Source organism: Pseudomonas sp. URMO17WK12:I7 (genome assembly GCF_003269045.1).
Classification (GTDB): domain Bacteria; phylum Pseudomonadota; class Gammaproteobacteria; order Pseudomonadales; family Pseudomonadaceae; genus Aquipseudomonas; species Aquipseudomonas putida_J.
In genome coordinates, this window is the sequence record NZ_QLTL01000004.1 from 1 (window position 1) to 56,709 (window position 56,709).

A 56,709-nucleotide genomic window follows, 5' to 3' on the forward strand; every position below is an offset into this window, starting at 1 on the left:
ATCATGCCGCACACGTCAATGATCTGGAAGCGGCCCTGTTTGGACTTCTTGATCGGCTTCTGGCCGGTGATCATCATCATCGGCATACCGCCCAGGTAGGCGTACGCACTGGCGGTCACCAGGTTGGTTGCGCCAGGGCCCAGGGTCGACAGGCTGACACCGGTCTTGCCGGTCAGGCGGCCATAGGTGGCGGCCATGAAGCCCGCGGATTGCTCGTGGCGGGTCAGTACCAGCTTGATCTTCGACTTGCGCAGGGATTCCAGCAGGTCGAGGTTTTCCTCGCCAGGAATGCCGAACACATACTCGACACCTTCGTTTTCCAGGCATTGCACAACAACATCGGCGGCTTTGGCCATCTTTCTTATCTCACCTACGGTCATCGGGATGCGAACGCTTTGCACAGCAGACGTTCGAGCGCTCGAAACGCGGGCCACACAGTGCACTGCAAACCAACTTATTGCAATGCCGTTCTATTTTCATTCAAGTTTTCTAGCTGAACGGCCGAAAGCATTTCGCCACTACTTCCCTATTCGCTACCCACAGGAACGACATGCGAAAACTTTCAATTGCGCTGCGCTCAACGCTGGCCTTCGGCCTGATCGCCTCAATCATCATCATCGTCGGGGTATTTGCACTCCTGCAAATGTCCCGCGTCGACCAGATCAACCGCACCATCGAAACCGTCAGCACGCCGACCGCTAACGCGCTCGGCAGCATGCGCGAAGCCGTGCTGGGTATCCGCGTCAACTCGCTGAAGCTGGCGTTCTACCCCAGCGAAACGATGCGCGCCGATAGCAGTCGGCGCCTGGAAATACAACTCGACAAGCTCGCCAAGGCACAAGCGCAATACCTGGCGAAGCTGACAGACCCTCATGAACGGCAGCTGTACACGGGGGTCGAGCCTTACCTCAATGCCACCGCACCCGGCATTCGCGAGCTGATCGCCTTGGCCAGGCAAGGCCGCGAGAGCGAAATGGTGAGCCTGCTCAACGGGCCGCTGCGGGAAAATTCCGAGGAATCTTTCCCCCGCCTGTACGCCCTGAGCGACGTCAACCAGCGCAATATCAACCAGGCATTCGCCAGCGCCAGCAGCACCTATTCGAACGCCCGGGCCAGTGTGGCCGTGCTGATGGCGGTGGCTGCGCTGATCACCCTCGGTGTGGCCTGGCAGGTCAGCCGCAGCATCATTCTGCCGATCAACCGGGCGGCCTCGAGCGCCGAAATCATCGCCTCGGGTGACCTCACCCAGCCCATGGAAAATGAAGGTAGCGATGAAGTCACCCGGCTGTTCGGCGCGCTGCAGCAAATGCAGGCAAATCTGCGCGCAGCAATAGACCAGATCGTGCAATCGGCCTCGGTGATTGCTGCCTCCTCGACGCAACTGAGCGCGGTCACTGTCGAATCGAACGAAAACCTGCAGATGCAGGCCAACGAGATCGAGCAGGCCGCATCTGCAGTCACCGAGCTTTCCGCTGCTGTGGACGAAGTGGCGCGTACCGCCGTGAACACCTCGCAAGCCTCGGCGCAATCCAAGGCCGCCAGCGAAGCCGGCAATGCACGGGTGGAAGAGACCGTAGCGGCCATCGAGCAGATGAGCCTAGACATCCAGCAGAGCGCTCAGCAAGTGGACAGCCTCGCCACCAGCGTGACGGACATTGCCAAGGTACTGGATGTGATCCGCAGCATCGCCGAGCAGACCAACCTGCTTGCGCTCAATTCTGCCATCGAAGCCGCACGCGCAGGCGAGGCCGGCCGCGGCTTTGCCGTGGTTGCCGATGAAGTGCGCGCACTGGCCCACCGCACCCAGCAATCCACGCTGGAAATCGAGAGCATGGTCAGCGCGATCAGCACCGAGTCCAGCCAGGCAGTGGCTGCGATGAATGACAACCGCGCCCGCGCTGGCCATACCCTGCAAACCGCACACGAGGCAGGGCAAGCGCTGGAGCAGATCATGGCGCACATCACGCGCATCAACGAACAGAACCTGGTGATTGCCAGCGCCGCAGAAGAGCAAGCCCAAGTGGCTCGCGAAGTGGACCGCAACCTGATCAACATCCGCGACCTGTCTGCAGTGTCGACCAGCCAAGCAAACCAGACCGCTGCGGCGAGCCACGCGCTGGAACAACTGGGCACCCAGCTCAGTGCTCTGGTCACGCGCTTCCGAACGTGACCCACGCGGTCGCCACACTCGCAAAACCATAGATTTCGCAACGCAATTCTATTTTTGCGCATTGCGAGGCATAATGCCGCACGCCCATGGCCGGTCACTCCACCCCTGTAAAACCAGAACAAAGGTGGCCAGGACCGAAACCAAGACTGTTCCCGAACCGAGCGAGCTCCTGATGTCCGACACACCCAACTCACGGCGCGAATTTCTGCGCCGTAGTGCCATCCTCATTCCAGCGGTAAGCCTGGTGGGCTATGCAGCCCATGAGGCCATCGATTCGAAGCCGGCGCCTGCCAGCACCGCTGTCGCCCCCACCCCAAGCGGGCCTACCGAGCCCTATCACCCAACGTACTTCACCGACAGCGAGTGGGCATTCGTGAACGCGGCGTGCGCCGTGCTGATTCCCGAGGACGACGAAGGGCCCGGCGCAGTGACCGCTGGAGTGCCCGAATTTCTCGACCGCCAGATGGAAACGCCTTACGCCCACGGTCGCCTGTGGTACATGCAGGCGCCCTTCATCACCGACCAGCCCGCCGAACTGGGTTACCAGATGAAGCTGGTCCCCCGCGAGCTTTACCGCCTGGGCATTGCCGACCTCGACGCTGCCTGCCTCAAGCAGCTCGGCAAGCCCTTCGCGCAGCTCGACGCGCGCGTGCAGACCCAGGTGTTCAAACAGCTGGAAAGCGGCAAGCTGGAACTGGCACGCGTACCGGCCGCCACCTTCTTTGCCCTGCTGCTGAAAAACGTCAAGGAAGGCTATTTCGCCGACCCGATGTATGGCGGCAACAAGCAAATGGTCGCGTGGACCATGCTCGGCTTCCCCGGCGCCCGCGCCGACTTCATGGACTGGATCGATCGCCCGAACGAGCGTTATCCACTGGGTCCAGTTTCAATCAATGGCCAGCGGGGGTAACGGTATGGCAGTCAAGAAACCTGAAACAGATGTCGTCATTGTCGGCCTCGGCTGGGTGGGCTCGATCATGGCCGCCGAACTGACCGAGGCGGGCCTGAACGTGGTGGCGCTGGAGCGCGGCCCTGACCAGGACACACCAACCGACGCCAACTATCCGAAGGTGATCGATGAGCTGGCCTACACCATCCGTGGCAAGCTCTTCCAGGACTTGTCCAAGGAAACCGTCACCATCCGCCACAACGCGGCCTCTGTCGCCCTGCCCTATCGACAGCAAGGCACTTTCCTGCTGGGTAACGGCGTGGGAGGCGCAGGGTTCCACTGGAACGGGTTGAGCTGGCGCCCTTTGCCAAGCGACCTGAAACTGCGCAGCCACTACACCGAACGCTACGGCAGCAAGTTCATCCCGGAAAGCATGACCATCCAGGATCACGGCGTGAGCTTCGAAGAACTCGAGCCCTACTTCACCCGCTTCGAAGAAGTGGCCGGCGTGTCGGGCAAGGCCGGCAACATCAAAGGCCGCCTGATCGAGGGTGGCAACAAGTTCGAAGGTGCGCGCAGCAAGGAATACCCACTGCCGCCACTGAAAAAGGTCTATGGTGAACAACTGTTCGACAAGGCCGCCCGCAGCCTGGGCTACTCGACTTTCTCGATCCCTGCCGGCAACGCCTCCGCGCCCTACACCAACCCGTATGGCGTGCGGCTGGGCCCCTGCAACTTCTGTGGCTTCTGCGAAAACTACGGCTGCTACATGTACTCCAAGGCCTCACCGCAGACCACCATCCTGCCCGTGCTGCGCCAGCGCCGTAATTTCGAGATGCGCACCCTGGCCCATGTCACCAAGGTCAACCTCGACTCGTCAGGCAAGCAGGCGACCGGCGTCACCTACATCGACGCGCAAGGCAACGAGGTCGAGCAACCGGCGCGCCTGGTCATCCTCAGCGCCTTCCAGTTGCACAACGTGCGCCTGCTGTTGCTGTCGAAAATCGGCAAGCCGTACGACCCGCACACCGGCGAAGGCGTGGTCGGGCGTAACTACGCCTACCAGATGCTGGGGTCGGTGACCGTGCAACTGCCCAAGGGCACCTACCTGAATCCGTTCATCGGGACCGGTGCCGGCGGCACTGCCATCGACAACTACAACGGCGACAACTTCGACCACAGCGGCCTGGGCTTCCTGGGCGGCGCCAACATCGGCCACCATCGCACAGGCGGACGCCCGATCGGCCAGAGCGCCGTGGCCAAAGGCGAGCCGAACTGGGGCAAGGGCTGGAAGGGCGCAGTCACTGACAACTACCAGCGCAGCATGAACCTCTACACCCAGGGCTCGGTGATGTCGTACCGCGACACTTACCTGGACCTGGATCCGACCTACAAGGACGCCTTCGGCCAACCCCTGTTGCGGGTAACCTTCAACTGGCACGACAACGACATCCGCATGTCGCAGTACGTGACCAACAAGGCAGCAGAGATTGCCGTGGCGATGAACCCGTCAAGTTACACCGTGAACGCCAAGAAGATCGGAACGCTCTACGACACCCGCTTCTACCAGAGCACCCACACCACCGGCGGGGCGATCATGGGCAGCGACCCGAAGACCAGCGTGGTCAACCGTTACCTGCAGTGCTGGGATGTGCCGAACGTGTTCGTCATCGGTGCCTCGGCGTTCCCGCAGAATATCGGCTACAACCCTACCGGCCTGGTCGGTGCGCTGGCCTACTGGTCGGCCAATGCCATCCGTGAGCGCTACCTGAAAAACCCGGGCCGCCCGCTGGTGGAGGTGTAATCCATGAAGAACCTGACCCTCCCCTTGCTGACGGCGCTGGGCCTGGCCATCAGTACCGCGGCAACGGCCGCAACCATCGACGAAGCAGCCGTCAAGCGTGGCGAGTACCTGGCCCGCGCGGGCGACTGCATGGCCTGCCACACGGCCAAAGGCGGCAAGCCCTACGCTGGCGGCCTTGGCCTGGAAACGCCAATCGGTGCGGTGTATGCCACCAACATCACCCCTGACCACGCGCATGGCATCGGTGACTACACCCTGGAAGACTTCGACAAGGCCGTGCGCCACGGCATCCGCAAGGACGGCAGCACGCTCTACCCGGCAATGCCCTACCCGTCCTATGCCAAGGTCACCGACCAGGACATCGCCGACCTTTACGCCTACTTCATGAAAGGTGTGCAGCCCGTGGCCGAAGCGAATCGCGACAGCGACATCCCGTGGCCGATGAGCATGCGCTGGCCGCTGGCGTTCTGGCGCTGGACCTTCGCTCCCGAGGTCGCCACCGACGCCGGCAGCACGCCTGACCCACAGCTGGAGCGTGGCCGCTATCTGGTCAATGGCCTTGGCCACTGTGGCAGCTGCCACACCCCGCGCGGCATCGGCATGCAGGAGAAATCACTGAGCGACAGCGATGGTGAACACTTCCTGGCCGGCGGTGCGCCCCTGGAAGGCTGGGTGGCGAAGAACCTGCGCGGCGACGCGCACGACGGCCTGGGCAGCTGGAGCACGGAAGAACTTGCGCAGTTCCTCAAAACTGGCCGAACAGAGCGTACGGCCGTGTTCGGCAGCATGACCGATGTCATCCAGCACAGCATGCAGCACCTGACCGATGCCGACCGCCTGGCCATCGCCAGCTACCTGAAAAGCCTGCCGGCAGCGAACCCGCAAGCCGCGACTGCCAAGGCCACCGCCAGCAACACCACCCAGCAGTTGAGCAACATGGACGTGAGCACCCCGGGCGCACGAACCTATATCGATAACTGCATGGCCTGCCACCGCAGTGATGGGCGTGGTTACGCCGAGGTATTCCCGGCCTTGGGCGGCAACCCGGTACTCAATGGCAAGGAACCGGCTTCACTGATCCACATCGTGCTGGCTGGCGGCTACCTGCCAGGCAACCAGCATGCGCCGACCGGCTATGGCATGCCCGGCTTCGCCTGGCGGCTTTCCGATCAGGAAGTGGCGGAGGTGGTTTCGTTCATTCGTGCAGGCTGGGGTAACTCGGGTGCCGCGGTGAGCGCCAGTGATGTGGCCGCCCAACGCAAGGCACTGGGCAGCCACTGACCTGGCAATCAGGGAACGGTGCCGCTGATGCGGCCCCGTTCGCTGGGCTTGCCGAGGCTTAGAACAGCGGCAGGGTGTAGTTGATGATCAGACGGTTCTGGTCGCCATTGCGCGCTGCCTCGCTGTGCGACTCGCCGTTGCGCCACGCCACGCCAAGCCCCTTGAACGTGCCGCCCTGGATCACGTAATCCAGCGAGAAATCACGCTCCCATTCCGATTGTTCAGCGCCGCCAGCGGTCTGGATATGGTCGCCTTTCAGATACATCACTGAAGCTTTCAGCCCCGGTATGCCCATGGCCGTGAAGTCGTACCCGTACTGGGCAAACCCGGTACGCTCACCGGCCCGTGTGAAGCTGAGCAGCATCTTGTCGGTCCACAGATACAGGCTGCTGCCGCCCGCCCCCTTGTCGATCGAACCCTGGTTGATCTGCACGAAGTTGCTATCGTCGGAAACGCTCTGATAACCGAGGGTCAGCGAGTGGCCTCGCAGGCGATAGGTGAACGCCGCACTCCACAGGTCATTATCGATCTCGCCATCGCCGCCATCGGTGTAACCACCGACGGTATACCCCTGGCTACGCCCCGAAGCACTCCCGTTGGCGCCATCCGAACGGGTGCGGAAATAGCGCAGGTCAGTCGTCAACGAGCTGTCATCAGTCAAGGCCAGTGTGTGGTTGAGACCGGCGAACTGCTGCAGGTAGTAGTCCTCAAGTTGACCGGCGTAATACTGCATCAGCAGGGAATCGGTGGCACGGTAGTCGGCACCGACAAAGTTGAAACGGTCACTTTCCTGCGTGCCGCCGCTTACGGCCATGCCCGTGAGGTCGGTCGAAGCCCGGCCCCTGGCGCGAGTGAGCGCGCCGCCGATCAGCGTGAGGCGATCGATGTCCTTGGACTGCAACTGCACGCCTTGAAAGCTCTGCGGCAGCAACCGGCCATCAGAGGCCACCAGCACCGGCAGCTTGGGCATCAGCTGCCCCACGCGCAGCTCGGTCTGGCTCATTTTCATCTTGGCGGTGACACCGGCGCTGCTCCAGCGGTCAGCGGCGCCATTACCATCGGAGGGGATCATGCTTCCGCCCTGATGCCGCCCCCTGCCGCTGTCCAGCGTCAGGCCCAGCATGGCCGTGGCGTCCACGCCAAAGCCAACAGCACCCTCGGTATAGCCGGAGCGTACGTCCAGCAAAAAGCCTTGCGCCCACTCCTCGGTTTTGGAGGGCTGCGCCGTGCCGTCACGGTTATCGCTGTTGAAGTAGAAATTGCGCATCGACAGATTCGCGTGACTGTCACTGATCAGGTCGGCCTGGGCAGATAAGCCTATGACACTGCCGCCTGTTGCCAGAGCAATGCGGCAGATCGAAGGGAAGGATTTCAAGAAAGAGACTCCAAGGGATCGCTGTTATTATTTTGAAACGCCATTTCTTTTATATGGAGTCAGATTACCCGGGCATCGTCAATAGCCACCACCAATCGGCGCGAAAATTCAGACCAACTAGTAAAATTCGCTTCACCCTTCATCCGGTTCTGGTTTATTTTGCAACGACGTTGCATTAAATAAATCAAAACAACAATCGGACGCCCTGGCGTCCCCTGGCCCTACAGGAGCGCCCATGAGCTTCTTTGCTGCCCCGCCCACCGTCGAAACCACGGTATTCACCCGCCTGCCCGAGCACTTTCGCGACGCGCGCCCGACCGCCTGGGCCAATGCCAATCGCCAAGGCCGCGCCATCGACTCGTTCCTCGAAGGCCCTTCGTTTGATCGCCAAGGCCGCCTGTACGTGACCGACATCCCCAACGGGCGCATCTTCCGCATCTCGCCTCAGGGCGAATGGGAGCTGGTGTGCCAGTACGATGGCTGGCCGAACGGCCTGAAGATTCACCAGGACGGGCGCATCTTCATCACCGACTACAAGCGCGGGATCATGCTGCTCGACCCGGAAACCGGCGCCATCGAAGCGTTACTCGACTCGGCCGGCTCGGAAGGTTTCAAAGGCGTCAACGACCTGGTTTTCGCGCCCAATGGCGACCTGTATTTCACCGACCAGGGCCAGACCGGCCTGCAGGATGCCAGCGGCCGTGTCTACAAGCTCGACGCCGCCGGCAACCTGACCTGCCTGCTGGGCACCATCCCCAGCCCCAATGGCATCGTCTACGACCCGCACCTCAATCACCTGCTGGTGGCAGTGACCCGCGCCCAGCAGATCTGGCGCATCCCCCTGGGCAATGGCTCGATCGTCGGCAAGGTGGGTGTTTTCGCCCAGTTGCATGGCGGACTGGGCGGGCCCGACGGCCTGGCCCTTGATGCGCAGAGCAACCTGTACATCGCCCATACCGGTTTCGGTTCGGTATGGAAGCTGTCGAAAGTCGCTGAGCCACTGCAGCGCATCGTCTCCTGCGCCGGCATCAGCAACACCAACCTGGCTTTCGGCGGCGACGGCGGGCAGACCTTGTACATCACCGAATCGGAAACCGGCAGCATTCTTCAGGTGCGCACCACTACGCCAGGGCTGCCAATGTATTCCCACAGCTGATCCGGCCCCTGTCAGGGCACACAACAACTACAAAAGAGTGACGACATGACCCACGAAAACACCTCCGCCCAGGCGCCGCTCAGCGACGCCGAGGGCGAACGGCTGATGCGCCGCATACTCTGGCGCCTGGTGCCGTTCATCTTCATCTGCTACGTGATCAGCTACCTGGACCGCACCAATGTCGGCTTCGCAGCCATCAGCATGAACCAGGACCTGGGCCTGACCGCGACCATGTTCGGCTGGGCGGCCGGCCTGTTCTTCTTCGGCTACTTCATGTTCGAGATCCCCAGCAACCTGCTGATGCAGCGCTTCGGCGCGCGGGTGTGGATTGCGCGGATCATGATCACCTGGGGGCTGATCTCCATGGCGACCGCGTTCGCCACGGGACCAATCAGTTTCAGCATCGCGCGCTTCATGCTGGGGCTTGCCGAAGCTGGATTCACACCTGGGGTATACCTGTACTTCACCTACTGGTTCCCGGGCAAATGGCGGGCAAAGGCCACTGCCGCCTTCCTGCTGGGTATTCCCGTGGCCAACATCGTCGGTTCGCCCCTGTCTGGCTGGCTGATGGAGCAGCATGGCGTGTGGGGCCTGAAGAACTGGCAGCTGCTGTTGGTCACCGAATCGATGCCGGCCGTGCTGCTGGGCATCGCCTGCCTGTTCGTGCTGGTAGACACTCCGGCCAAGGCAAAATGGCTCAACACGCGGGAGAAAGCCTGGCTGAACCAGCGCCTGACCCAGGAGCAGCAGGCCATCGGCGCATCCCACGGCAACACCCTGCGTGCCGCATTGACCAACCCCAAGGTCTTCACCCTGGCGGCCATCAACTTCTGCTGCATCGTCGGCTCGATTGGTATTGGCATGTGGCTGCCGCAGATCATCAAAGGTTTGGGCATCGACAGCAGCGTGGTCGGCTTCGTGGTCGCCCTGCCCTACCTGCTCGGCGCGCTGGCAATGACGATGTGGGCACGCCTGGCCAACCGCAGCCGTCATCGCCTGCCCTATGTGGTCAGTGCGCTGGCTTTGGCCGCGTTGGCGCTGGTGGTCGCCGCCCTGATTGACCAGCCGGTATTGAAGATCGCCAGCCTGTGCGTGGCGGTGGCGAGCATCCTGTCATTCCAGGCCACGTTCTGGGCGATACCGTCGACCTTCCTGACGGGGCGCGCCGCCGCTGGCGGCCTGGCGATGATCGTCTCGATCGGCAACCTGGGCGGTTTCACAGGCCCGTTCCTGATCGGCCTGATCAAAGATGCCACCCACAGCTTCAGCATGCCGTTCTTTGCCGTTGCATCGATCCTGCTGATCGGCACCTGCCTGATGCTCTGGCTGGGCGACCCCGCCAAGCAGCAGGCGCCTCACGGTCAAGGCCAAGCCGCTTGAGGGCTCAGCTGCGCCGCCGCATGCCGTACTGACCCAACAGGCCCATAATCAGGACCCCGCCGGCGATCCCCAAGGTCGCCGGCGCCCCCCAGCGGGCGGCGATCAGGCCTGCCGCCATGCCACCCAAGGCCTCGAAGCCGAAACGCATGGCGATATAGAAAGCGATCACCCGACCACGCAAATGGCCTGGCACGCCGCTTTGCAACTGCATGTTGGTACTGACGTTGCTCAGGGTGATGCCAAAACCCAGGCCCCCCAGCGCCAATAGCGCCAGTGGCAGCGCCCCCGCCATCCACAGCCCGACCAGCGCCACCGCGCACAGCAGTGCTCCGGCATCGGTGAACTGCCGCAGGCGAGGCAATGCACCGCCGACCGCCAGCACCAGGGTGGCCACGAATGCTCCCGCCCCGGCCGCCCCCCATAACCAGCCAAGCACCCGTGCATCACCCGCGAACACCGCCCTGGCCAGGATCGGCAATAGTGCCGCATAACAGGATGCCAGCAGGTTGACCATGATCACGTTGACCAGCAACTGACGGACGTTGCGCGTCTGCCACATGTACACCAAGCCTTCGCGAAACACTTGGGCGGTGGAGCCACTGGCCTTTGCGCCGGAGGTGCCACGCACTTTCAGCAAGCCACCCAGCAAAGCCACGAAAGCCACTGCAGTCAAGGTGAAACAGGCTGCTTCACCAGCCAGGGCAATGAGCCCGCCGGCCAAGGGCGGGCCGACGAAACGTGCTGCATTGATCAACATGGCATTGAGCACCAGCGCGTTCGGCAGGTCGGCCGGGTCGTCGACGAAACTGCCGATCAATGCTTGGCGCAGGGGAGTTTCCAAAGCATTGAGCAGGCCAAGCAACAACGCCATGACGGCGATGAACGGGCCATCGACCCAATCGCGCCAAGTTGCGACCGCCAGCACCAGCGACTGCACGATCAGTATCAATTGCACGATGATCAGCAACCGGCGCTTGTCGTGCCGGTCGATCCAGGCTCCCGCCAATGGACCAATGAGCAATTGCGGCGCCAGCGAAAGGAAGGTGATCAGGCCCAGCAGCACGGCAGACCCGGTCAGGTGATAGGCCAGCCAGGCCAACGCAACCTGCTGCACCCACTTGCCCAGCGTGGAAACACCCTGGCCGGCGAAGTAGATCTGGAAATTGCGATGAGCGAGTGCCCGTACAGCGACGGGCCACCGCTTGCGATGCGGTGTTGATGAATCGGACAAGTCTGCGAATCCTCAGTAGACCCACGCCCGACACCGACCCATCAGCCACTGCGCACCCCATCGCAAGGTGCGCAGCGCATGCAGGATCAGCCTGGCAGCAGGCAGCCTTTCTTCTTCAAGGACTCCAGGACCCAGGAACGGTCGTTGGTGCCTTGGGCAATTTTTTCCATCTGCGCGGTTTCGGCAGTGTGCTTGGCGGTAGCGCCCGCGTAGACCTCTGCGACGTGGTCGTAAGGCACGCACAGCAGGCCATCGTCATCACCGATCACCAGGTCACCCGGCTCGATCACCATACCATCAATGGCAATTGGCACATTGATCTCGCCCGGGCCGTCCTTGTAAGGGCCGCGGTGCGAAACGCCCGCAGCGAACAACGGGAAGTCGCCCGCACCGATATTGGCCGCATCGCGGATGGCGCCGTTGATGACGATGCCAGCCACGCCACGCTTGACCGCGTAAGCCACCATCATTTCACCGATCAGGGCGTTGGTCAGGTCGCCGCCGGCATCCACCACGATCACGTCGCCCGGCTGAGCGATGTCGATCGCGTAGTGCAGCATGAGGTTGTCACCTGGACGTGCCTTGACGGTCAAGGCCGGGCCACACAGCACGCCTTCGCGATGCATGGGGCGCAGGCGAGCACCACCTGCAGTCATACGGTTCATCGAGTCGCTGACGTTAGCGACCGGAACCTCACGGTAACGTGCAACCCACTCATCGCCGACTTTACGTGCGCGCTCAAGCACTTGGAAGCCAATGCTCATGTGACATACCTCTCTTGGTGTTATTCGATGTCATCGGTCACTGCCGAATCTGTTTTTTAGAATGTCATTTCATTACAACCATAGCAATGGATTTTTCGAGCCTCCATTTGCACGTCGACGAGATGCATTTTTATTTTCTTGCAACAGCGTTTCATTATGATAGGGTTTAGACCATTGCCGCAGAGGCGCGGCAGACTGCCCCTGACAAGAACAAGGTATCCACGATGTCCCAAACCATTCTGCTGACCGGCCCCGAGCTTGCCGCCGAAGCCATGAACCTTGCCGCCGAACAGGGCGTCAGAATCGTCCCTACCACGCCCTACCTGCCGGCCGAAGAGCTGGAGGCCATCATTCGTGCCGAGCAACCCGATGCCATCGTGGTACGCCAGGGCAAGCTGACCCGCGCAATGATCGAGGCTTCCGACAACCTGAAAGTGATCGCCAAGCATGGCGTGGGCTACAACACCATCGACATCCAGGCCGCTGCGGACCGCAGCATCCCGGTATCGATCGCCGTAGGCGCCAATGCCCAATCGGTGGCCGAGCTTGCCTTCGCCCTGATGTTCAGCGTGGCCCGTCAAACCGCACTGCTCGATGCACGCATGCGTGACGGGCATTGGGACAAGGCCTCGTCCAACGGCATCGAGCTGTCGGGCAAAACCCTGGGCCTGATTGGCCTGGGCTCGATCGGCGGCATCCTCATGGACCTGGTGGCGCCACTGCGCATGAAGGTCAAGGTGTTCGACCCCTACCTCAAGCAACTGCCAGATCGCCCTCACGTCGAACGTGAAGAGGATTTCGATCGCCTGCTGGCTGAAAGCGATATCATTAGCCTGCATTGCCCGCTGACCGAGACCAACCACAACCTGATCGGCGCTGCCCAGCTCGAGCGCATGCGGCCAGGCTCCATCCTGATCAACACCGCCCGTGGCGAGCTGATCGACACCAACGCCTTGGTTAAGGCGCTGAGCGAACGGCGCATCGCCGGTGCCGGCCTGGATACCTTCAACCCCGAGCCGCCGCCTGCCGACAGCCCGCTGTGGGGGCTGCCGACCCTGGTCGCCACACCGCATGTCGGCGCCAACACCACCGAGGCCCGTGACCGTGTAGGCCTGGTAGCGCTGAAACAGATCCTCGATGTCTGGGCGGGAAATGCTCTGGACCCGCGTTGCGTGGTCAACCGCCACCTGTTCGCCAGCTGATCGCCCCTTTCTTCCCGCGCCGGCCTGGTGAAAAGCGGCGCGCTCACGACGCATCACTCCAGAAAAAAAACAATTGGAGAGCACCATGACTTCAGCAACATCCCTGCCGGATGAACTCGAACGCAGCACCATGCGCCGTGTTGCCTGGCGCCTGCTGCCATTCCTGATCGTCTGCTACCTGATCGCGATCATCGATCGAGGCAACATCGGCATGGCTTCCCTGCAGATGAACGAGGACCTGCAGCTCACGGCCAAGGTATTCGGCTTTGCCAGCAGCCTGTTCTTCTTTGCCTACTTCCTGATCGAAGTACCCAGCAACCTCGCCATGCAACGCTACGGCGCGCGTATCTGGATTGCTCGCATCATGATCACCTGGGGCCTGATCTCGGCAGGCACGGCGTTCGTCCAGGGCGCCAACTCCCTGTACGTGATGCGCTTTCTGCTCGGCGCTGCCGAGGCCGGGTTCTTCCCGGGCGTACTGCTGTACCTCACCTACTGGCTGCCGTCGGCCTACCGTGCACGCATGGTGGCGCTGTTCATGGTGGCGATCCCTGCCGCCAACTTCATCGGTTCGCCGCTGTCGGGCCTGCTGCTGAGCCTGGATGGCTGGATGGGCATGCGTGGCTGGCACTGGCTGTTCATTCTCGAAGGCATCCCTGCCGTCCTGCTGGGCATCGCCTGCCTGTTTGTGCTCACCGATCGCCCCGAGCAGGCCAAGTGGCTGAGTGACGAGCAGCGCGGCTGGCTGACCCGGCGCCTGGCTGATGAAGCCTCGAAAAAAACCGCCATCGGCCATATCTCGCTGTGGAAGCTGCTGCGCCACAAAGACATCTGGGTACTGGCACTGATCTACTCGGGCGCCTCTGCCGCTGGCAGCACCATGAGCGTGTGGGCCCCGCAGTTGCTGAAAACCTTTGGCCTCAGCGCCATGGAGATCGGCCTGGTAAACGCCATCCCCTACGGCATCGCCTCGGTGCTGATGATCATCTGGGGCCGCAGTTCCGACCGTACCGGCGAGCGTCGCTGGCACACGGCTATGACCATGCTGCTGATCGCAGCGGGCCTGCTGATGACCTTGTTCACCTCGTCCCTGCCGGCAACGGTGGTGATGCTGACCATGGTCCTGGTGGGCGCCTACTCGATGAAAGGGCCGTTCTGGGCACTGGTATCGGGCTGGCTGTCTTCGTCGACCGCTGCTGCGGGGCTGGCAGCCGTGGGCGCCATGGCCAACCTGATCGGCGGAGGCCTCATGGTCAATGCCTACGGCGCCATTCACGATGCCACCGGCAGCTACTCCCTGGCGCTGATGCCATTGGCCGCGCTGTGCACCGTGGCCGGTGTCGCGGTACTGGTAATCGGCCGCAAGCGCCAGCGCGAGCAAGCTGAAGCAACCAGCGCCATCAGCGCCAAATAAGCCCCACAAGCCGGACGCCGATGCCCACCTTCCTGCCTCAGGAACGTGGGCATCGTCATTTCACAACAACAAGAAACGAGGAATAGCAATGACGTTGTCTCGTCGCCAATTCTTGCAAGTCACTGGTGCTCTGGGTGCTGTCGCCTCCATGGGCGCCATGGCCGATGTGCCGTTCAGCAAAGGCGAGGCGCACCCGCGCCTGACGCCTCCCGAAGGCAGTATCGACTGCCACATGCACCTCTACGACAGCCGCATCCCGGCCGCCCCAGACGCTACGCTGCTGCCACCCGATGCCTCGCTGGAGGATTACCGCAAGTTGCAGCAGCGCCTGGGCATCCGCCGCATGGTCATCGTCACGCCTTCGACCTACGGCATCGATAACCGAGTGATGCTCAATGGTTTGTTGCGCAGCGGCGGCGATGCCCGGGGTGTAGCGGTAGTGTCAGGTGCTATTACCGACGCAGAGCTGGGTGAAATGCACCAGGCAGGGGTACGCGGTATCCGCTTCAACCTCAGTGTTGGCAGCCAGGCGCTCGGTGGGCTGGAACGCCTGGCCGCGCGGGTTGGTGAAATGGGCTGGAACGTGCAGGTCGCTCCCGGGCCATTGCTGCCCGAAATCGCCCCGTGCTTGCTGGCCTTGCCAGGCAAGGTTGTGATCGACCATATGGGCCATGTACCACAGCCTGAAGCGCTGAAGTCACCGGCATTCGCTGCGCTGGTGAGGTTGCTGGACACCGACCGGGCATGGATCAAACTGTCGGCCCCCTATCTGCGCTCGAAAACCGGGGCACCGCTGTTCGAAGATGTCGGCCGGGTCGCCAGTACGCTGATCAGCCATCGCCCGGATCGCATGCTATGGGGCAGCGACTGGCCGCACCCGACGCTCCCCGTCGAGCAGAAACCCGACGATGCGTTGCTTCTCGACCTGCTGGCGCGCTGGGCTCCCAAGAAGCAGACCCAGGCCCTGATATTGGGTGACAACCCCGCCCAGCTCTACGACTTCTAATCCCCAGCCAAACCGGGTAGTCGCCCGCGTCGACAACAACGATCAGCCTCCATTGGCTACTGCTTGCCAGCCTGCTGCGTCAGGAAGTCCACGGTCACGCCCGACAACGCCCGCGCCCCCACGATCAGCGCGCTTTCATCCACGAAGAAGCGCGGGTTGTGGTTTGGCGCGGCCTTGGCCGGGTCCTGCCCTTGCGGCGTGACCCCGAGGTAGAAGTACAACGCCGGCACCTGCCCGGCAAAGAACGAGAAGTCCTCCGACGCCCCCACCAGCGGCGATGTCGCGACCTTGCCATGGGCCGCGCGGCCGAGCACCGGCGCCATGCGTGCGGCCAGTTGCGCGTCGTTCATCGTCACATCGTAGGCCGGCACGATCGACACCTTGGCCGTGGCCCCGGCGCTCTCGGCGATTTTCTCGGAGGTCAGCTTCACATCAGCGGCCACCTGCGCGCGCACGTTAGGGTCGTAGGTGCGGATGGTGCCCGCCATGTCGACGCTTTCCGGCACGATATTCGGCGCACTGCCGCCCTGCAGCATACCGACGGTCACCACCGCCGGCGACTGGGTCAGGTTGGTGCGGCGGCTGACCACGGTCTGCAAACCGGTGATCACCTGCGCCGCAGTCACCACCGGATCGACGGTGTTCCAAGGCATGCCACCATGGCCCTGCTTGCCGATAACTTGAATGGCGAGGTCGTCACTGCTGGCCGTGGTGGCCCCGGAGCGCCAGCTCAGCTGCCCCGAAGGCCCAGGCATCACGTGCACGGCGAACACCGCATCGGGCTTGAGCTTGTCGAACAGCCCTTCCTGCAGCATCAACTGCGCGCCCCAGCGGCGCCCTTCCCCGCCCTTGACCAGGCTGGAGCCTTCTTCCGCCGGCTGGAAGATGAACATCACCTTGCCCGGCAGGCTGTCGCGCATGCCAGCCAGCACCTGGGCAGTGGCCATCAGCATGGCGGTGTGGGTGTCGTGGCCACAGGCGTGCATCACATCCACCTGCTGGCCGTGATAGGTGCCCCGTGCGGTCGAGGCAAAGGGCAGCCCGGCAGGTTCCTTGACTGGCAAGGCGTCCATGTCGGCCCGCAGCGCCACGGTCGCGCCTGGCTTGCCGCCTTGCAGAATGCCGACCACGCCCGTGCGGCCGACGCCGGTGTGCACGTCCATGCCCAGCTTCTTCAAGTGCTCGGCGACCAGCTTGGCGGTGCGGGTTTCCTGCTCGCCGAGCTCCGGGTGCTGATGGATGTCACGGCGCCAGGCGATCATCTGCGGCTCGACCTGTGCGGCGCGGGCAAACGCTTGTTCCTCGAGTGGGTTGTCTTGCGCTTGCGCAGTGCCGGCCAGCGACAGCATGGCCAGGCACAGCGCGTTCAAAGGTAAAGAAGGTCTAGCAGGCATATTCGGGGATCCAGGCAGGTCGCTCGGCAGTAGATTCACGCCGACGCTGATGATTGTTCTTGGGAGGGGCGACCTTAACAATCGCTTAGCTTGCTATCAATGAGCCTGGCGTACGGCTGTGTTTCAGCACTACGTCTGGACAAGACCCGCGCGCCATGACGCGCGGGTTTCGTTACCACTTGCCTGCGTTGTCAGGCAAAGCGCTCGACCTGCGCCGGCGTACGCCGCATCAGCACCTTGCCGTTGCGCACCGAGACCAGCGCATGGCCCTGGCTGCGGACCATTTCGTAGTCATCCGGCGCCGACAGCAGCAGCAGGTTGGCCGGCCGCCCGACCTCGATGCCATAGCGCTCGCCGAGGTTGAGGGTGCGGGCGCTGTTTTCGGTGATCAGGTCCAGGCTGCGTTGCAGGTCTTCGTAGCCGAGCATGTGGCAGATGTGCAGCCCGGCCTCGAGAATGCGCAGGATGTTGCCGTTGCCCAGCGGGTACCACGGGTCGACGATGGAATCCTGGCCAAAGCACACGTTCATCCCGGCACGGTCGATCTCGGCCACGCGGGTCAAGCCGCGGCGCTTGGGATAACCGTCGTAGCGCCCTTGCAGGTGGATGCTTTCGGTGGGGCACGAGACGAAGTTGATTCCCGACATCTTCAGCAGGCGGAACAGCTTGTAGCAGTAGGCGTTGTCGTAGGAACCCATGGCCACGGTGTGGCTGGCCGTGACCCGTGCGCCCATGCCTCGCACCCGCGCCTCTTCGGCCAGCACTTCGAGGAAGCGCGACTGCGGGTCGTCGGTTTCATCGCAATGCACGTCCACCAGGCAGCCGGTGCGCTCGGCAAGGTCCATCAGAAACTTGATCGAAGAAACGCCCTGGTCGCGGGTGTTTTCAAAATGCGGGATGCCGCCAACCACATCGGCGCCCATGGCCACCGCTTCGCTCATCAGTGCCCGCCCATTGGCGTAGGACTCGATGCCTTCCTGGGGGAAGGCGACGATCTGCAGGTCGACCAGGTGGCGCACCTCCTCACGCACTTCGACCATGGCCTTGAGCGCGGTGAGCTTAGGGTCGGTGACGTCGACATGGGTGCGTACGTGCTGGATGCCATGGTCGACCAGCATGCCGATGGTCTTGGTGGCGCGGGTCTTGATGTCGTCGTGGGTGGTGATTTCCTTGCGCTCGGCCCAGCGTTCGATGCCTTCGAACAAGGTGCCGCTCATGTTCCACTTCGGCTCGCCCGCCGTGAGGGTGGCGTCCAGGTGGATGTGTGGCTCGACGAAGGGCGCCACCACCAGGTTCTGCTGGGCATCCAGGTCATTCGGGTGGCCCGGGGCGGCCACGTCGGCCTGTGCCGTGATGGCAGCGATGCGCTCGCCTTCCAGCTCGATGCGGTACAGGCCACTTTTGCCACGCAGGCGGGCGTTGATGATGTTCATGGCGTTACTCCTTACCTTGGTCTTCGTTCATGCGCCATACCAGCATGGCGACGGAAGCGTTCATGCGAAACAGCGGATCGTCGAGGGACTGCCCACTCAGTTGTTCGATGCGTTGAATACGTTGGTTGATGGTGTTGCGATGCAGGCCCAGGCGCTGGGCTGCCTTGAACCCGTTGCCGTTTTCCTTGAGCAGGGCGTCGAGGGTGTGCACCAACACATGCGGCTGTTTGCGCCCGGGGGTGATCAGCGGGCCGAGGGTCTGGGCAACGAAGTCGTCGATCAGCGTGCGGTCAACGATACCTTGCAGCAGACGCAACACCCCCAGTTCGCTGAAGTCGCAAAAGCCGTTGGCCGGGTGCAGATGCTGCGCCACTTCCAAGGCCTGGCGCGCCTGGCTAAGGGCTTGCCGGTAGTGCGCACAATCGCCGGCCAGGCTCGACAGCCCCATGTACAGGGCCAGCTCCCCGACCACCGCGCTCAACTGCCGATGCAGCGCCGCCAGGGTTGCCGGCAGGTCGGCGGCATCAGCCAGCAGCAGCACCTGCAGGTCGCCCGGCAACTGCGCCGTCACCGTCCCCGGCCGCTCACGGCACCAGGCTTCGAGCTGGTCCTCCAGCGCCTGCCGGATAGCTTGCCAAAGGCGCTCGCCCTGGGCCAGGCCATGGCGCTCGAACAACTGCTCGACGTGCAGCAAGCGCAGCGCCACCACGCGACGCGGCTCATCCAGTGCCAATTCCAGGTGCGCTGCGCGCTGGCGGGCGATGGCCAGGCTTGGATAGTCGCCGCTGAGCAACTGGCCGAGGATGTCGCTGCGTGACCGGCGCACCTGGTTCATCTGTACAAGGGCGGTGCCGATCAGGTGGGTGACCACCACCATCTTCAGGGCATAGGGCTGCTCGATCAACGGCAGGCCCAGTTGCTCGGCGCGGGCGACCACTGCGGGCGGAATGCCCTGGATGAAGGTGCCGCCAGTAAGAATCACCATCCCGGCAATCCCCACCGCCTCGCCGTCTTCGACCAGGCTCAGCAAGTTGGCCTCGCCACGCGGGTGGTTGATCCCGGTGACGAACACCAGCTCGCCACCCATCACCCACTCGGCGATGCCTTCGTTTTCTGCTACGTACGGCCAGCGCACCCGCCGCTGCAGGTTGCGCGCGCCGGCACGCACGGTCATTTCCTGCAGGCCCGGCAGGTACAGGATCTCCTCCAGCGCCAGGCTCACGGCTCGGTGCCCGCCTGGCCCAAGGCCCGGCCCCGGCCACGCAGCTCAAGCATGATGATGTAGCACAGGGCCGAGGCGCCAATGCCTACCAGCGGCGCGACCCACGGCGAGGCGTAGGCCAGTACTGCACCCAACGCGTAGGCCCCAAGCCCCATGAAGTTGTAGCGCGGCAGTTGCACCGATGCCAGCGCCGGGTACTTGCCACGGTGGCGGTACCAGAAATCGGCCATGATCACCCCGCCCACCGGCGGAATGATCGAGCCCAGCAGCACCAGGAACGGAATCAGCATTTCATACATGCCGCCGATCGCCAGCACGATGCCCACCGCTGCCGCGACCAGCGTGGCGGTGCGACGACGCTCGCTGCGCAGCAAGTGGCAGGCGGCTGCCGACACGTTGTAGATGGTCGGCCCCTGGATGGTCCAGAGGTTCAGGCAGAGCATCACCACCGCCGCAAACGACAGCCCTTGCAGCATCATCACTTCAACGATGTCGGCCTGCTGATAGACCATCGCGCACCAGGCCCCGGCCACCACCATCAGGCCGTTGCCTAGCAAGAAAGCGACGACGCTGGCCACTACCGCCACCCGCCCGCTGCGCGACAGCCGGGTCCAGTTGGTCGCCTGGGTGGCGCCGCTGGCGAAGGTGCCGAAGACCATGGTCACCGCTGCCGAGAAGGTCATGGTTTCATGCGGTACCACCGCTGCCAGGCCGGCAAAGCCACCGGCATCGCCAGTGGCGATGTACATCGATACCAGCAGCAGCGCGAACATCAGCGGCACCGACACCCGCGACAGCAGATCCAGCCCCTTGAAACCGATGATCGCGGTGATGCTGAAGCCCAGGCCGAACAGCACCATGAGCGGCACCGTAAAGCCATCCGCCAGGCCCAGCAGCTTGACCAGCACGATCGCCACGGTTGCGGTACCCCAGGCGTACCAGCCCAGCTCGGCGAAACCCAGGATGAAGTCGGAAAGCCGGCTGCCCGCCTCGCCGAAACAGAAGCGCCCCATCAACACGGTATTCAACCCGCTGCGCGAGGCGATGAAGGCCAAGGCCGCGGCATACAGCGCCAGCAGCGTATTGCCGATGGCCGCCACCCACAACATGTCGACGAAGTTGAAGGCCATGCCCAGCTTGCCGCCGGCAAACATGGTGCCGGTGAAGAAGGTAAAGCTGAACAGCACCATCGCGATGGGCAGCAGCCCCTTGCGTGATGACACTGGGGCTTCGCATAGCGGGAATTCGGTCGGTGAGCTCATGGCACGGTGCTCCGGGTTGTCGTTGCGACAGCAGGGAGCAATATGCGGGCCGCTTTTGCCAATCGCTGTAACCGGTAAATTTGCGGGCAATCGGCACAACCATTCCTGTTCAGTCTGCACACCAATAGACCCATCAAACGATGTAAACCTGTGCTTCAAGACCTGTTTTGATGCAGGCGCGCACCAAAGCGGAACAGCACTGGGTAGTTTCAACCCAATCCGGCGCTGCGGGTGGGCTGCCCCGCACCTCATTCGCTGGCGTTGACGTCTACCTCCTTCCAGCTGTCGTCCGGGTCGAAGCGCTTCATGGCTTTGGCAATCTTGTCGCCCTGCGGCCCCAGGTCTTTCTCGAACACCTGCCCGTCGTGGCTGATCATGAAGCTCATCACCCCGGTATCGTCATACTTCGCCGGCCAGGCGACCAGGGCGAAACCGCGGCTCATCTGGTTGCCGATCAGGTAACTGTAGGCGCCGCCCGGTGCTGACGGGCCCTGGGCATCCAGAATGCGGAAGTGGTAGCCGTACCAGGCATCCCCCACCACGTCCTTGCCGAACAGCGGCCCCAGCGGGCTGATCTCACCGCCCTCTTCGTCCTCCCAGAACAGGCCGTCGTGCTTGCCGGGGGTGCTGAAGATCTGCTGGGCATATTCCAGCGCGCCGTTGCCGTTGCGGTCCTGCGAGGCGTAGTCCATCTGCGCGTCGTGATAGGCGAGCACCGACTGCAGGGCGGCCAGCTCGTTACGGCCGATGCGTCGGGCGCGGATTTCGGCGCTGCCGGCCTTGAGGTCGAAGCGCCAGCCGTTGGCGGCCTTGGTCAGCGGTATTGGCAAGGTCCAGTGTTCGGGGCCCACGGCCAGGATGGCCTTGCTGTCGCCCTGCTTGTCGATCTGATGCCCGGCCTTGTACTGCTCGAGGAAGGCATCGACGTCACTGCGCTGCACGCCTTCGCGTGGAATGTAGGTGCGCCAGTCGTCACCGAGCAACTGCGCCAGGCGCGCTTCGTCGGCGTGCTCGACACCCAGCGCCTGGACGAACGACTCGACCGCCTGCTCCGGCGTCGGGAATGCTTCCTGCGCGGCGGCCAGGTTGGTCCAGGCCATGCCCAGGCCCATCAGCAACGCCGCAATGGTTGTCTTGTTGTTCATCGACGGCCACCTCCACCACCGCGACGCGCCGGCGCACTGGGGCGGGAAATCTGATGCCCGGCCGCCCGCGAGGCGCCGGGCCGCTGGGCGAACGACTGACTGGTACGGCCGCGGTTGGCCTGCGCCGTGGTTCGCGACGGCGAGCGCACACCGTCGAAGGCATTGTTGCGCGCCCGGCCTGCCGTGTTGCCGGTACGGTTCTGTACGGCCTGACGGGCCTGGCCCTCACCCTGGCGCCGCTGGTTGATCTGGTTGCGCGCCTGCTGGTGATCGCGGGTGTTGTCACGCGTCGTGCGTGGCTCTGCACGGCGGTCGGCAGGGCGTGCGTTGTTGTTGGCGCCTTGCATGCGGTTGCCCACGCCACCTTCTGCGCGGGCCTGGCGTGCACTGTCACGCGCTTCGCGGTTGCTGGTAGCCGGGCGCTCGATGCCTGCGCGGTCCATCGAGCTGCGGGCGCGATCGCGGGCCTGGGCACGCTGGGCATCGTCGCCGCGGAACGCCGCGCGCTGGTTGGCCCCGTCAAGCTGGCGGCCGAATTGCTGGCGGCTGCGGTTGTCGCGGTAGGGCACGCCATCACGGTGCGCGGGGTTGTGCTGCCACGTGTTCTGGTTGTTGGTGATGCGATTGTTTCGGTTGATGTTGTTGTAGCGGTTGACGTCGATATCGACATCGCCGTTGTTCCAGTCGCAATCACCCCATACCGAATCGATGATCGCCACGCCGGCGCCGAACGCCAGCCCGGCCATCAGCGCGGTGCCCGCGTAGTACATCGGCGACGGCGGGTAGTACACCGGCGGCGAGGCAGGATAGGCCCAGGTGCCATAGGTGGTGGTCGGGTTGTAGGTGGGCACGTACACCACCTGCGGGTCGGCCGGCTGGATGATGATGGTGCTGGTCGACGAACTGCTGGCTGGCGCGCTCTGCACCCCGCCCGAGCTGGCCGGGGCCGGGGCTGGCGCCGCGGCTGGCGCAGCCTGCACCGTGACGTTCTGGTACTGGTTGCTGGTCAGGTTGCCAGCCGTCTGTGCCTGGTGGCGCAGGCGCTGAACACTGGCCATCACATCATCGGGTTGCGCCAGGAAGGCGTCGCCCAGCCGCTGGACCCAGACCGGGTCCTGACCGAGCACCACCAGCACCTGCGGGAACGCCACCAGCGACTGCACGCTCGGGTCCCAGGTCTGCTTGGCCACCTGTTTGACCGCATCATCGCCCTGGGCCTTGGGATTGGCCTTTGACCAGGCCACCGCCTCAGTCACCTCACCTGGGTAGGTCGACGCCATCAGCACCTGGGCCAGCAGCGGGTCGGGATACAAGGCGATTGGCGCGAGCATCTGGTCGAGTTGTTCCTGGTTGAACACTGCCTGCCTGGCTTCGGCAGGCGCCGGGTCGGGTGCTGGCAGGTCCTCGGCCAGCGCCATGCTGGCTGCAGCGTCAAGGCACAACACCACCGACAAGACGCATAACAATGGCATGCGCATCGCAGTTCCTCATTGGCCATACCGCGTGAAAGAGTGAGTGGCACAACCGGCCAGTCGCTGCCGTGCGATAAGGGTAGCAAAGGCACCCTTTTCAACCACTCTCGGACATTGGATTACAACGCACTAATGGCAAACAGGCTTACTCCCTTTAAATCTGGGTCGCCCAGCGAAACGGAGCTCTACTTAATAACCCCCGAGCATTTTTCGGCAATGAACCAACCCAGCAGGAGGCTTGGTAATGGCATCTTCAAGCGCTTGTCGTTTTTGCGTGGCCGTGCTGTTGTGTGCCACCACGTTACAGGGCTGGGCGGCGGTCACCGACCGCGCCGAACGGCGCCAGGCAGCACGGGAGGTGCGCCAGGAAACCCGTCAGGGTGCACGCCAGACCAAACAGGACTGCCGCCACGCCGACCAGAAGAGCAATGCCGGTTGCCGCCAGGACAAACGCCATACCAAACAGCAAGGGCGCGAGCGTGCCAGAGACATCAAGTACTGACCCTGCATCAACCACCCAGGGCGATGATGGCCAGAATCAGCGCGACCCCGACCAGCGTCATGACCACGCCAGTCAGCACCCCGCGGCCACCGGAATAGCGCGCCAACAGCCAGCCGGCGAGGAACAGCATGGCCAGGGCGACAAAGTTGGAGACCCGAATGGCGGTGCCGGTGTGTGCGGTCAACAGGAACGGGATGACCAACGGGAAAGTCGCCAGCACCACCAGCAAGAAGGTCGCCAGTGCCGCCTTGAAGTCCTGCAGGCCAAGGCGCGCGGGCATCGGGTGCCGGCCGTTGCGCATCAGGTGGACCCTGAGCAGTTCCAGGCCGTGTTCATCCACCACCTCGCCAATGCGCGCCGGCAGCGCGTCGGCAATCAGCTGGCGCCCCTCGCCCCCGTTCTCGTCGGCGAGCAGCCGGGCCAGCAAGGTGCGGCTGCGGGTCCGTTCGGTCCAGGTGCGCAGCAGGTAGATCACCGCATCGGCCAGGCCCCAGGCCAGGTTGCAGCCAAAGGCCGCGATCAGCATCAGGCGGGCATCTTCCCGGCCGGCCGTGGCCACACTGAGCGAACCGGTGAAGGTCGTGGCCATCAACAGGCCGAACATCACTTCGGTAATGCGATCGACGGGTTCCAGCAAACGTCCACTCATACACTGCCCCTCGGGGTGGGCCTGAACTGACGGATGCCATGTTTCAGACGAGCATGTTGCGCAGGCTTGCGCTCATGCGGGCAGGTAATACGCCACGGCAATGTTTTTCCAGCGTAGCGCAACTATGAAGGTGCTCAACTAACCCTTCATTGTTCAAGTGGCCGCTGAAACTCACCTCCCATCTATCCGCCGAGTGGTCACGGACTGGAAACGTGTAGAAGCCTCGATAGTCACTATCGACAACACCAATTTCTACCAGCCGCCAGCAATCAATAACCTAGCTCCATCGATTCCCATCACCCGAATCCTGGAGCTTCCACCGATGAACACCACGGCCCGCCTGCTGCTCGCTGCCCTCACCGCCACCACCATCGCCGTGCTCACCGGTTGCGCCAGCCACCCCGAACTGCGCCCCTACACCGCCGAGGAAACCCGCCAGTTGCAACTCGAGTCGATCCAGCGCCAAAGCCTGTCGCTGGACGAATACGAACTGCGTAAACGTGTTATCGAACGCTCCTCCAGCCAGCAGGTAGTCACCGAAACCGGCGAAGCTCAAACCGCCATCAAAGGCTGATCGCCCCCGTCGAGCGAGCCCAGGTATTCGAACAGCCGGGTTGCCTCAGGCGAAAGGCTCGCCTGTTCGGCCACCCCGACATACAGCGTACGCAACGCCCACGGGTCCTCCAGCACGATGGCCTGCAACTGCTGCCCAAGCAGCTCCGCTCGCACCGACGCCAGTGGCAGCACGCCAATCCCCAGCCCCGCCTCGATCATCCGGCAGATACCATCGAAACTGCTGACCTGAATCCGCACCTTGAGCAGCTTGCCATCGGCCAGCGCCGCCTCGCTGACCCGGCGCAGCAGTGAACTGCCCTGGTTCAATGCCACGAACTCGTAATCCAGCGCCTGGGCCAGGCGAATTCGCCGATGGCCGGCCAGGGCATGCCCGCTCGGCACCAGCAGCACCAACTGGTCGCGGCGGTAACAGCGCTTGTGAATACCCTCTGCGGCCACGTTGTCGGCGAAGATGCCGATATCCGCCGTGCCATGCAGCAGCGCTTGCACGATGTCATCACTGAGGGCTTCGTCCATGCCGATGCGCACGTGGGGGTTGCTGGCCAGGTAATGGGCCAGGTCCTGCGGCAGGAACTGGATCACTGCCGAGGTATTGGCCGTGAGCCGCACATGGCCGCGCACACCTGCGGCAAAGTCGTTGGCATCGCAGGCCATGCGGTTGACCCCATCGAGGATGTGCCGGGCATGTTCGGCAATGCCGCGCCCCGCCGCCGTGAGCTCGACGCCGCGAGGCAAGCGTTCGAGCAGCGCGCATTCGGTCTGGCGTTCAAGCTCGGCCAGACGCTTGCTGGCGGCCGACAGCGACATATTGGCCAGCCGCGCCGCCTGGGTCAGGTTGCGCGTATCAGCCACCAGCAACAGCAGGCGCAACGACAGCAAGTCCACATGCAACAGGTTCATGGCGCACCCCCAGCCTTTCGATTTGCGAAAGGGTACTGGAGAATTCGCCAATTTTCATCGGCGCGCCAGACGAGGACTATCGGCACATACCAACCACAAGAGCGGACAACGCCATGACCCTGCCGTTGCAAGGTATCAAGGTAGTCGAGATGGGCCAGCTGATCGCCGGGCCATTCGCTGCGAAGATGCTCGCCGAGTTCGGCGCCGAAGTGATCAAGATCGAACCGCCCGCCACGGGCGACCCCCTGCGCAAATGGCGCCTGCTGCACGGCGGCACGTCGGTGTGGTGGGCCGTACAGTCGCGCAACAAGCAATCGGTGACCCTCGACCTGCGCCAGCCCGAAGCGCGCGAGGTGGCCAGGCAGTTGATTGCAGAGGCCGACGTACTCATCGAAAACTTCCGCCCCGGCACCCTGGAGAACTGGGGCCTGGGCTGGGACGAACTGCACGCCCTCCACCCGAAGCTGGTGATGTTGCGGGTGTCCGGTTACGGCCAGACCGGCCCCTACCGCGACCGCCCAGGTTTTGGTGTGATTGGCGAAGCCATGGGCGGCCTGCGCCACCTGTCCGGGGAGCCAGGGCGCACTCCGGTGCGGGTCGGCGTGTCCATCGGTGACTCGCTGTCGGCCTTGCACGGCGTGATCGGCGTGCTCCTGGCCCTGCGCCACCGCGAGCAGCACGGCGGCCAGGGCCAGCAGGTGGATGTAGCGCTGTACGAGTCGGTGTTCAACATGATGGAAAGCCTGCTGCCCGAATACTCGGTGTTCCAGACTGTGCGCCAGCCGGCCGGCAGCAGCCTGCCGGGCATCGCACCGACCAACGCCTACCGCTGCCAGGATGGCAAGTACGCGCTGATCGCCGGCAACGGTGACAGCATCTACCGCCGCCTGATGGAAAAGATCGACCGCCTAGACCTGGCCACTGACCCGGCGCTCGCGCACAACGACGGCCGCGTGCTGCACGTGGCGCGCATCGACGCAGCCATCTCGGCATGGACGGCCGAGCGCCCGCTCGATGACGTGCTGGCGGCGCTGAACGATGCGCGCATCCCCGCCGGCAAGATCTACGACGCCCAGGACATCGCCAACGACCCGCACTACCAGGCCCGCGACATGTTGCTCGAGGCCCGGCTCGACGACGGCACGCCGGTGACCCTGCCCGGCATCGTACCCAAGTTGCTGGCCACGCCTGGCCAGGTCCGCAGCCCGGCACCGAAACTCGGTGAGCACACCGACCGCGTACTCGAAGCCCAGGGTATCGACGCCACCACCCGTGAGCTGTGGCGCAGCCGCGGCATCATCTAACAAGGAGCACAGCGCATGAAACGCCTGTACCTGCAGGAAGTCGCCACCCGCGACGGCTTCCAGAACGAAGCCACGTTCATCGACACCGCCGACAAGATCGCCATGGTCGATGCCCTGAGCCGCTGCGGCTTCGCCAAGATCGAGGTCACCTCGTTCACGTCGCCCAAGGCGATCCCGGCGCTGCGCGATGCCGAAGCGGTGATGCACGGCATCCGCCGCCAGCCCGGTGTCGAATACACCGTGCTGGTGCCCAATGTGCGTGGCGCCGAACGCGCCCTGGGCTGTGGCATCGACGAGGCCAACCTGGTGATGTCGGTCAGCGAACCGCACAACCGCTCCAACCTGCGCATGACCCGCGAGCAGTCGTTCGCCCAGCTGCGCGAAGTGATCGCGGTGATCGGCAACAGCCGCGTTGCGGTGAATGTCTCGCTGTCCACGGTGTTCGGCTGCCCGATGCAAGGTGACGTCAAGGAAGACGAAGTGCTCGGCTGGATTGACCGTTTCGCCCAACTGGGCGTACGCGGGGTGACCCTGTGCGACACCACGGGCATGGCCTTCCCGTCACAGGTGCAGCAGTTGAGTGCGCGCGTGCTGGCGCGCTTTCCACAGTTGCAGGTCACCCTGCACTTCCACGACACCCGCGGCATGGCCCTGGCCAATACCCTGGCGGCACTGCAAGCCGGGGTCGACCGCTTCGACGCCTCGCTCGGCGGCCTTGGCGGTTGCCCGTATGCGCCCGGGGCCAGCGGCAACGTCTGCACCGAAGACCTGTTGCACATGCTGACCCTGATGGGCTATGACACCGCGGTAGACCTGGACCAAGTGCTGGCCGCGTCGGCGCGCCTGCCCGGCCTGGTCGGCCACGCCACGCCGAGCCAGGTGCTCAAGGCCGGCAAGCGCCTGGATTTGCACCCGATCCCGCAACACGTGCAGACCCTGAGCAGGCAAGTCGTCTCGACCCTCACGGAGGCCACCCAATGATCAACCACCTGGACCACCTGGTACTGACCACCTGCGACGTCGACGCCTGCTGCGACTTCTATACCCGCGTGCTGGGCATGCAACGGGAAAACTTCGGCGCCGGCCGCCTGGCGTTTCGCTTCGGCCAGCAGAAGATCAACGTGCATGTGCGCGGCCATGAGTTCGAGCCCAAGGCCCATCTGCCGGTGCCGGGCGCGCTGGACCTGTGCCTCATCGCCAGCATCCCCCTGCAAGCCGTGATCGCCCGGTTGCACGAGGCGCAATGGCCGATCGTCGAAGGCCCGGTGCAGCGCACTGGCGCTACGGGCCCGATCCGCTCGGTGTATGTGCGCGACCCGGACCTGAACCTGATCGAGATCGCCGAACGCCTTCCCGCCTGACAGCCCTGCAGAGGTACCCCATGAACATCGTTTTTCTCGACGGTGCGAGCCTGCCTGCGCCCTTGAATCGCCCGGCCCAGGCCAGCCGCTATGAAGTACGCACCAGCACCACGAGCGCAGAAGTGCTCGACGCCCTGGCCGACGCCCAGGTGGCGATCACCAACAAGGTCAGCCTGCAGCGCAGCCAGCTGGAGCGCCTGCCGGCGCTGAAGCTGATCTGTGTGGCCGCGACCGGCTACGACTGCATCGACTTGGCGGCCTGCCGTGACCTGGGCATCAGCGTGTGCAACGTGCCGGCGTATTCGGCCGTGAGCGTGGCCGAGTCGGTGATCGCCTCGCTGTTCGCCCTGCGCCGGCACCTGTTCGCCTACCGCCAGGCGGCGGTGAGCACCTGGTCAACCTCCAGCCACTTCTGCGTCCACCAGGCGCCGATCAACGATATCCAGGGCATGACCCTGGGCATCGTCGGCCGCGGTGACATCGGCAGCCGCGTCGCACGCCTGGCCAAGGCACTGGGGATGAACGTGCTGTTCGCCGAGCACCAGGGCGCCAGCACCGTGCGCGAAGGCTATGTGGCCTTCGACGACCTGCTGCAACAGGCCGACGCCATCACCCTGCACTGCCCGCTGACGCCGCGCACCCGCCAACTGATCGGCGCTGCGCAGCTGGCCCGGATGAAGCCCGGCGCCTTGCTGATCAATACCGCCCGCGGGCCGCTGGTGGATGAACACGCCCTGCTCGCCGCCTTGCTCGATGGCCACCTGGGCGGTGCCGCGCTGGATGTGCTGGACGGCGAGCCGCCGCGTGCCGATCACCCGCTGCTGCAAGCCGGGCTGCCCAACCTGCTGCTCACCCCGCATGTGGCCTGGGCCAGCCAGAGCAGCGTGGCGCGCCTGAAGCAGGTGCTGCTGGCCAATATCGAAGCGTTCGCCAAGGGGCAGCCGATCAACCTGGTTTCCTAGCGAGCGCGCCCTTTGCAGGAGCGGCCTTGTGTCGCGAAAGGGTCGCGCAGCGGCCCCGCCAATGGTCGCGGTGAAGCTGAAATCCCGGGCGCGCTGCGCCCCCCCTTTCGCGACACAAGGCCGCGCCTACAAGACCGTGCGCAAATCAACAAGTACAAGGCAGAGCACCATGACAACAACAATCAGCTCGACAAACGACCTGCCGGCCATCCGCCGCAAACCGTTGTACCAGCACCTGTACGTGCAAGTGCTGGCCGCCATCGCCCTGGGTATTCTGCTCGGCCATTTCAGCCCTGGGCTGGGCGAGCAGATGAAGCCACTGGGCGATACCTTCATCAAACTGATCAAGATGCTCATCGCACCGATCATCTTCTGCACGGTGGTCAGTGGCATCGCCGGCATGCAGAGCCTCAAGCGCATCGGCCGCATCGGCTTCAAGGCGCTGGTGTACTTCGAGGTGCTGACCACCATCGCCCTGGTCATCGGCCTGATCGGCGTCAACCTGCTCAAGCCGGGCGTGGGCATGCACATCGACCCGGCCACCCTCGACGCCAGCGCCATCGCCGGCTACAGCAAGGCGGCCCACGACCAGAGCGTGGTCGGCTTCCTGACCCACATCGTGCCGAGCACGGTGTTCGGCGCCTTCAGCGAAGGCGACATCCTTCAGGTGCTGTTCATCTCCGTGCTGTTCGCTTTCGGCCTGCAACTGCTCGGCGATGTCGGCAAACCCTTGCTCGACACCCTCGACCTGGTGGCCAAGGCGTTCTTCCGCATGCTCAAGATCGTCATGTACGTGGCGCCGCTGGGGGCGTTCGGCGGCATGGCGTTCACCGTTGGCAAGTACGGCGTGCAGTCGCTAAGTGCTTATGGGCATCTGCTGCTGTGCTACTACCTGACCGGGCTGGTGTTCGTCTTCGTGGTGCTGAACCTGGTTGCCCGCCTGGCCGGCTTCAGCCTCTGGAAGTTCCTCAAGTACATCCGCGAAGAGCTGGTACTGGTACTCGGCACCTCATCTTCCGAGTCAGCGCTGCCGCGACTGATGGGCAAGCTGGAAAAACTCGGCTGCGAGAAATCCACGGTGGGCCTGGTGGTGCCGTCCGGCTACTGCTTCAACCTCGACGGCAGCTGCATCAACATGACCGTGCTGGCGATCTTCATTGCCCAGGCACTGGATATCGATGTGTCGCTCTACCACCAGGTGACCTTGCTGCTGATCCTGCTGCTGACCTCCAAGGGCGCAGCCAGCGTCACCGGCGGCGCCTTCATCACCCTGGCAGCCACGCTCGGCTCGCTGGATGTCATCCCCGCCGCCGGGCTGGTCCTGGTGCTGGGTATCTATCGCTTCATCTCCGAAGGCGGTGCGCTGATCAACGTGATTGGCAATGGCGTCGCCACATTGTTCGTCGCCCGCTGGGACGGCGCACTGGATCGCGAGCAGCTCGAACGCGAGCTGGGTTGAGGGTTTGCACCCCGGCCGTCCGTCCGCGCCTGCCACGCACAGGTACGGGCGGCTGGCCGAGGTGCACTCGGCAAAGGTATGCTTGGCCGCTCAAGAGCAAGCCTTCCAGGACGGTGACCATGATCAGGCCCTTTCTGTTGGTGACCGCGGCACTCCTCTCAAGCCCGGCACTGCACGCGCAACAGATCCAGCGCCAACTGGGCGATTTCGACTTCAAGCTCGGCACCACACCCTCGCGCAGCATGGCCCAAGGGTTGATCTCGCCGAGCGCAGTGGGCGCCTTCCACGGCGGCCTGGACCTCAGCCACCCCAGCGGCTGGTACCTCGGCCAGTACGCACCCAGCATGGGCGTCACGCCCGATTCCACCCTGCGCCTGGACAGCTATACCGGCTACAAGCATCACTTCGACAGCACCCTGGGCTATGAAGTGGGGCTGATCCACTACAGCCAACCGAACATCGCCGGCCCCGACAGCTACGCCCTGTACGGCGGCATTTCGATGCTCGGCAGCCGCTTCGGCGGCGCCTGGCGCGACAACCCGGGCAACCGCACCGGCACGCTGTTCGCCGACTTTGGCCAGCTGCCGCTGTTCAATGTCGACCTGACCGTCAAGCTCGCCCACCACCGCCTGGGCACCCCCTTCACCATCGGCGACGGTAGCCAGATCAGCGGGTTTTCCGACTGGTCGCTGGAGCTGTCACGGCCGTGGCTGGGCATCGACCTCAACCTGATCTACAGCAACTCCGACCTCAGCGGCAGCGGCTGCGACGCCTATGCCGGCATCAACACCTATTGCGAAAGCATGGTTACCCTCAAGGCCCAGCGCAGCTTCTTCTAACGTGGCCTGGCCGGCAGCAGCGCCAGCGCCACGCCACCCAGCACCACCAGCGAGGCGAGCAGCAGGCGCAGCGACATCGCTTCGCCGATCAGCAGCACGCCACCCAGCGCGGCGATGACCGGCACACTGAGCTGCATCGTCGCCGCCTGTTGGGCACCGACCTGTTTCACCACCCCGTACCACATCGCATAGCCTGCGCCGGAACAGAAACGCCGCCCCGCTGGCCAGGCGCAGCACAGTGAACGACTCGGCATCGATTGCCCCATCGCACAAGGCCAGGCGGCAGAAGATCGAATTGGCAGCGAAGGCCACAAGGCTGAACAGGGCGGGCCAGAGCCAGGATCGTTTACCGTGGCCGGCGATGGTTGTAGTGCGGGCACTCAGGGTGTTGACACCGCTGAGGTGGAAATTCTTGTTTGTCCGTCGTTGTAGAGCCTTTATCGTTCTTTAACAACAGCTGATCATGGGCGGGCCGCTACAGCCAACCCTGCAACTCCAGGAAAACCGCCATGCTCCCGGACCGCCTGAACGCCGACCTGACCCTGCCCGCCATCATGCACGGTGCCGACCTGCCCTGGCTGGCCAGCCCACTGCCTGGCGTCGAGCGCCGTCCGCTGTTTCGCATCGGTGGCGAGAAGGCCCGCGCCACCAGTCTGGTGCGTTATGCCCCCGGCAGCCATTTCAGCGCCCACCCGCACCCTGGCGGCGAAGAATTTGTGGTACTGGAAGGCGTCTTCGAGGATGAGCGCGGTCGCTACCCGGCTGGCAGTTATGTGCGCAACCCACCAGGCAGCGCGCACACGCCGAAGTCCAGCGAGGGTTGCACGATCTTCGTCCGCCTGCAGCAGTTTCACCCCGACGATGACCAGCAGCTGGTCGCAACGGTATCGGCGCAGGGCGACCAGGTGCTGTTTTCGAACGCCTACGAACAGGTGTGTATCAAGCACCTGCAACCCAGCGCCGCTGTTCACCTGGACAACCCGCGCGGCCTTGAATGCCTGCTTTTGCAAGGCAGCCTGGACGGTGCGCAGTTCAGCCTGCAACCTTTGAGCTGGATTCGCCTTCCAGCAGGCACTCCCTTGCACGCTTGCGCCGGCCCGCAGGGCGCACGCCTATGGTGCAAGGACGCCGCGCCTACCCTGGGGCTTTCATGATGAAGCAGTTTTGACGGGAGATACTTTCTCCGCGTGACGATGGATAGTCACGCGTTCGCTGCCTTTTCTGGACTTGGCCTTTCCCGCATACAACGCATCCCAACCCTTCATCGCAAGCGCTACCGTCCTTGGAATGGGCTTCTCTCCACTTCGGTAGTAGGCCAGCATTCGACGACTCAAGCCCAGCTCTTGCGCTGCTCGGTCCAACGTCATCCCGTGTTTTGCCATCCAGTTCCAGAGATGCTCGTGCGAGCACTCGCCAGCCTGTTCCACAGCCCGCGCACGGAGGTTGTCGGCAGCCAGTTCCAGATTGTCGTCGTTGGCCCAGATGACAGTGTCCTTCCACTCCCCTATTGCTGCGGTTGCAAAAACGGCGGGATTCGAGAGTCTGTGCAAGGTCGGATGCCTGGCGATGATTTCGTCCAGTTTCACCGGAAGCTGTTCACCGTCCGCGAAAGTCAACAGCAAGGAACTGGGGGCGAAAACCGCAATGTCTTTCAGCTGGAAATGCCTGTTGGTCATTGATTCAACTCCTTCCATTTGGCAAGCAGTTGAGGTCTGTTCTGCGAGGCCCATTCAATCGCTTCACACAGCTCCCGCCTTGAAACCGCCGAGCCGCCAAAGCCCGTCAGCAGTGACAGATCCTCAATCGCTATCAGTGCCTGGCGACCATCATTGAACCTTACATGAAAATGAGGTGGCGCATGATCATTCGCGTACATGCAAATCGAACAATCAGACAGCCGATGGATCGTAGGCATAGGAAGAGTATAGAGTGCAATAGTTGCACCGAACAGTAGCACCCTGATTCGCTACGCTCATCTGTGAAAATGTAAGTACTGCTTTCAGCGAAACTCGCCCTGTCAGTATCAAGCTCCAGGCATCAACGTCGCAATCAACGCCCGCACCGTCCCCGGCAACGCCTCCAGTTCACGCACCAGGATGCTCCGCTCGCGCACCGCCCATGGCTCATCCAGGCAGATGGTGACCAGCTCCATGGTCTGGCTGTGCCGCAGCGCAGCCGACTCGGGGATGATGCCAATGCCCACCCCCGCCTCCACCAGACGGCAGATCGCCTCGAAGCTCGACAGCTGAATGCGCAGCGACAGGTTCAGGCCCATGCGTTCCACATGGTCACGCAGGAAGCTCAACAAGGTGCTGCCGTCGTGCAAACCGATATGCTGGAAGTCCAGGGTCTGCTTCAACGACACCGTCTTGCGGCCTGCCAGCTCATGGCCCGCCGGCACGATCAGCACCAGGCGGTCGGTGCTGAAGTGCATCACCTGCAGGCCGCTGGCCTCCACGGGCCCTGCGATGATGCCCATGTCGCTGCTGCCATCGAGCACACCACGCACGATGTCCCGCGACAGGCGCTCCTGCAGGTCGACGGTCACCCCAGGGCGCTTGGCCATGAAGCCGGCTAGCACTTCGGGCAGGAACTCGGTGACGGCAGTGGTGTTGGCGAAGATGCGGATATGCCCGGCCAGGTCGGTGCCGAACTGGGTGAACTCGGCTTTGAGGTAGTCGACCTGGCGCATGATCAGGCGGGCATGCATCAGCAGCTTGTGCCCCGCCGGGGTCAGCTCCACGCCACGGCTGTCACGGTAAAGCAGACGCGTGTCGAGCTGGGCTTCCAGCGCCTTGACCCGCGCACTGGCTGCTGCCGGCGAAAGGAACGCCCGACGCGCACCCTGGGTCAGGCTCGGCGACTCGCCGATATGGATGAAAAGCCGCAGGTCTGCCAGGTCGAAATGCATGTGAGGCTCCGGTTGTGGCCCGTGCAGGCCAATACATGGCGTTCAGCATACATGAACGCTGCCTTACACAAATGCAAATTCACAGAATGCCAGGCGCCTCGCATGATCGGCCCATAACAACAAATGCAGAGGCCCATGGTTATGACTGCTTCCCACCCGCCCATCGACTACAGCGCCTGGATCGGCCGCACGGAAGAGGCCGTCGATGAGCTCAGCCGCAACCTGATCAAGCGCATCGCCGCCACCTTCGGTGACACCGCACCCGCCGTCGGCCAACCCCTGCCACCGTTGTGGATGTGGTGCTTCTTCCAGGAGCCGCTGGCCGAAGCGCAACTGGGCGCTGACGGCCACCCGGCACGCGGCGGCTTCCTGCCCCCGGCCGACAACCGCAACCGCATGTGGGCCGGCGGGCGGGTCGAATTCATCGCCCCGCTCAAGGTCGGTGCCGAGGCCCATCGCCTGTCGACCCTCCTGCACATCGAGGAAAAGCACGGTCGCACCGGCGCCTTGCTGTTCGTCACCGTGCGCCACGACTACTCGCAGCACGGTGAATTATGCGTGCGTGAAGAGCAGGACATCGTCTACCGCGAGCCCAACCCGCCCAGGCTCGACAGCGCCCCGGCCGATGCACCGGCCGACTGGCGCGAAGCGGTAACGCCGACGCCGACCCTGCTGTTCCGTTACTCCGCCGTGACCTTCAACGGCCACCGCATCCACTACGACTTCCCCTACGTCACCGACACCGAAGGCTACGCCGGCCTGGTGGTGCATGGCCCGATGATCGCCACCTTGAACCTGCGTGCGTTCATCCGCGCCAACCCTGGCAGGCAGGTGCGCCATTTCGCCTACCGCGGCGTGCGCCCGCTGACCGTGCCCACGCCATTCGAAGTGGCCGGCCGCATCACCGCGCCAGGCCAGGCACAGCTGTGGGCCGGCAATGCCGACGGCGTGGCGCAAAGCGCCGACGTGCTTTTCGACTGATACCAGACAGGGAACACCCGCATGCATACGTACGACAGCGATGACCTCAATGCCATCCGCGAAGGCGTGCGCGCCTTGTGCGCCGAATTCGACGCCAGCTACTGGCGCAAGGTCGATGAAGAAAAGGGCTTCCCGGAAGCCTTCGTCAAAGCCATGACCGACGCCGGCTGGCTGTCGGCGATGATCCCGGAAGCTTACGGCGGCTCGGGCCTGGGCCTGGCAGAGGCGTCGGTGATACTCGAAGAGGTGAACGCCTGCGGCGGCAACTCCGGCACCGTGCACGGGCAGATGTACAACATGTTCACCCTGCTGCGCCATGGCAGCGAGGAACAGAAGCGTCACTACCTGCCCAAGCTCGCCACCGGCGAATTGCGCCTGCAGTCGATGGGCGTGACCGAGCCCACCACCGGCACCGATACCACCAAGATCAAGACCACTGCCGTGCGCCAGGGCGACAAATACGTGATCAATGGCCAAAAGGTGTGGATCTCGCGCATCCAGCACTCGGACCTGATGATCCTGCTGGCGCGCACCACGCCGCTGGCTGAGGTGAAGAAAAAATCCGAGGGCATGTCGATCTTCCTGGTCGACCTGCGTGAAGCCATCGGCAACGGCCTGACCGTGCAGCCGATCGCCAACATGGTCAACCACGAGACCAACGAACTGTTCTTCGACAACCTCGAACTGCCCGCCAGCAGCCTGATCGGCGAGGAAGGCAAAGGCTTCCGCTACATCCTTGACGGCCTCAATGCCGAACGCACGCTGATCGCCGCCGAGTGCATCGGCGATGGCCGCTGGTTCGTCGAAAAAGCCAGTGCCTACGCCCGTGACCGCGTGGTGTTCGGCCGCCCGATCGGGCAGAACCAAGGCGTGCAGTTCCCCATCGCCGAGGCCCACATCGAAATCGAGGCCGCCGACCTGATGCGCTGGCGCGCCTGCGCCGAATACGACAGCGGGCAGAACGCCGGGGCCAGCGCCAACATGGCCAAGTACCTGGCAGCCAAGGCCTCGTGGGAAGCGGCCAACGCCTGCCTGCAGACACACGGGGGGTTCGGCTTTGCCTGCGAATACGACGTCGAGCGCAAGTTCCGCGAAACCCGCCTGTACCAGGTGGCGCCGATCTCCACCAACCTGATCCTGTCCTACGTAGCCGAGCACCTGCTCGAGCTGCCGCGCAGCTTCTGAGGGCCTGAGCATGCAGCATACACAAGCCCTGGCCGGCTTCCTCGCCGACCTGCATTACGCACAGATCCCGGGCCCCGTACTGGCCCGCACCGAAGACCTGTTCCTCGACTGGCTAGGCTCGGCCCTGGCCAGCCAGGGAGCGCACCCGATCCCGCTGTTCGAGCGCTATGCCGAGCGCATGGGCCCCACCCAAGGCAGCGCCCGCGTGCTGACCAGCGGGCGCACTTCATCGCCCTATTTCGCCGCGTTGGTCAACGGCGCCGCCTCGCACCTGGTGGAGCAAGACGACCTGCACAACAGCTCGGTGCTGCACCCGGCAACGGTGGTGTTCTCCGCCGTGCTGGCGGCCGCCCAGGACCTCGGCAAGTCCGGCCAGGAACTGCTGCTGGCCGCTGTGGCCGGCTACGAAGCGGGCATCCGCATCGGTGAATTCCTGGGCCGCTCGCATTACCGCATCTTCCACACCACCGCCACCGTCGGCACCCTGGCTGCGGCCGTCGGCGTGGGCAAGCTGCTGGGCTTCGACAAGGAGCAGTTCATCAACCTGCTTGGTAACGCCGGCACCCAGGCCGCCGGGCTCTGGGAGTTCCTGCGCGACGCGGCCGACTCCAAACAGCTGCACACGGCCAAGGCCGCTGCCGATGGCCTGCTCGCCGCTTACCTGACGGCCGATGGCCTGAGCGGTGCACGCAATATCCTTGAAGGTGACCAGGGCCTGGCCGCCGGCATGTCCAGCGACGCCGACCCGGTGCGCCTGAGTGACCGCCTGGGCACGCGCTGGGCGTTGGTGGAAACCTCGTTCAAGTTCCACGCCTCGTGCCGCCACACCCACCCCGCCGCCGACGCGCTGCTGCATCTCATGCAGCGCGAAGGCCTGAGCCACGAGCAGATCGCCAAGGTGGTGACCCGCGTGCACCAGGGTGCCATCGATGTGCTTGGCCGAGTCACCACGCCAACCACCGTGCACCAGGCCAAGTTCTCCATGGGCACCGTGCTGGGCCTGATCGCCGTACATGGCAGCGCCCAACTCATCGAATTCCGCGACCTGGCGCTGACCGACCCACGGGTCGCAGCCTTGCGCGACAAGGTCGAGATGCAGCTGGACCCTGAAGTGGACGCCGCCTACCCGGCCCGCTGGCTGGGCCGGGTCGAGGTCACCTGCAGCGATGGCCGCCACTTCAGCGCCGCCATCGACGAGCCCAAGGGCGACCCCGGCAACACCCTCTCGCGCCCGGAGCTGGAAGCCAAGTTCCAGCGCCTGCTGGCCTATTCCGGCGCCCGCAGCCCGGCCCAGGGCCAGGCCTTGATCGAGCAGGTCTGGCAGCTGCGCGATGCGCGCTCGCTGGCCGCATTGCACTGATGATGAACAGGTGAACCCATGACTCCAACCGCACCCCGCCCGCTGGACGGCATCACCGTCGTCAGCCTGGAACACGCCATCGCCGCGCCCTTCTGCACCCGCCAGCTGGCCGACCTGGGCGCCCGCGTGATCAAGGTCGAACGCCCCGGCAGCGGCGACTTCGCCCGTGGCTACGACCAGCGCGTCGATGGCCTGGCCTCGCACTTCGTGTGGACCAACCGCTCCAAGGAAAGCCTCACCCTGGACCTTAAGCAGGAAGCTGCCGACAGTATCCTCGACGCCCTGCTGGCCAAGGCCGACGTGCTCGTGCAAAACCTCGCACCCGGCGCAGCCGCACGCATGGGCCTGTCATTCGAAAGCCTGCACCAGCGCTTCCCACGCCTGATCGTCTGCGACATCTCCGGTTACGGCGCAGGTGGCCCGTATGAGAAGAAGAAAGCCTACGACCTGTTGATCCAGAGCGAGGGCGGCTTCCTCTCGGTGACTGGCGGCCCCGGCGAGGAGGAAATGGCCAAGGCCGGTTGCTCGATCGCCGACATCGCCGCCGGCATGTACGCCTACACCGGTGTGCTGTCGGCGCTGCTGTTGCGCGACAAGACCGGCCTGGGCAGCCGCATCGATGTGTCGATGCTGGAGAGCCTGGTGGAGTGGATGGGCTACCCGATGTACTACGCCTACAACGGTGCACCGCCACCGCCACGCGCCGGGGCCTCGCACTCGACCATCTATCCCTACGGGCCATTTCCCACCGGCGGTGGCGGCACGATCATGCTCGGCCTGCAGAATGAACGGGAATGGGCGCTGTTCTGCGAAAAGGTGCTGCTGGACCCGGTGCTGGCCAGCGATGACCGCTTCAGTGCCAACTTCAAGCGCTCGGAAAACCGCGAAGTACTGCGCCAGATCATCGTCGAACGGTTTGCCGCCTTGTCGCTCGACGACGTGGTGGCGCGCCTGGAACACGCCCAGATCGCCAACGCCCGGGTCAACGACATGCACGGCGTGTGGCAGCATCCGCAGCTGCAGGCCCGCGACAGCTGGCACGAGGTGGACAGCCCGGCCGGCAAACTGCCGGCGCTGTTGCCGCCGGGGCGCAATACGGCATTCGCGCCACGCATGGACGCTGTGCCGGGGCTGGGGCAGCACACACGCGGCATCCTCGACGAGCTGGGTTTCACGGCCGAACAGCAGGCCAGCCTGGTGTCGGGGGGCGTGGTGTGAACACCGTGCGCTCAGCACTGTTCGTGCCCGGCAGCCGGCCAGAACGTTTCGCCAAAGCGCTGGCGGCGGGCGCCGATGTGGTCATCGTCGACTTCGAGGATGCGGTCGAGGAGCCGCTGAAGCAGCAGGCCCGCGACAACCTGGCGGCGTTTCTGCAGGCCTCACCGCAGGCGTCGGTGTGGGTGCGGGTGAATGCGCCGCAGCATCAGCAGCACGCGGCGGACCTGGCGTTTAGCGCGCAGCAGCCGGGGGTTGCCGGGCTGCTGCTGCCCAAGGCGGAGAACGCCGCGCACGTGGCGATGGCCTGGCAGGGCGGCAAGCCGGTGTGGCCGATCATCGAAAGTGCCAAGGGCTTGTTGGCGCTGGCGCAGATCGCCACGGCAGATGGCGTCGAGCGCTTGTCGTTCGGCAGCCTCGACTTGGCACTGGACCTGGGCTTGAACACCGAGAGCGAGGCGGCCCGGCAGTTTCTCGACCAGGCGCGCATGGCGGTGCAGCTGCATTCGCGGGCGGCGGATCTGGCGCCGCCACTGGACGGGGTGTACCCGGCCATCGCCGATGCCCGAGGGCTGCAGCGGGCCATGCGGCATGCCTATGACATGGGCTATGGCGGGGCGTTGTGCATTCATCCGCAGCAGGTGCCGGTGATTCATGCGGCACTGGCGCCCAGTGCCGAACAACTGGCATGGGCGCGGCGAGTGCTGGCGGCGAGTGAGGCGGCCAATGGCGCCGGGGCGTTCCAACTGGATGGGCAGATGGTCGATGCGCCGGTGGTGTTGCGGGCGCAGCGGTTGCTGGCTCAGCACAAACACTGAACTTTGTAGGATCGGCCTTGCGTCGCGAAAGGGCTGCGGAGCAGCCCCAGCAATCTACCAAGTGGCGGCAACACCTTGGGGCTGCTCCGCAGCCCTTTCGCGACGCAAGGCCGCTCCTACAGCGATCGCATAGCCTGCACCTGCCGGCGTTCACCTAAGCCGAACGCCGCCTTACACAAATGCTGATTCTCCACACGCATGCCCTTGGTCCATCGTTACCCCCACTCCTCCTACAAAAATAAATCAGAGGTGACACCGATGTTGAAGCTGACCCAGGCGCTGTTCTGCGCCGCTGCAATGTCCATGGCCGGCCTGGCCCAGGCCGCCGACCCGATCATCATCAAGTTCGCCCACGTGGTGGCCGACAGCACGCCCAAGGGCCAGGGTGCGCTGATGTTCCAGAAGCTCGTTGCCGCCGACCCGCAACTCAAGGACAAGGTCAAGGTCGAGGTCTACCCCAACTCCTCGCTGTTCGGCGATGGCAAGGAAATGGAAGCCCTGCTGCTCGGCGACGTGCAGATGCTGGCGCCCTCGCTGGCCAAATTCGAGCACTACAACAAGCAGGTGCAGATCTTCGACCTGCCGTTCCTGTTCGACGACCTGGCCGCCGTCGACCGCTTCCAGCAAGGCCCGCAGGGCAAGGCGCTGCTGACTTCGATGGAAGACAAGGGCATCCGCGGCCTGGCCTACTGGCACAACGGCCTCAAGCAATTGTCGGCGAACAAGAAAGTGATCCTGCCCAAGGATGCCCGCGGCCTGAAGTTCCGCGTGCAGGCCTCCAGCGTGCTTGAGGAGCAGTTCAAGGCAATCCGCGCCAACCCGCGCAAGATGAGCTTCGCCGAGGTCTACCAGGGCCTGCAGACTGGCACCGTCAACGGCACCGAGAACACCTGGTCGAACTACGAAAGCCAGAAGGTCAACGAAGTGCAGCCGTTCTTCACTGAGACCAACCACGGGCTGATCGACTACATGGTGATCACCAACGCCACGTTCTGGAACGGCCTGCCTGAGGACGTGCGCGGCGAACTGCAGACGATCATGGACGAGGTCACCGTCGAGGTGAACAAGCAGGCCGAAGCGCTCAACCAGACCTCCCGGCAGAAGATCATCGACGCCAAGACCAGCGAGATCGACCCGCTCACCGCCGAGCAACGCCAGCAATGGCGCGAGTCGATGCGCCCGGTGTGGGAGAAGTTCTCCGAGCAGATCGGCGCCGACCTGATCAAGGCCGCTGAGGACGCCAACAAGTCGTCCTGACCCTCCTGCGCCCTGCCCCGGCCACCCTTCCTGCAGGTGGCCCGCCCTCTCTCTGTCTGGAGAATCCTTATGCAATCGCTCAGGCGTGTCTGGGAGCACTTCGAGGAAGGCATGATCGCCTTTCTCCTGGCGGCCATGACCTTGGTGACTTTCATCTACGTGTCACTGAACAACCTCTACACGATGTTCTACACGCTCAGTGACCACTGGGCATTCGCCAGCGACCTGCTGCTGGGCATCGGCGACCACCTCATGGCCTACGCACAGGAGATGACCTGGAGCATCGCCTTGACCAAGGCGCTGTTCGGCTGGCTGATTTTCTTTGGCATTTCCTACGGCGTGCGCACCGCCGGCCACCTCGGCGTCGACGTGCTGGTGCGGCGCACCCGCAAGCCGGTGCAACGGGTGCTGGCAATGATTGCCTGCGCCTGCTGCCTGGCCTACGCCGGGCTGTTCCTGGTGGCGAGCATCAAATGGGTGAGCGCGGTGCTGGTGGCCGGCATCGGCGCCGAGGACCTCGACCGCTACGGCATCAAGGTCGGCCATATCGCGCTGATCGTGCCGCTGGGCTTCGCCCTGGTCATCATCCGTTACCTGGAAATCCTCTACCGCCTGTTCACCCACCGCCAGTACGGCCTGGGCCTGGCCGACGAGGCCGCCGAAGCCAGCAAGCTGGCCAACCCCGGTGAGGAGCACCACTGATGACGGTTATCTGCCTGTTCCTGCTGCTGTTCGTGTTCATGTTCCTCGGTGTGCCGATCGCCATCTCGCTGGGCCTGTCGGGGGCGCTGTCGATCCTGATGTTCAGCCAGGACTCGCTCAGCTCGCTGGCGATCAAGCTGTTCGAGACCTCCGACAGCTACACCTTCCTGGCCATTCCGTTCTTCCTGCTGTCGGGCGCCTTCATGACCACCGGTGGCGTGGCCCAGCGCCTGATCGATTTCGCCAATGCCTGCGTCGGGCATATCCGGGGTGGCCTGGCCATTGCCGCGGTGCTGGCGTGCATGCTGTTCGCCGCGCTGTCGGGTTCGTCGCCGGCCACCGTGGCGGCCGTCGGCTCGATTGCCGTGGCCGGCATGGTGCGCTCCGGCTACCCGCGCGAGTTCGGCGCCGGGATCATCTGCAACGCTGGCACCCTGGGCATCCTGATCCCGCCGTCGATCGTCATGGTGGTGTACTCGGCGGCCACCGAGACCTCGGTCGGCAAGCTGTTCATGGCCGGCGTGGTGCCAGGGATCCTGCTTGGCGTGTTCCTGATGATCACCATCTACATCGTTGCCCGCATCAAGAAACTGCCGGCGCAACCACGGGCCAGTTTCGCAGAATGGCTGGGCACCGCCCGGCGTGCGTTCTGGGGCCTGTTGCTGCTGGTGATCATCCTCGGCGGCATCTACAGCGGTATGTTCACCCCTACCGAAGCGGCCGCCGTGGCAGCGGTGTACTCGGCGTTCATCGCGCTGTTCGTCTACAAGGACATGCGCCTGCGTGACTGCCCGAAAGTGCTGCTGGAATCGGGCCGGCTGACCATCATGCTGCTGTTCATCATCGCCAACGCCATGCTCTTCGCCCATGTGCTGACCACCGAGCAGATCCCCCAGCAGATCACCCAGTGGGTGATGTCCGAGGGCCTGACGCCAATCGGTTTCCTGATCATGGTCAACATTGTGCTGCTGGTGGCTGGCAGCTTCATGGAGCCGTCGGCGATCATCCTGATCCTGGCGCCGATCTTCTTCCCGATCGCCATGAAACTGGGCATCGACCCGATTCACCTGGGGATCGTGATGGTGGTGAACATGGAGATTGGGCTGGTGCACCCGCCCGTGGGGCTGAACCTCTTCGTCACCTCGGCGGTAACCGGGCTGACCCTGGGGCAGACGATTCGCGCAGCGCTGCCGTGGCTGTCGATCCTGCTGCTGTTCCTGGTGCTGGTGACCTATGTGCCGTTCATTTCGCTGGCCTTGCCGGAGTGGCTCGGCATGCCTTGACCGCAAGCCCGCACCGCCTTGTAGGAGCGGCCTTGCGTCGCGAAAGGGTTGCGCAGCAGCCCCAGCAATCTCTGCGTTTACACGCAAACCCTGGGGCTGCTGCGCAGCCCTTTCGCGACGCAAGGCCGCTCCTACAAAAAAGCCGTCAGATACCTCCGCCAGCCAGCAGCTGCGACATCACCCCGGCCAGATCCTTGACCATCACATCCGCCGTCGGCTTGTGCACGATGACGATCTCGTAGCTGTCCACTTCCGGCAACCCCTGCGCCGGCCCCAGCACCCGGTGCTCGCCGGTCGCTGCCCGGGGCGGCAGCAGGCTGATGCCCATGCCATCGGCCACCGCCGCCTGGATACCGCTCAGGCTGGAACTGGTGAAGCTGATGCGCCAGCGCCGGCCCATGCCTTCGATGGCACTGATCATGTCCTCGCGGTACAGCCCCCGCGGCGGGAAGGTCACCAGCGGGATCGGGTCCAGCTCGAAGGCCGGCATCCGCGCACTGTCGATCCACTGCAGGCGCTCAGGCCAGCAGGCCACGCCCTCGCGGCTGTTGCGCCGCTGCTTGAGCAGCACCAGGTCGAGCTCGCCGTTGTCATAGGCCTGGCTGAGGTCACGGCACAGGCCGCTGGTGACTTCCAGCTTGACCTGCGGGTGCAAGCGGCTGAACGCCGACAGTGCATTGGTGGTGCGCCCGCCGACAAAATCCTCGGGCACGCCGAGGCGCACGGTGACCCCGACCATGGCCCCGGCCAGGGCTTCGAGCATCTGGTCGTTAAGTGCCAGCATGTGCCGGGCATAACCGAGCAAGGTCTGCCCGGCATCGGTCGGCAGCACGTCGCGGTTGCCGCGCACCAGCAGGCGGTGGCCGACCATGTCTTCGAGGCGGCGCACTTTCTGGCTGATGGTCGACTGGGTCGAGTGCAGGCGCGCGGCGGCCGTGGTGAAGCTGCCGCAATCAGCCACCACGACGACCGCGCGCAACAGGTCGAGGTCGAACAGGGCTCTATTCGATTTAACGCTGATGGACATGTGGGTATTCAACGACTGAATGGCAAGACTGACTTCTAACATGCAAGCCCTGGCCCGGCAATGCAGATAGCTAATCGCCGAGCGCCACCCCTTCGCGTCGCGGGTCGGCACCACCGGCCCATCCGGCGGGCGTGCGCTGGATGATCTGCATGCCACTGGTCATGGTCATCGGTGTGACCTCGTGGCCCCAGGCCGCCAGCTGGCGGATCAGCGCCGGGCTGACCAGCCCAGCCTCTACTTCGGTGCCCGCATTGCGGCTGCCGAAATTGGGCAGGTTGGCTGCCTGTTGCGGATCGAGATGCCAGTCCAGCAGGCCGATCAACGCCTTGTTCACGTAACCGATGATCTGCGAGCCTCCGGGGGAGCCGAGGCTTGCGACCAGTTCGCCAGAGGCGCGTGAAAACACCAGGGTTGGCGCCATCGCCGACAGCGGGCGCTTGCCCGGCTGCACCCGATTGGCCACCGGTTTGCCGTTTTCCGCTGGCAGGAAAGAAAAGTCGGTCAGGTGGTTGTTCAGCAGAAAACCGCCAACCATCAGGTGCGAACCGAAGGCAGATTCCACCGACGTGGTCATGGCCAGAGCCTGGCCGCTGTCGTCCACGGCAGACAGGTGCGAGGTGGAAATCCGCAGTGGCGAACGGTCTGGCGCCAGTGCCAGATTGGCGCCGTGTGGAGTGCCCGGACGGGCGTGCTTCATGCTGTACTCGCCGACCCGCTTGGCGCGCTCGGCGAGGTAGGCCGGGTCGAGCAACGACTTGACCGGCACCGGCACATAGTCGTTGTCGGCCAGGTATTGGGCTCGGTCGGCATAGGCCAGGCGCTCGGCTTCGGCCATCAGGTGCACAGCCTTCGGTGCGGGTTCAAGCCCCGCCACCGAGGCCACCTGGAGGGGTGGCAGGTCGGCCAGGTCGCGCTGCGCCGAGGTGCGCTGCAGGGCATCGAGAATGCCCAGGGTCTGCAGCACAGTCACCCCACCGGACGACGGCGGTGGCATGCCGCAAATGGTCCAGGCCTTGTACGGACCACAGACCGGTTCACGCTCTTTGGCCTGATAACGCTGCAAGTCCTCGAGCGACAACTGCCCGGCATTGGCGTGGTGACGCACTTCAGCGACCATGGCGTTGGCAAGCTCACCGCCGTAGAAGGCATCGACGCCCTGCTGTGCAATGCGCTCAAAGGTCTGCGCGAGCGCAGGGTTGCGCAGGGTCGTGCCGACGGCCAGCGGCTTGCCCCGGTCATCCAGGAAGTAGCGCGCCATGGCCGGTGAGCGGGCAATGAAAGGGTCACCGGCGACCAACGTGTGCAGCCGTTCGGAAACGGCGAAACCATTGCGCGCCAGGGCGATGGCCGGCGCGAACAGGTCCTTCCACGGCAGCTTGCCGTGCTGATCATGGGCCAGTTTCAGCGCCCGCAGCACCCCCGGCACGCCCACCGACCGACCGCCGATCTGCGCTGCACGAAACGGCATTGGCGAGCCATCCGCTTGCAGGAAGAGTTTTTCCGTCACCCCTGCCGGCGCGGCTTCGCGGCCATCGAAGGCCTGCACGCGCTGGCCATCCCAGTACAGGATGAATGCACCACCGCCAATACCGCTGGACTGCGGCTCGACCAGGGTCAGCACCATCTGCATGGCGATCGCCGCATCGATGGCGCTGCCACCGGCGCGCAGCATCGCCCGGCCGGCCTCGCTGGCCAGCGGGTTGGCGGCCGCCACCATGTGCCGGCTGGCGTGCACTGGCTGCAGGCCGCTGCGGTAGCCGGATTCCAGCTCCGGGGGGGTGGGTAGAGGCTGGTCGGCCCAGGTGACGCCAGTGGCGGCGGCCAGGCACAGGGTAGTGATCAGGGTTTTCAGGAATAACGGGGGGCGGGGCATTGGCTTGCGTCCTTTCGGGTGGTCGCCGAAAGATTTTCGGCGCCTGTGAGATCGAGCGCCGCCCGCGCGGCGCATCGCGGATGAATCCGCGCCTACATGTGTTGCAACGTGCCGAACATGTTACGCCATGGTTGCCAGCCCTGGCGAAAGCTGGCAACCATGGCCTGTCAGGCATGGCCACGTTGCAACACATGTAGGCGCGGATTCATCCGCGATGCGCCGCGCGGGCGGCGCTCGATCCCACAGGCGACAACCCCCTGTCGGCGTACCCCGGCGCCTCAGGCCACTTCCTCGTACGGCAACCCCACATAGTTCTCGGCAATGTTCACCAACCCCGCCGGCGAGGTCAGGAAATACTCGCGATCGGCCTCCTGCATTTTCTGATCCCAGGCATCCTTGTGCTCGCCAAAGTCATGCAGCAGCTGGGTCATGAACCAGCTGAAACGCTCGCCCTTCCACACCCGACGCAGCGCCAGGGGCGAATACTGTTCCAGCAGGTCGGTGCGCCCCTCGCGGTATACCTTGACCAGGATCCGGTACAGGTAGTTGACGTCGGAGGCCGCCAGGTTCAGGCCTTTGGCACCCGTCGGTGGAACGATGTGCGCGGCATCGCCGACCAGGAACAGGTTACCGTACTGCATCGGCTCGACCACCAGGCTGCGCAGCGGCGCGATGCTCTTTTCCAATGCAGGCCCGGTAACCAGGTGCTGCGCCACGTCTTCGGGCAGGCGCGCCTTGAGCTCGTTCCAGAAGCGCTCGTCGGACCAGTCTTCCAAACGTTCTTCCAGCGGCACCTGCAGGTAATAGCGACTGCGCGTCTGCGAGCGCTGGCTGCACAGCGAAAAGCCACGCGCGTGGTGGGCGTAGATCAGCTCGTGGTTGACCGGCGGGGTATCGGACAGCATGCCCAGCCAGCCGAACGGATACACCCGCTCGTATTCCTTGAGCACGCCTTCGGGGATGCTCTTGCGCGATACGCCGTGGAAGCCATCGCAACCGGCAATGTAGTCGCAGTCCAGGCGGTGGGCCTGACCGTCCTTTTCAAAGGTCACGTAGGGGCGTTCGCCCTTGAGCTCGTGCGGTTGCACGTTGCTGGCCGAGTAGATGATCGGCGCGCCGCTGGCTTCGCGGGCCTGCATCAGGTCCCGGGTGACTTCGGTCTGGCCGTAGACCATCACCGTCTTGCCGCCGGTGAGGTGCTTCAGGTCCAGGCGCTGGCGACGGCCTGCAACCAGCAGCTCGACGCCCTCGTGCACCAGGCCTTCGCGGTCCATGCGTTCGGCGACGCCGGCTTCGCGCAGCAGGTCGACGGTGCCTTGTTCAAGCACACCGGCACGGATGCGGCCAAGCACATATTCGGGGGTCTGGCGTTCGAGAATGACCGTGTCGATACCGGCCTTGTGCAGCAGCTGGCCAAGCAGCAGGCCGGACGGGCCTGCGCCGATGATTGCAACCTGAGTGTTCATTGTTTTTATCTCGTTATTAGGATCAGCCCTTGCATTTTTACTGGCAATAACGGCCAATTAAGTGTGCTATCCGATGCAAAAAATGCACTTTTACAAAAATTGTTCGATTAACGGACAGGCGATTACGACATGAGATCTACCCTCCCAGGCGTCCCGCTGTTCCAGTTATATGGCGAAAACCAGCACTGGCCCGGCACCGACCTGCTGCATTGCGAGTCGATCCCGGCGCGCAGCCGCCTGCACCACTGGGAGATCAAGCCGCACCAGCACGCCGAGCTGTTCCAGTTGCTCTATGTGCAGCGCGGTGAGGCCCAAGTGGAAATCGAAGGCGTGCGCAGCACAGTCGTCGAGGCTGCGATACAAGTGGTGCCGCCGCTGACCGTGCACGGTTTTCGCTTCAGCGCCGATATCCAGGGCCATGTGCTGACGTTCGGCAGCGCATTGGTGGCCGACCTGGAACAGCGCCTGGGTGCACCGCTGGGGGTGCTGGCGAAAGCGGCGTGTTACCCGCTGGGCAAGGACCGCGTGCAGTTGCGCGGCCTGATCGAAACACTGCAGCAGGAGTACCAGGGCAACGCCCCCGCGCGGGCGACCATGCTCGAGGCACTGGTGACCGCGCTGATGGTGTGGATCAGCCGCCGCCAGCAACTGGGGCAGCCACCACGCAACCGTGACGAACGTGACCGGCAGTTGCTCGGGCAGTACCTGCGGCTGGTCGAGGCGCACTACCGCGAACACCTGTCGGTGGAGGACTTCGCCGCGCGCCTGAACATCCCCAGCCTGCAGCTCAACCAGCTGTGCCGGGCATTGAGCGGGCAGACCGCGTTGCAGGTGATCCATCAGCGCCTGTTGCTGGAGGCTCGCCGCAACCTCATCTATACGCGCATGAGCATCGGGCAGCTGTCGGACAACCTGGGTTTCAGCGACCCTACCTATTTCGCCCGCTTCTTCAAGCGCCTGAGCGGGCAGACACCCAATGGCTACCGGCGCTCGGGGCAGCCCGACTGATCTGCTTGACGTATACGTCAACCTGCCCTCAGGATACTGGCATACCCCACGCCGAGCCCTAGCATGAGCAGCCAGACCTACAGCATCTCCGACCTCTCCCGCGAGCTGGACATCACCACCCGCGCCATCCGCTTCTATGAGGAACAGGGCCTGCTGAGCCCCGAGCGGCGCGGCCTGGAGCGCATCTATTCGGCCCGTGACAAAGTGAGCCTGAAACTCATCCTGCGCGGCAAGCGCATCGGCTTCTCGCTGGCCGAATGCCGTGAGCTGATCGAGCTGTACGACCCCAGCAGCGGCAACCTCAAGCAGCTTCACAGCATGCTGGCGAAGATCGCAGAGCGCCGAGCCCAGCTGGAACAGCAGATGCTCGATATCCACCAGATGCAACTGGAACTGGATACCGCCCAGGAGCGCTGCGAACAGGCCCTGGCCGCCACCCTGAACAATAAAGACAAACGCTGACAGGAACCCCACCATGCCCATGCCCGCAACAGTCCGCCTGGTCGAAGTCGGCCCCCGCGACGGCCTGCAGAACGAAGCCCAACCCATCAGCGTCGCCGACAAGGTGCAACTGGTCGACGACCTGACCAACGCCGGGCTGAGCTATATCGAGGTCGGCAGTTTCGTCTCGCCCAAATGGGTACCACAAATGGCCGGTTCGGCCGAAGTGTTCGCCGGTATCCAGCAGCGCTCGGGTGTTACCTATGCCGCGTTGGCGCCCAACCTGCGCGGTTTCGAGGACGCCCTGGCGGCCGGGGTGAAGGAAGTGGCGGTGTTTGCCGCCGCGTCCGAGGCCTTCTCGCAACGCAACATCAACTGCTCGATCAGCGAAAGCCTGCAGCGGTTCGAACCGATCATGCAGGCCGCGCGCAGCCACGGCGTGCGGGTACGCGGTTACGTTTCCTGTGTGCTGGGCTGCCCTTATGAAGGCAAGGTCAGCGCCGAGCAGGTAGCGCCAGTGGCCAAGGCCCTGCACGACATGGGCTGCTACGAGGTTTCGCTGGGTGACACCATCGGCACCGGCACGGCCGGTGATACCCGGCGGCTGTTCGAGGTGGTGTCGGCCGTGGTGCCACGCGCGCAACTGGCCGGCCACTTCCACGACACCTATGGCCAGGCGCTGGCCAACGTGTATGCCAGCCTGCTCGAAGGCATCAGCGTGTTCGACAGCTCGGTCGCAGGCCTGGGCGGCTGCCCTTACGCCAAGGGCGCTACCGGCAACATCGCCACCGAGGATGTGCTGTACCTGCTGCAGGGGCTGGGCATCCAGACCGGTATCGACCTTGACCGGCTGATTGCCGCCGGGCAGCGTATCAGCGCGGTGCTGGGCCGCGCCAACGGTTCGAGGGTGGCACGTGCACGCAGCGCACAATGAGTTTCATACAGGTGTCACATGAGTGTGGGTGAGTGTTACCCCCCCCACAGTTTTCAGCAAAAAACCGGGTAACAGGGAAACAAATCGACAGATTTTCACGTCGACCGATTTCGTCATTCACGCCAAACCATTGATTTTAAAGGCTTTTGAAAAGTTGGCACGGCACCTGCTATATGTTTGGTACAACAACAAGAAAAACGCGATAACCAATAAAAACAACATGTAACGGCTCTGACATAACAAGAACAACACGGCAGAGGCGCAGCAAGCAGATTTTTTTGGAGTAGACAGGCTTTTCAGGGGCTCGCCCCGCGGACTGACACAGAACAATAAAACTACCTGAAGGTAGCGGCAGTCAGGCTCGGATCCACAGGATGAAAGCAGGTCAGCGCTCAAAAAAATACGTTTGCTCTTGACCCCGGATGGGGGTCGCACGCGACATCAAGGCTAGCCTACAAAAACAATAAAAGGCCGGTCTCAATAATAAGAAAAGAGCAGGCAACAACGCTTTGAGGGGAGCTTCGGCTCCCCTCAGTGCTTCCTGCCCCCCTCCTCGTTCTGCTTCTCCTCGTCCTCTCCCTCGACCTTCTCCACCAGTAGCGGCATCGTGCCCAGGACCAACAGCGCCAGCACCGTGCTGACCAGCGCCGTGGCTTCGCGCCCCATGCCCGCAGCGGTACCGATTGCAGCCGTCATCCACAACCCCGCAGCGGTGGTCAGGCCTTTGACGTGGCTGGTGTCCTGGCCGTTACCCTTGAGGATGGTGCCCGCGCCGAGAAAGCCGATGCCGGCGACGATACCCTGGATCACCCGGCTCAGGGCCTGCTGATCAGCACCGGCCATGCTGGGTGCCAGCACGAACAGCGCCGCGCCCAGGGATACCAGCATGTGCGTGCGCACGCCGGCGGACTTACCTTTGTGCTCGCGCTCGAAACCCAGCACTGCACCCAGTACAGCGGCCATCAGCAGACGAACGAGAACCTGGATGACCTCGCGTTCATGGGTGATGTCGGCGAATTCGGCCTGAATGGTTTGCCAGATCAGATCCATGGATTGGGTACCGGGCTGAAGGGATGCTCTGCCTGTACCGGCCTCGTCGCGGGCAAGCCCGCTCCCACAGAGGTCCGCGCACTATTTGTGGAAGCAGGCTTGCCCGCGAAGAGGCCGGACGGGTGCCTAATGAAGTTGACCCCTGCGCAGCCCGCAAAGTGCCCACCCGGCAAGCCGATGCAGCAACCTTCCTTCGCCTGTGGTCACAACCTGTAACCGCCCCGGAGGACGCCACCATGCCCATCGAAGTCGAAGAAAGCACCCAGCGCTGCACCCTCATTGGTGAAAAGCTGCGCATCGAGGGCAAAGGCCCCGAGATCGAAATCATCACTGACGAACAGTTGCGGATGTCCGTGGCCATCCTCGCCGGCGAGCGCTTCCCGATCACCGAGGCCGAAGCCGACGCGCTGACTGTGGCGGGTGCGGTCGATAGCCGCAGGCACCTCAAGGCCAGCACGCCAGGCTCGGTGATCTAGGGCTTGCGAGACCATTTGCGGCAATCTGATATGGTTTTTATCGCCTGACCTGAGCCTGTGCTGAAAACAGTTCGGGGGTCATAGTGCTCGTGCCTGATCGAGGCCAGAAGAGCACCCACGCCATGACTGATCGAATCCATGCCATCCAGATTGCCGCCGAGGGTATTCACACCCGCAGTTTCACCGGCCTGTACCGCACGCTGCGCATAGCCTTCGCCGGCGTGCTGTTCGCGCTGTTCTTCGGCACTGCCTGGCTCGACTGGAACGGTCGCCAGGCGGTGCTGTGGGACCTGGCCGACAGCAAGTTCCACATCTTCGGCGCGACCTTCTGGCCGCAGGACTTCATCCTGCTCTCGGCGCTGCTGATCATCTGCGCCTTCGGCCTGTTTGCCATCACCGTCTACGCCGGCCGGGTGTGGTGCGGCTACAGTTGCCCGCAAAGCACCTGGACCTGGCTGTTCATGTGGTGCGAAAAGGTCACCGAAGGCGACCGCAACCAGCGCATCAAATTGGCTGCAGCACCCTGGAGCCTGAACAAACTGGCCCGGCGCACGCTCAAGCACAGCCTGTGGCTGGCCATTGGCGTGCTAACCGGCCTGACCTTCGTCGGCTACTTCACGCCAATACGCCCACTGGCCCATGAACTGTTTACCCTGCAGCTCGGCGGCGTGGCACTGTTCTGGGTGCTGTTCTTCACCGCCGCCACCTATATCAATGCAGGCTGGCTGCGCGAGGCGGTGTGCCTGCACATGTGCCCCTATGCGCGTTTCCAGAGCGTGATGTTCGACCAGGACACCCTGGCCGTGGCCTACGACCCGCGCCGCGGCGAATCCCGCGGCCCGCGCAAGAAAGGCAGCGACGCCCGTGCCCAAGGCCTGGGCGACTGTATCGATTGCACCCTGTGCGTGCAGGTCTGCCCCACCGGCATCGATATCCGCGACGGCCTGCAGATGGCCTGCATTGGTTGCGCGGCCTGTATCGATGCCTGCGACAACGTCATGGGCAAGATGGGTTACCCCCGCGGCCTGATCGGCTACAAGTCCGAGCATAGCCTGCAAGGTGGAACTTCCCACTGGGCACGCCCGCGCCTGCTCGGCTACGCCGCCGCGCTGGTGCTGATGATCGGCGCCCTGGTGGTGGCTCTGCAGCTGCGCCCGATGGTGTCGCTGGACGTGATCAAGGACCGTGGCCTGTTCCGTGAAAACGCCCAAGGCCAGATCGAGAACATCTACCTGCTTAAAGTCATCAACAAGACCGCGCAACCCCAGCGTTACCGCCTGCGCCTGCTCGATGCCGAGGGCTTCGAACTGCACGGCAACACCGAGTTCAGCATCCCGGCCGGCGAAATGAGCGAGCTGCCTGTGTCGGTGGCACTGCTGGCCGAGCGCCCGGCCAGCAGCTCACAGGACCTGGCCTTCGAAATCCGCGACAGTGACCAGCCCGCCGTGCGCAGCGTTGCCCGCAGCCGCTTCGTGGCGCCATTGAACCGCTGATCCCTTACACTGATCGTTCACCTTGCCTGCCGAGCCCCCATGAAACGTTACGAACGCTTCGCCGACGACATTGCCGAACTGATCCGCTCCGGGGTACTCGGCCCAGGCCAGCGCGTGCCTTCGGTACGCTATGCCAGCCAGACCCACGGCGTCAGCCCGTCCACGGTGTTCCAGGCCTACTACCTGCTCGAACGCCGTGGGCTGATCCGCGCACGGCCACGCTCAGGCTACTTCGTCAACGCCCATGCACCGCGCCAGTTCAGTGAACCGCAGGCGCTGGAGCCGCTCAGCGAATCGACCGAGGTGGACGTCAGCGGCCTGGTGTTCTCCATCCTCGACTCGATCAAGGACCCAAGTACCGTACCGTTCGGCTCGGCCTTCCCCAGCCCTGAACTGTTCCCGCTGCAGCGCCTGTCACGCTCGCTGGCCAGTGCCAGCCGGGCCATGGACCCGCGCATGGTGGTCACCGACCTGTCGCCGGGCAACCCACAATTGCGCCGGCAAATCGCCCTGCGCTACATGGTCGGTGGGTTGATGCTGCCGATGGAAGAGCTGCTGATCACCAATGGCGCGCTGGAAGCCCTGAACCTGTGCCTGCAGGCCGTTACCGAACCCGGCGACCTGGTGGCCATCGAGGCACCGGCCTTCTACGCCTGCCTGCAAGTGCTGGAGCGGCTCAAGCTCAAGGCCGTGGAAATCCCGGTGCACCCGCGCGAGGGCATGGACCTGGCCGTGCTGGCCCAGACCCTGGACAAGCACCCGGTAAAGGCCGTGTGGTGCATGACCAACTTCCAGAACCCGGTGGGCGCGAGCATGCCCGAGGCGAAGAAGCAGGCATTGGTCGAACTGCTACGCCACCATCAGGTGCCGTTGATCGAAGACGATGTCTACGCCGAGCTCTACTACTCGCAACAGGCCCCGAAACCGGCCAAGGCGTTCGACACCCAGGGGCTGGTGATGCATTGCGGCTCGTTTGCCAAGAGCCTGGCACCGGGTTACCGCATTGGTTGGGTCGCTGCGGGGCGTTTTGCCCAGAAAATCGAGCGGCTGAAGTTGATGACCTCGCTGTGCGCCTCGATGCCCGCCCAAGCCGCCATCGCCGACTACCTTCAGCACGGTGGCTACGACCGCCACCTGCGCAAGCTGCGCTACGCCCTGGAGGGGCAGCAGGCCAACATGCTGGCCGCCATCGCCCGCCATTTTCCGGCGCAGACCCGCGTCAGCCAGCCCTCCGGCGGCTACTTCCTGTGGCTGGAACTGCCTGAACAGATGGACGCCCTCAAGCTGTTCCACATGGCTTTGGCCCAGGGCATCAGCATCGCACCGGGGCCGATCTTTTCACCGACCCGACGCTTTGGCAATTGCATCCGTCTGAACTACGGCACACCGTGGAACGAGAACGCCGAACGCGCCATGGAAACCTTGGGGCGCATCATCCGCTCGTTCTGAAGTTCTGAAGGAAGGCGTGAACAAGAGCGGCTATAGTTGGGCGACCCACACGCTGGATCGCCCCATGCCGCCTGACGACTCGACGCCCTCCCCCCAAGCGCTGCAGGACCTGGCCCTGCGCATCGATCAAGCCCAGGCCAACAACAAGCTGCTGGGCGAACTGGTCGATCACAGCCAGGCCAACGTGTTTGCAGCCGATCGCAACTTCCGCCTGCTGGCAATCAACCGCACCGCGCAGGAAACCTTCAAGCGCCTGCGCGGTTTCGTGCCGCAGGTCGGTGACTACATCCCGCAGTTCATTGCCAACCAGCCTGACATCTGCAAATGGCTGGAAGCGACGTGGCCGCGCGTGCTCACCGGCGAAGCATTCATCGACACCATCGCCCTCGGCCCACCCGATGCCCTGCGCCACTATCAAATCAGCTACAACACCTTGCGCGACGCCCAGCAACAGATCCAGGGTGGTTACCTGTTCGCCTATGACATCAGCGAGCGTGTCGCCGAGCAGGAGCGCCTGCGCACGACCGAAGAGGCCCTGCGCCAATCGCAGAAAATGGAAGCAGTGGGGCAGTTGACCGGCGGCATCGCACATGACTTCAACAACCTGTTGGGTGGCATCCTCGGCGCGCTGGAGATGGCCGAGCAGCGCCAGGCCGAGCAGCGCTACCATGACAGCTCCCGGCTGCTCGGCGTCGCCCGGCGCAACGCTCAACGCGCGGCCTCGCTGGTCCAGCGCTTACTGGCGTTCTCGCGCCAGCAGACGCTGGTACCTCAGGCCGTGAACGTCCAACAGCTGGTGGCCGGCATGCACGAGCTGATTGCCAGCTCGCTCGATGAGCGCATCACCTTCATCGACCAGACCCAAAGCGACTGCTGGCTGGTGCAGATCGATCCGCATCAACTGGAGAACGCGCTGCTCAACCTGTGCATCAACGCCCGCGACGCCATGCCGCTCGGTGGCACGCTGCGTATTGCCAGTGAAAACGCCCAGCTCGATGAAGTGCAGGCCCGTGCACTGGAGCTGCCCTGCGGCGCCTACCTTCATCTCAGCGTCTGCGACAGCGGTGTCGGCATGCCCGCCGAAGTGTTGCAACGGGCACTCGAGCCTTTCTTCACCACCAAACCACTGGGCCAGGGCTCCGGTCTTGGGCTGTCAATTGTGTATGGCTTCGTGCGCCAGTCCGGGGGCCGGTTGCGCATCGTCAGCGAACCGGGGCACGGCGCCTGCATCCACCTCTACCTTCCGCGGGCCTCCAGCGGCACCGCTGCGCAAGCCAGCGAGCAGCCACAGGCAACCCGCGAAGGGCACCATGCAACGCCTCAAGAGGTGATGCTGGTGGAAGACCAGGACACCCTGCGCCTGCTGATCAGCGAAGTGCTCGAGGAACAGGGGCACAGGGTGCATGCCTTCAGCGACGGCCGCGACGCACTGGAAGCCTTGCAGGCAGGCTTGCGCCCGCACCTGCTTATCACCGATATCGGCTTGCCGGGCGGGGTCGATGGCGACCAGATAGCAGCAGCCTGCCAGAAGCTGCCGGGCACTATCGCGGTGCTGTACATCACGGCCTATGCCAGCAATCGAATCAACGTCACCCCCGGCCGGCACAGCGCCATACTGTACAAGCCCT

Annotated in this window: 53 protein-coding genes and 1 pseudogene (1 of these 54 only partly in view); 34 read left to right on the top strand and 20 right to left on the bottom strand. The window is 64.0% G+C overall.

Going from position 1 to position 56,709, the window contains the following annotated elements:
• Positions 1-356, bottom strand: a 356-nt coding sequence (locus H040_RS05930) for a thiamine pyrophosphate-binding protein (RefSeq protein WP_256578879.1), incomplete at its 3' end; no start/stop codon positions are given.
• A gap of 194 nt (positions 357-550) precedes the next feature.
• Between H040_RS05930 and H040_RS28040 the strand changes: the two are divergent.
• The 5 genes and pseudogenes from H040_RS28040 to H040_RS05950 all read left to right on the top strand — a co-directional run.
• Positions 551-1,315, top strand: a pseudogene (locus tag H040_RS28040) (MCP four helix bundle domain-containing protein); the annotation flags it as partial.
• Positions 1,316-1,420: 105 nt separating this feature from the next.
• Complete coding sequence (locus H040_RS28045; RefSeq protein ID WP_442966477.1) at positions 1,421-2,170, top strand: methyl-accepting chemotaxis protein; 750 nt, start codon at positions 1,421-1,423, stop codon at positions 2,168-2,170.
• Between the two features lie 172 nt (positions 2,171-2,342).
• Entirely contained in the window at positions 2,343-3,080 is a 738-nt protein-coding gene (locus H040_RS05940; protein ID WP_027920322.1) for a gluconate 2-dehydrogenase subunit 3 family protein, read from the top strand.
• A 4-nt stretch (positions 3,081-3,084) separates the two neighbouring features.
• A complete protein-coding gene (locus tag H040_RS05945; RefSeq protein WP_027920323.1) occupies positions 3,085-4,863 on the top strand; it encodes a GMC family oxidoreductase in 1,779 nt (592 codons plus the stop codon).
• Positions 4,864-4,866: 3 nt separating this feature from the next.
• Positions 4,867-6,144, top strand: a complete 1,278-nt coding sequence (locus tag H040_RS05950) for a c-type cytochrome (protein ID WP_033696541.1) — start codon at positions 4,867-4,869, stop codon at positions 6,142-6,144.
• A 58-nt stretch (positions 6,145-6,202) separates the two neighbouring features.
• Here the strand turns inward: H040_RS05950 and H040_RS05955 are convergent, their stop codons facing one another.
• Positions 6,203-7,519 carry an OprD family porin gene (locus H040_RS05955; RefSeq protein WP_027920324.1) on the bottom strand — a complete coding sequence of 439 codons (1,317 nt, stop codon included), beginning with the start codon at positions 7,517-7,519 and terminating at the stop codon, positions 6,203-6,205.
• Positions 7,520-7,754: 235 nt separating this feature from the next.
• Here H040_RS05955 and H040_RS05960 point away from each other — a divergent pair, with 235 nt between their 5' ends.
• Together H040_RS05960 and H040_RS05965 are read left to right on the top strand one after the other, a co-directional pair.
• On the top strand, positions 7,755-8,675 hold the full coding sequence (locus H040_RS05960) for an SMP-30/gluconolactonase/LRE family protein (RefSeq protein ID WP_027920325.1): 921 nt from the start codon (positions 7,755-7,757) through the stop codon (positions 8,673-8,675).
• 45 nt (positions 8,676-8,720) lie between these two features.
• Positions 8,721-10,055 (top strand): MFS transporter, encoded by a 1,335-nt coding sequence (locus tag H040_RS05965; RefSeq protein ID WP_027920326.1) that lies wholly within the window; start codon positions 8,721-8,723, stop codon positions 10,053-10,055.
• Between the two features lie 4 nt (positions 10,056-10,059).
• Here the strand turns inward: H040_RS05965 and H040_RS05970 are convergent, their stop codons facing one another.
• A complete protein-coding gene (locus H040_RS05970) occupies positions 10,060-11,286 on the bottom strand; it encodes an MFS transporter (RefSeq protein ID WP_027920327.1) in 1,227 nt (408 codons plus the stop codon).
• An 86-nt stretch (positions 11,287-11,372) separates the two neighbouring features.
• The gene (locus H040_RS05975; RefSeq protein WP_027920328.1) at positions 11,373-12,050 is read right to left on the bottom strand and encodes an RraA family protein; all 678 of its coding nucleotides are present in this window, start codon (positions 12,048-12,050) and stop codon (positions 11,373-11,375) included.
• Between the two features lie 224 nt (positions 12,051-12,274).
• On the opposite strand from H040_RS05975, the gene H040_RS05980 reads away from it, so the two are divergent.
• The 3 genes from H040_RS05980 (at position 12,275) to H040_RS05990 (ending at position 15,672) form a co-directional block, all read left to right on the top strand.
• Positions 12,275-13,252: a hydroxyacid dehydrogenase gene (locus H040_RS05980; RefSeq protein WP_027920329.1), complete on the top strand. Its 978-nt coding sequence runs from the start codon at positions 12,275-12,277 to the stop codon at positions 13,250-13,252.
• Positions 13,253-13,337: 85 nt separating this feature from the next.
• Complete coding sequence (locus H040_RS05985) at positions 13,338-14,666, top strand: MFS transporter (RefSeq protein ID WP_027920330.1); 1,329 nt, start codon at positions 13,338-13,340, stop codon at positions 14,664-14,666.
• Between the two features lie 88 nt (positions 14,667-14,754).
• Positions 14,755-15,672: an amidohydrolase family protein gene (locus H040_RS05990; protein WP_027920331.1), complete on the top strand. Its 918-nt coding sequence runs from the start codon at positions 14,755-14,757 to the stop codon at positions 15,670-15,672.
• A 56-nt stretch (positions 15,673-15,728) separates the two neighbouring features.
• Here the strand turns inward: H040_RS05990 and H040_RS05995 are convergent, their stop codons facing one another.
• The 6 genes from H040_RS05995 to H040_RS06020 all read right to left on the bottom strand — a co-directional run bounded on the left by H040_RS05995 (position 15,729) and on the right by H040_RS06020 (position 23,606).
• Positions 15,729-17,066 carry an amidohydrolase gene (locus H040_RS05995; protein WP_050437252.1) on the bottom strand — a complete coding sequence of 446 codons (1,338 nt, stop codon included), beginning with the start codon at positions 17,064-17,066 and terminating at the stop codon, positions 15,729-15,731.
• 191 nt (positions 17,067-17,257) lie between these two features.
• Positions 17,258-18,499: a cytosine deaminase gene (gene codA, locus H040_RS06000; protein ID WP_027920333.1), complete on the bottom strand. Its 1,242-nt coding sequence runs from the start codon at positions 18,497-18,499 to the stop codon at positions 17,258-17,260.
• Positions 18,500-18,503: 4 nt separating this feature from the next.
• Positions 18,504-19,721 (bottom strand): PucR family transcriptional regulator, encoded by a 1,218-nt coding sequence (locus tag H040_RS06005; RefSeq protein ID WP_027920334.1) that lies wholly within the window; start codon positions 19,719-19,721, stop codon positions 18,504-18,506.
• Entirely contained in the window at positions 19,718-20,983 is a 1,266-nt protein-coding gene (codB, locus tag H040_RS06010) for a cytosine permease (protein ID WP_027920335.1), read from the bottom strand. Before codB ends, H040_RS06005 begins: the two co-directional genes overlap by 4 nt.
• A 248-nt stretch (positions 20,984-21,231) precedes the next feature.
• The gene (locus tag H040_RS06015; protein ID WP_027920336.1) at positions 21,232-22,128 is read right to left on the bottom strand and encodes a DUF2950 domain-containing protein; all 897 of its coding nucleotides are present in this window, start codon (positions 22,126-22,128) and stop codon (positions 21,232-21,234) included.
• Entirely contained in the window at positions 22,125-23,606 is a 1,482-nt protein-coding gene (locus tag H040_RS06020) for a DUF3300 domain-containing protein (RefSeq protein WP_027920337.1), read from the bottom strand. Before H040_RS06020 ends, H040_RS06015 begins: the two co-directional genes overlap by 4 nt.
• Positions 23,607-23,844: 238 nt before the next feature.
• Here H040_RS06020 and H040_RS06025 point away from each other — a divergent pair, with 238 nt between their 5' ends.
• Complete coding sequence (locus H040_RS06025) at positions 23,845-24,102, top strand: hypothetical protein (RefSeq protein ID WP_033696543.1); 258 nt, start codon at positions 23,845-23,847, stop codon at positions 24,100-24,102.
• A 7-nt stretch (positions 24,103-24,109) separates the two neighbouring features.
• Here the strand turns inward: H040_RS06025 and H040_RS06030 are convergent, their stop codons facing one another.
• Positions 24,110-24,751 carry a VIT1/CCC1 transporter family protein gene (locus H040_RS06030; RefSeq protein WP_027920339.1) on the bottom strand — a complete coding sequence of 214 codons (642 nt, stop codon included), beginning with the start codon at positions 24,749-24,751 and terminating at the stop codon, positions 24,110-24,112.
• Positions 24,752-25,073: 322 nt separating this feature from the next.
• On the opposite strand from H040_RS06030, the gene H040_RS06035 reads away from it, so the two are divergent.
• Positions 25,074-25,325 carry a hypothetical protein gene (locus H040_RS06035; protein ID WP_027920340.1) on the top strand — a complete coding sequence of 84 codons (252 nt, stop codon included), beginning with the start codon at positions 25,074-25,076 and terminating at the stop codon, positions 25,323-25,325.
• Here the strand turns inward: H040_RS06035 and H040_RS06040 are convergent.
• On the bottom strand, positions 25,304-26,227 hold the full coding sequence (locus H040_RS06040; RefSeq protein ID WP_027920341.1) for a LysR family transcriptional regulator: 924 nt from the start codon (positions 26,225-26,227) through the stop codon (positions 25,304-25,306). The two genes, H040_RS06035 and H040_RS06040, sit on opposite strands and share 22 nt — an antisense overlap.
• Before the next feature lie 113 nt (positions 26,228-26,340).
• Between H040_RS06040 and H040_RS06045 the strand changes: the two genes are divergently transcribed.
• The 6 genes from H040_RS06045 (at position 26,341) to H040_RS06070 (ending at position 32,152) form a co-directional block, all read left to right on the top strand.
• Positions 26,341-27,531, top strand: a complete 1,191-nt coding sequence (locus tag H040_RS06045) for a CaiB/BaiF CoA transferase family protein (RefSeq protein ID WP_027920342.1) — start codon at positions 26,341-26,343, stop codon at positions 27,529-27,531.
• A 15-nt stretch (positions 27,532-27,546) separates the two neighbouring features.
• Positions 27,547-28,512, top strand: a complete 966-nt coding sequence (locus H040_RS06050; RefSeq protein ID WP_027920343.1) for a hydroxymethylglutaryl-CoA lyase — start codon at positions 27,547-27,549, stop codon at positions 28,510-28,512.
• Entirely contained in the window at positions 28,509-28,892 is a 384-nt protein-coding gene (locus H040_RS06055; protein WP_027920344.1) for a VOC family protein, read from the top strand. The genes H040_RS06050 and H040_RS06055 overlap by 4 nt, the downstream gene beginning before the upstream one ends.
• Before the next feature lie 20 nt (positions 28,893-28,912).
• On the top strand, positions 28,913-29,854 hold the full coding sequence (locus H040_RS06060) for a D-2-hydroxyacid dehydrogenase (protein WP_027920345.1): 942 nt from the start codon (positions 28,913-28,915) through the stop codon (positions 29,852-29,854).
• Positions 29,855-30,023: 169 nt separating this feature from the next.
• Positions 30,024-31,313, top strand: a complete 1,290-nt coding sequence (dctA, locus tag H040_RS06065; protein WP_027920346.1) for a C4-dicarboxylate transporter DctA — start codon at positions 30,024-30,026, stop codon at positions 31,311-31,313.
• A gap of 119 nt (positions 31,314-31,432) precedes the next feature.
• The gene (locus tag H040_RS06070) at positions 31,433-32,152 is read left to right on the top strand and encodes a TorF family putative porin (RefSeq protein ID WP_027920347.1); all 720 of its coding nucleotides are present in this window, start codon (positions 31,433-31,435) and stop codon (positions 32,150-32,152) included.
• Here H040_RS06070 and H040_RS06075 read toward each other — a convergent pair.
• A complete protein-coding gene (locus tag H040_RS06075) occupies positions 32,149-32,406 on the bottom strand; it encodes an EamA family transporter (protein WP_081784335.1) in 258 nt (85 codons plus the stop codon). The two genes, H040_RS06070 and H040_RS06075, sit on opposite strands and share 4 nt — an antisense overlap.
• A gap of 255 nt (positions 32,407-32,661) precedes the next feature.
• Here H040_RS06075 and H040_RS06080 point away from each other — a divergent pair, with 255 nt between their 5' ends.
• On the top strand, positions 32,662-33,306 hold the full coding sequence (locus H040_RS06080) for a cupin domain-containing protein (protein ID WP_027920349.1): 645 nt from the start codon (positions 32,662-32,664) through the stop codon (positions 33,304-33,306).
• Here H040_RS06080 and H040_RS06085 read toward each other — a convergent pair.
• From H040_RS06085 to H040_RS06095, 3 genes are all read right to left on the bottom strand, one after another.
• Positions 33,301-33,828, bottom strand: coding sequence for a helix-turn-helix domain-containing protein (locus tag H040_RS06085; protein ID WP_027920350.1), 528 nt, complete (start codon positions 33,826-33,828; stop codon positions 33,301-33,303). The genes H040_RS06080 and H040_RS06085 overlap by 6 nt on opposite strands.
• Positions 33,825-34,067 (bottom strand): DUF4160 domain-containing protein, encoded by a 243-nt coding sequence (locus tag H040_RS06090; protein WP_079230521.1) that lies wholly within the window; start codon positions 34,065-34,067, stop codon positions 33,825-33,827. Before H040_RS06090 ends, H040_RS06085 begins: the two co-directional genes overlap by 4 nt.
• A 108-nt stretch (positions 34,068-34,175) precedes the next feature.
• Complete coding sequence (locus H040_RS06095) at positions 34,176-35,063, bottom strand: LysR family transcriptional regulator (RefSeq protein WP_027920351.1); 888 nt, start codon at positions 35,061-35,063, stop codon at positions 34,176-34,178.
• A 141-nt stretch (positions 35,064-35,204) separates the two neighbouring features.
• Between H040_RS06095 and H040_RS06100 the strand changes: the two genes are divergently transcribed.
• The 8 genes from H040_RS06100 (at position 35,205) to dctM (ending at position 43,864) form a co-directional block, all read left to right on the top strand.
• Positions 35,205-36,044, top strand: a complete 840-nt coding sequence (locus tag H040_RS06100) for an FAS1-like dehydratase domain-containing protein (protein WP_027920352.1) — start codon at positions 35,205-35,207, stop codon at positions 36,042-36,044.
• Between the two features lie 21 nt (positions 36,045-36,065).
• Complete coding sequence (locus H040_RS06105; RefSeq protein ID WP_027920353.1) at positions 36,066-37,229, top strand: acyl-CoA dehydrogenase family protein; 1,164 nt, start codon at positions 36,066-36,068, stop codon at positions 37,227-37,229.
• Between the two features lie 10 nt (positions 37,230-37,239).
• Positions 37,240-38,589, top strand: a complete 1,350-nt coding sequence (locus tag H040_RS06110) for an MmgE/PrpD family protein (protein ID WP_027920354.1) — start codon at positions 37,240-37,242, stop codon at positions 38,587-38,589.
• 18 nt (positions 38,590-38,607) lie between these two features.
• Entirely contained in the window at positions 38,608-39,807 is a 1,200-nt protein-coding gene (locus H040_RS06115; protein WP_027920355.1) for a CaiB/BaiF CoA transferase family protein, read from the top strand.
• On the top strand, positions 39,804-40,622 hold the full coding sequence (locus H040_RS06120) for an HpcH/HpaI aldolase/citrate lyase family protein (RefSeq protein WP_027920356.1): 819 nt from the start codon (positions 39,804-39,806) through the stop codon (positions 40,620-40,622). Before H040_RS06115 ends, H040_RS06120 begins: the two co-directional genes overlap by 4 nt.
• Before the next feature lie 258 nt (positions 40,623-40,880).
• On the top strand, positions 40,881-41,879 hold the full coding sequence (locus tag H040_RS06125; protein WP_027920357.1) for a TRAP transporter substrate-binding protein: 999 nt from the start codon (positions 40,881-40,883) through the stop codon (positions 41,877-41,879).
• Positions 41,880-41,948: 69 nt separating this feature from the next.
• Positions 41,949-42,581: a TRAP transporter small permease gene (locus H040_RS06130; RefSeq protein WP_027920358.1), complete on the top strand. Its 633-nt coding sequence runs from the start codon at positions 41,949-41,951 to the stop codon at positions 42,579-42,581.
• Positions 42,581-43,864: a C4-dicarboxylate TRAP transporter large permease protein DctM gene (dctM, locus tag H040_RS06135; protein WP_027920359.1), complete on the top strand. Its 1,284-nt coding sequence runs from the start codon at positions 42,581-42,583 to the stop codon at positions 43,862-43,864. The genes H040_RS06130 and dctM overlap by 1 nt, the downstream gene beginning before the upstream one ends.
• Before the next feature lie 145 nt (positions 43,865-44,009).
• Here the strand turns inward: dctM and H040_RS06140 are convergent, their stop codons facing one another.
• From H040_RS06140 to pobA, 3 genes are all read right to left on the bottom strand, one after another.
• Positions 44,010-44,891 (bottom strand): LysR substrate-binding domain-containing protein, encoded by an 882-nt coding sequence (locus H040_RS06140; protein WP_027920360.1) that lies wholly within the window; start codon positions 44,889-44,891, stop codon positions 44,010-44,012.
• A gap of 70 nt (positions 44,892-44,961) precedes the next feature.
• On the bottom strand, positions 44,962-46,764 hold the full coding sequence (gene ggt / locus H040_RS06145; RefSeq protein ID WP_033696545.1) for a gamma-glutamyltransferase: 1,803 nt from the start codon (positions 46,762-46,764) through the stop codon (positions 44,962-44,964).
• Between the two features lie 278 nt (positions 46,765-47,042).
• Entirely contained in the window at positions 47,043-48,230 is a 1,188-nt protein-coding gene (gene pobA / locus H040_RS06150; RefSeq protein ID WP_027920362.1) for a 4-hydroxybenzoate 3-monooxygenase, read from the bottom strand.
• Positions 48,231-48,359: 129 nt separating this feature from the next.
• Here pobA and H040_RS06155 point away from each other — a divergent pair, with 129 nt between their 5' ends.
• From H040_RS06155 to H040_RS06165, 3 genes are all read left to right on the top strand, one after another.
• Positions 48,360-49,238, top strand: a complete 879-nt coding sequence (locus tag H040_RS06155) for a helix-turn-helix domain-containing protein (protein ID WP_027920363.1) — start codon at positions 48,360-48,362, stop codon at positions 49,236-49,238.
• Positions 49,239-49,301: 63 nt separating this feature from the next.
• Positions 49,302-49,700, top strand: coding sequence for a MerR family transcriptional regulator (locus H040_RS06160; protein ID WP_027920364.1), 399 nt, complete (start codon positions 49,302-49,304; stop codon positions 49,698-49,700).
• 13 nt (positions 49,701-49,713) lie between these two features.
• Positions 49,714-50,613 carry a hydroxymethylglutaryl-CoA lyase gene (locus tag H040_RS06165; RefSeq protein WP_027920365.1) on the top strand — a complete coding sequence of 300 codons (900 nt, stop codon included), beginning with the start codon at positions 49,714-49,716 and terminating at the stop codon, positions 50,611-50,613.
• Between the two features lie 531 nt (positions 50,614-51,144).
• Here the strand turns inward: H040_RS06165 and H040_RS06170 are convergent.
• Positions 51,145-51,663, bottom strand: a complete 519-nt coding sequence (locus H040_RS06170) for an MgtC/SapB family protein (RefSeq protein ID WP_027920366.1) — start codon at positions 51,661-51,663, stop codon at positions 51,145-51,147.
• A gap of 236 nt (positions 51,664-51,899) precedes the next feature.
• Between H040_RS06170 and H040_RS06180 the strand changes: the two genes are divergently transcribed.
• The 4 genes from H040_RS06180 to H040_RS06195 all read left to right on the top strand — a co-directional run.
• Complete coding sequence (locus H040_RS06180; RefSeq protein WP_027920367.1) at positions 51,900-52,139, top strand: DUF3203 family protein; 240 nt, start codon at positions 51,900-51,902, stop codon at positions 52,137-52,139.
• Between the two features lie 122 nt (positions 52,140-52,261).
• Positions 52,262-53,632 (top strand): cytochrome c oxidase accessory protein CcoG, encoded by a 1,371-nt coding sequence (gene ccoG / locus H040_RS06185; protein ID WP_027920368.1) that lies wholly within the window; start codon positions 52,262-52,264, stop codon positions 53,630-53,632.
• A gap of 39 nt (positions 53,633-53,671) precedes the next feature.
• A complete protein-coding gene (gene mapR, locus H040_RS06190; protein WP_027920369.1) occupies positions 53,672-55,081 on the top strand; it encodes a GntR family transcriptional regulator MpaR in 1,410 nt (469 codons plus the stop codon).
• Between the two features lie 64 nt (positions 55,082-55,145).
• A protein-coding gene (locus tag H040_RS06195; RefSeq protein ID WP_027920370.1) for a PAS domain-containing sensor histidine kinase crosses the window boundary here: on the top strand, positions 55,146-56,709 show its 5' portion. The gene runs 56 nt beyond the window's last position; 1,564 of the gene's 1,620 nt are visible here — the first part of the coding sequence; its start codon is at positions 55,146-55,148; the stop codon falls past the right edge of the window.

Bases quoted from the DNA above. Each gene is read 5' to 3' on its own strand.
- H040_RS06140 (WP_027920360.1), bottom strand. From the start codon at position 44,891: ATGTCCATCAGCGTTAAATCGAATAGAGCCCTGTTCGACCTCGACCTG.
- H040_RS05950 (WP_033696541.1), top strand. From the start codon at position 4,867: ATGAAGAACCTGACCCTCCCCTTGCTGACGGCGCTGGGCCTGGCCATC.
- ggt (WP_033696545.1), bottom strand. From the start codon at position 46,764: ATGCCCCGCCCCCCGTTATTCCTGAAAACCCTGATCACTACCCTGTGC.
- H040_RS05995 (WP_050437252.1), bottom strand. From the start codon at position 17,066: ATGCCTGCTAGACCTTCTTTACCTTTGAACGCGCTGTGCCTGGCCATG.
- H040_RS06090 (WP_079230521.1), bottom strand. From the start codon at position 34,067: ATGCCTACGATCCATCGGCTGTCTGATTGTTCGATTTGCATGTACGCG.
- H040_RS05945 (WP_027920323.1), top strand. From the start codon at position 3,085: ATGGCAGTCAAGAAACCTGAAACAGATGTCGTCATTGTCGGCCTCGGC.
- dctM (WP_027920359.1), top strand. From the start codon at position 42,581: ATGACGGTTATCTGCCTGTTCCTGCTGCTGTTCGTGTTCATGTTCCTC.
- H040_RS05980 (WP_027920329.1), top strand. From the start codon at position 12,275: ATGTCCCAAACCATTCTGCTGACCGGCCCCGAGCTTGCCGCCGAAGCC.
- H040_RS05940 (WP_027920322.1), top strand. From the start codon at position 2,343: ATGTCCGACACACCCAACTCACGGCGCGAATTTCTGCGCCGTAGTGCC.
- H040_RS06045 (WP_027920342.1), top strand. From the start codon at position 26,341: ATGACCCTGCCGTTGCAAGGTATCAAGGTAGTCGAGATGGGCCAGCTG.
- ccoG (WP_027920368.1), top strand. From the start codon at position 52,262: ATGACTGATCGAATCCATGCCATCCAGATTGCCGCCGAGGGTATTCAC.
- H040_RS06170 (WP_027920366.1), bottom strand. From the start codon at position 51,663: ATGGATCTGATCTGGCAAACCATTCAGGCCGAATTCGCCGACATCACC.
- H040_RS06015 (WP_027920336.1), bottom strand. From the start codon at position 22,128: ATGAACAACAAGACAACCATTGCGGCGTTGCTGATGGGCCTGGGCATG.
- codA (WP_027920333.1), bottom strand. From the start codon at position 18,499: ATGAACATCATCAACGCCCGCCTGCGTGGCAAAAGTGGCCTGTACCGC.
- H040_RS06180 (WP_027920367.1), top strand. From the start codon at position 51,900: ATGCCCATCGAAGTCGAAGAAAGCACCCAGCGCTGCACCCTCATTGGT.
- H040_RS05985 (WP_027920330.1), top strand. From the start codon at position 13,338: ATGACTTCAGCAACATCCCTGCCGGATGAACTCGAACGCAGCACCATG.
- H040_RS06155 (WP_027920363.1), top strand. From the start codon at position 48,360: ATGAGATCTACCCTCCCAGGCGTCCCGCTGTTCCAGTTATATGGCGAA.
- H040_RS06075 (WP_081784335.1), bottom strand. From the start codon at position 32,406: ATGCCGAGTCGTTCACTGTGCTGCGCCTGGCCAGCGGGGCGGCGTTTC.
- H040_RS06125 (WP_027920357.1), top strand. From the start codon at position 40,881: ATGTTGAAGCTGACCCAGGCGCTGTTCTGCGCCGCTGCAATGTCCATG.
- H040_RS06080 (WP_027920349.1), top strand. From the start codon at position 32,662: ATGCTCCCGGACCGCCTGAACGCCGACCTGACCCTGCCCGCCATCATG.
- H040_RS06115 (WP_027920355.1), top strand. From the start codon at position 38,608: ATGACTCCAACCGCACCCCGCCCGCTGGACGGCATCACCGTCGTCAGC.
- mapR (WP_027920369.1), top strand. From the start codon at position 53,672: ATGAAACGTTACGAACGCTTCGCCGACGACATTGCCGAACTGATCCGC.
- H040_RS06100 (WP_027920352.1), top strand. From the start codon at position 35,205: ATGACTGCTTCCCACCCGCCCATCGACTACAGCGCCTGGATCGGCCGC.
- H040_RS06025 (WP_033696543.1), top strand. From the start codon at position 23,845: ATGGCATCTTCAAGCGCTTGTCGTTTTTGCGTGGCCGTGCTGTTGTGT.
- H040_RS05990 (WP_027920331.1), top strand. From the start codon at position 14,755: ATGACGTTGTCTCGTCGCCAATTCTTGCAAGTCACTGGTGCTCTGGGT.
- pobA (WP_027920362.1), bottom strand. From the start codon at position 48,230: ATGAACACTCAGGTTGCAATCATCGGCGCAGGCCCGTCCGGCCTGCTG.
- H040_RS06055 (WP_027920344.1), top strand. From the start codon at position 28,509: ATGATCAACCACCTGGACCACCTGGTACTGACCACCTGCGACGTCGAC.
- H040_RS06160 (WP_027920364.1), top strand. From the start codon at position 49,302: ATGAGCAGCCAGACCTACAGCATCTCCGACCTCTCCCGCGAGCTGGAC.
- codB (WP_027920335.1), bottom strand. From the start codon at position 20,983: ATGAGCTCACCGACCGAATTCCCGCTATGCGAAGCCCCAGTGTCATCA.
- H040_RS06060 (WP_027920345.1), top strand. From the start codon at position 28,913: ATGAACATCGTTTTTCTCGACGGTGCGAGCCTGCCTGCGCCCTTGAAT.
- H040_RS06040 (WP_027920341.1), bottom strand. From the start codon at position 26,227: ATGAACCTGTTGCATGTGGACTTGCTGTCGTTGCGCCTGCTGTTGCTG.
- H040_RS05975 (WP_027920328.1), bottom strand. From the start codon at position 12,050: ATGAGCATTGGCTTCCAAGTGCTTGAGCGCGCACGTAAAGTCGGCGAT.
- dctA (WP_027920346.1), top strand. From the start codon at position 30,024: ATGACAACAACAATCAGCTCGACAAACGACCTGCCGGCCATCCGCCGC.
- H040_RS28045 (WP_442966477.1), top strand. From the start codon at position 1,421: ATGCAGGCCAACGAGATCGAGCAGGCCGCATCTGCAGTCACCGAGCTT.
- H040_RS06085 (WP_027920350.1), bottom strand. From the start codon at position 33,828: ATGACCAACAGGCATTTCCAGCTGAAAGACATTGCGGTTTTCGCCCCC.
- H040_RS06095 (WP_027920351.1), bottom strand. From the start codon at position 35,063: ATGCATTTCGACCTGGCAGACCTGCGGCTTTTCATCCATATCGGCGAG.
- H040_RS06110 (WP_027920354.1), top strand. From the start codon at position 37,240: ATGCAGCATACACAAGCCCTGGCCGGCTTCCTCGCCGACCTGCATTAC.
- H040_RS06130 (WP_027920358.1), top strand. From the start codon at position 41,949: ATGCAATCGCTCAGGCGTGTCTGGGAGCACTTCGAGGAAGGCATGATC.
- H040_RS06020 (WP_027920337.1), bottom strand. From the start codon at position 23,606: ATGCGCATGCCATTGTTATGCGTCTTGTCGGTGGTGTTGTGCCTTGAC.
- H040_RS06050 (WP_027920343.1), top strand. From the start codon at position 27,547: ATGAAACGCCTGTACCTGCAGGAAGTCGCCACCCGCGACGGCTTCCAG.
- H040_RS06030 (WP_027920339.1), bottom strand. From the start codon at position 24,751: ATGAGTGGACGTTTGCTGGAACCCGTCGATCGCATTACCGAAGTGATG.
- H040_RS06035 (WP_027920340.1), top strand. From the start codon at position 25,074: ATGAACACCACGGCCCGCCTGCTGCTCGCTGCCCTCACCGCCACCACC.
- H040_RS05965 (WP_027920326.1), top strand. From the start codon at position 8,721: ATGACCCACGAAAACACCTCCGCCCAGGCGCCGCTCAGCGACGCCGAG.
- H040_RS05960 (WP_027920325.1), top strand. From the start codon at position 7,755: ATGAGCTTCTTTGCTGCCCCGCCCACCGTCGAAACCACGGTATTCACC.
- H040_RS06070 (WP_027920347.1), top strand. From the start codon at position 31,433: ATGATCAGGCCCTTTCTGTTGGTGACCGCGGCACTCCTCTCAAGCCCG.
- H040_RS06165 (WP_027920365.1), top strand. From the start codon at position 49,714: ATGCCCATGCCCGCAACAGTCCGCCTGGTCGAAGTCGGCCCCCGCGAC.
- H040_RS06105 (WP_027920353.1), top strand. From the start codon at position 36,066: ATGCATACGTACGACAGCGATGACCTCAATGCCATCCGCGAAGGCGTG.